At 71.8% G+C, this 45,545-nt stretch carries 34 protein-coding genes and 1 pseudogene (1 of these 35 running past the window's edge); 19 read left to right on the top strand and 16 right to left on the bottom strand.

Annotated features, from left to right (window positions below):
- Positions 1–418 precede the first annotated feature (418 nt).
- Both AB0E78_RS39970 and ptsP read left to right on the top strand, forming a co-directional pair.
- Entirely contained in the window at positions 419–868 is a 450-nt protein-coding gene (locus tag AB0E78_RS39970) for a PTS glucose transporter subunit IIA (RefSeq protein ID WP_361844039.1), read from the top strand.
- A 77-nt stretch (positions 869–945) separates the two neighbouring features.
- Positions 946–2,616, top strand: coding sequence for a phosphoenolpyruvate--protein phosphotransferase (ptsP, locus tag AB0E78_RS39965; RefSeq protein WP_361844036.1), 1,671 nt, complete (start codon positions 946–948; stop codon positions 2,614–2,616).
- 59 nt (positions 2,617–2,675) lie between these two features.
- Here the strand turns inward: ptsP and AB0E78_RS39960 are convergent, their stop codons facing one another.
- Positions 2,676–3,569, bottom strand: a complete 894-nt coding sequence (locus AB0E78_RS39960) for a hypothetical protein (protein WP_361844034.1) — start codon at positions 3,567–3,569, stop codon at positions 2,676–2,678.
- Between the two features lie 76 nt (positions 3,570–3,645).
- A complete protein-coding gene (locus AB0E78_RS39955) occupies positions 3,646–5,628 on the bottom strand; it encodes an acetoacetate--CoA ligase (RefSeq protein WP_361844032.1) in 1,983 nt (660 codons plus the stop codon).
- Between the two features lie 214 nt (positions 5,629–5,842).
- Between AB0E78_RS39955 and AB0E78_RS39950 the strand changes: the two genes are divergently transcribed.
- On the top strand, positions 5,843–8,212 hold the full coding sequence (locus AB0E78_RS39950) for a TIM-barrel domain-containing protein (RefSeq protein WP_361844030.1): 2,370 nt from the start codon (positions 5,843–5,845) through the stop codon (positions 8,210–8,212).
- Here AB0E78_RS39950 and AB0E78_RS39945 read toward each other — a convergent pair.
- Complete coding sequence (locus tag AB0E78_RS39945; protein ID WP_361844027.1) at positions 8,203–8,736, bottom strand: NUDIX domain-containing protein; 534 nt, start codon at positions 8,734–8,736, stop codon at positions 8,203–8,205. The two genes, AB0E78_RS39950 and AB0E78_RS39945, sit on opposite strands and share 10 nt — an antisense overlap.
- Positions 8,737–8,809: 73 nt before the next feature.
- Here AB0E78_RS39945 and AB0E78_RS39940 point away from each other — a divergent pair, with 73 nt between their 5' ends.
- The 5 genes from AB0E78_RS39940 to glpK all read left to right on the top strand — a co-directional run bounded on the left by AB0E78_RS39940 (position 8,810) and on the right by glpK (position 14,032).
- Positions 8,810–9,616: a M15 family metallopeptidase gene (locus AB0E78_RS39940; protein ID WP_361844024.1), complete on the top strand. Its 807-nt coding sequence runs from the start codon at positions 8,810–8,812 to the stop codon at positions 9,614–9,616.
- 102 nt (positions 9,617–9,718) lie between these two features.
- Positions 9,719–10,162, top strand: coding sequence for a zinc ribbon domain-containing protein (locus AB0E78_RS39935; RefSeq protein WP_361844052.1), 444 nt, complete (start codon positions 9,719–9,721; stop codon positions 10,160–10,162).
- Entirely contained in the window at positions 10,159–11,349 is a 1,191-nt protein-coding gene (locus AB0E78_RS39930; RefSeq protein ID WP_361844022.1) for a lipid-transfer protein, read from the top strand. The genes AB0E78_RS39935 and AB0E78_RS39930 overlap by 4 nt, the downstream gene beginning before the upstream one ends.
- Before the next feature lie 392 nt (positions 11,350–11,741).
- Positions 11,742–12,497, top strand: a complete 756-nt coding sequence (locus tag AB0E78_RS39925) for an MIP/aquaporin family protein (protein WP_361844019.1) — start codon at positions 11,742–11,744, stop codon at positions 12,495–12,497.
- A gap of 14 nt (positions 12,498–12,511) precedes the next feature.
- Positions 12,512–14,032: a glycerol kinase GlpK gene (glpK, locus tag AB0E78_RS39920; RefSeq protein ID WP_361844016.1), complete on the top strand. Its 1,521-nt coding sequence runs from the start codon at positions 12,512–12,514 to the stop codon at positions 14,030–14,032.
- A 71-nt stretch (positions 14,033–14,103) separates the two neighbouring features.
- Here the strand turns inward: glpK and AB0E78_RS39915 are convergent, their stop codons facing one another.
- Genes AB0E78_RS39915 through AB0E78_RS39895 form a run of 5 tightly spaced genes read right to left on the bottom strand, consistent with a single transcriptional unit; the run spans position 14,104 to position 22,269 of the window.
- Positions 14,104–14,709, bottom strand: coding sequence for an ATP/GTP-binding protein (locus AB0E78_RS39915; RefSeq protein WP_361844013.1), 606 nt, complete (start codon positions 14,707–14,709; stop codon positions 14,104–14,106).
- Positions 14,690–18,412: a hydantoinase B/oxoprolinase family protein gene (locus tag AB0E78_RS39910; protein WP_361844011.1), complete on the bottom strand. Its 3,723-nt coding sequence runs from the start codon at positions 18,410–18,412 to the stop codon at positions 14,690–14,692. The genes AB0E78_RS39915 and AB0E78_RS39910 overlap by 20 nt, the downstream gene beginning before the upstream one ends.
- A 24-nt stretch (positions 18,413–18,436) precedes the next feature.
- Entirely contained in the window at positions 18,437–18,841 is a 405-nt protein-coding gene (locus AB0E78_RS39905; protein ID WP_361844008.1) for a DUF742 domain-containing protein, read from the bottom strand.
- A gap of 9 nt (positions 18,842–18,850) precedes the next feature.
- Positions 18,851–19,291, bottom strand: coding sequence for a roadblock/LC7 domain-containing protein (locus AB0E78_RS39900; protein WP_361844005.1), 441 nt, complete (start codon positions 19,289–19,291; stop codon positions 18,851–18,853).
- Positions 19,288–22,269 (bottom strand): nitrate- and nitrite sensing domain-containing protein, encoded by a 2,982-nt coding sequence (locus AB0E78_RS39895; RefSeq protein ID WP_361844003.1) that lies wholly within the window; start codon positions 22,267–22,269, stop codon positions 19,288–19,290. Before AB0E78_RS39895 ends, AB0E78_RS39900 begins: the two co-directional genes overlap by 4 nt.
- Before the next feature lie 441 nt (positions 22,270–22,710).
- Here AB0E78_RS39895 and AB0E78_RS39890 point away from each other — a divergent pair, with 441 nt between their 5' ends.
- A complete protein-coding gene (locus AB0E78_RS39890) occupies positions 22,711–23,226 on the top strand; it encodes a hypothetical protein (RefSeq protein WP_361844000.1) in 516 nt (171 codons plus the stop codon).
- 3 nt (positions 23,227–23,229) lie between these two features.
- Here the strand turns inward: AB0E78_RS39890 and AB0E78_RS39885 are convergent, their stop codons facing one another.
- Both AB0E78_RS39885 and AB0E78_RS39880 read right to left on the bottom strand, forming a co-directional pair.
- A complete protein-coding gene (locus AB0E78_RS39885) occupies positions 23,230–24,387 on the bottom strand; it encodes an FAD-dependent oxidoreductase (RefSeq protein ID WP_361843997.1) in 1,158 nt (385 codons plus the stop codon).
- A complete protein-coding gene (locus AB0E78_RS39880; protein ID WP_361843995.1) occupies positions 24,384–24,704 on the bottom strand; it encodes a bifunctional 3-phenylpropionate/cinnamic acid dioxygenase ferredoxin subunit in 321 nt (106 codons plus the stop codon). The genes AB0E78_RS39885 and AB0E78_RS39880 overlap by 4 nt, the downstream gene beginning before the upstream one ends.
- Positions 24,705–24,895: 191 nt before the next feature.
- On the opposite strand from AB0E78_RS39880, the gene AB0E78_RS39875 reads away from it, so the two are divergent.
- The 5 genes from AB0E78_RS39875 (at position 24,896) to AB0E78_RS39855 (ending at position 31,864) form a co-directional block, all read left to right on the top strand.
- Complete coding sequence (locus tag AB0E78_RS39875; protein WP_361843993.1) at positions 24,896–25,747, top strand: IclR family transcriptional regulator; 852 nt, start codon at positions 24,896–24,898, stop codon at positions 25,745–25,747.
- Between the two features lie 261 nt (positions 25,748–26,008).
- Complete coding sequence (locus AB0E78_RS39870) at positions 26,009–27,094, top strand: S-(hydroxymethyl)mycothiol dehydrogenase (RefSeq protein ID WP_361843990.1); 1,086 nt, start codon at positions 26,009–26,011, stop codon at positions 27,092–27,094.
- Positions 27,091–29,532 (top strand): FAD-dependent oxidoreductase, encoded by a 2,442-nt coding sequence (locus AB0E78_RS39865; RefSeq protein WP_361843988.1) that lies wholly within the window; start codon positions 27,091–27,093, stop codon positions 29,530–29,532. The genes AB0E78_RS39870 and AB0E78_RS39865 overlap by 4 nt, the downstream gene beginning before the upstream one ends.
- A 36-nt stretch (positions 29,533–29,568) precedes the next feature.
- The gene (solA, locus tag AB0E78_RS39860) at positions 29,569–30,723 is read left to right on the top strand and encodes an N-methyl-L-tryptophan oxidase (protein ID WP_361843985.1); all 1,155 of its coding nucleotides are present in this window, start codon (positions 29,569–29,571) and stop codon (positions 30,721–30,723) included.
- 13 nt (positions 30,724–30,736) lie between these two features.
- On the top strand, positions 30,737–31,864 hold the full coding sequence (locus AB0E78_RS39855) for an aromatic ring-hydroxylating dioxygenase subunit alpha (RefSeq protein ID WP_361843982.1): 1,128 nt from the start codon (positions 30,737–30,739) through the stop codon (positions 31,862–31,864).
- A gap of 9 nt (positions 31,865–31,873) precedes the next feature.
- Here AB0E78_RS39855 and AB0E78_RS39850 read toward each other — a convergent pair whose 3' ends face one another.
- The 4 genes from AB0E78_RS39850 to AB0E78_RS39835 form a co-directional block, all read right to left on the bottom strand.
- On the bottom strand, positions 31,874–36,589 hold the full coding sequence (locus tag AB0E78_RS39850; protein WP_361843980.1) for a hypothetical protein: 4,716 nt from the start codon (positions 36,587–36,589) through the stop codon (positions 31,874–31,876).
- A gap of 62 nt (positions 36,590–36,651) precedes the next feature.
- Positions 36,652–37,545 carry a hypothetical protein gene (locus AB0E78_RS39845; protein ID WP_361843978.1) on the bottom strand — a complete coding sequence of 298 codons (894 nt, stop codon included), beginning with the start codon at positions 37,543–37,545 and terminating at the stop codon, positions 36,652–36,654.
- A gap of 76 nt (positions 37,546–37,621) precedes the next feature.
- Positions 37,622–39,148, bottom strand: a complete 1,527-nt coding sequence (locus AB0E78_RS39840; protein ID WP_361843976.1) for a hypothetical protein — start codon at positions 39,146–39,148, stop codon at positions 37,622–37,624.
- 80 nt (positions 39,149–39,228) lie between these two features.
- Positions 39,229–39,945 carry a GntR family transcriptional regulator gene (locus AB0E78_RS39835; protein WP_361843973.1) on the bottom strand — a complete coding sequence of 239 codons (717 nt, stop codon included), beginning with the start codon at positions 39,943–39,945 and terminating at the stop codon, positions 39,229–39,231.
- Between the two features lie 162 nt (positions 39,946–40,107).
- Here AB0E78_RS39835 and AB0E78_RS39830 point away from each other — a divergent pair, with 162 nt between their 5' ends.
- From AB0E78_RS39830 to AB0E78_RS39810, 5 genes are read left to right on the top strand one after another with little or no spacing between them, the layout of a single operon-like run.
- Positions 40,108–41,409 (top strand): MFS transporter, encoded by a 1,302-nt coding sequence (locus AB0E78_RS39830; RefSeq protein ID WP_361843971.1) that lies wholly within the window; start codon positions 40,108–40,110, stop codon positions 41,407–41,409.
- Positions 41,406–42,197 (top strand): putative hydro-lyase, encoded by a 792-nt coding sequence (locus AB0E78_RS39825; protein ID WP_361843969.1) that lies wholly within the window; start codon positions 41,406–41,408, stop codon positions 42,195–42,197. The genes AB0E78_RS39830 and AB0E78_RS39825 overlap by 4 nt, the downstream gene beginning before the upstream one ends.
- 35 nt (positions 42,198–42,232) lie before the next feature.
- Positions 42,233–43,009 carry a 5-oxoprolinase subunit PxpA gene (locus AB0E78_RS39820; RefSeq protein ID WP_361843967.1) on the top strand — a complete coding sequence of 259 codons (777 nt, stop codon included), beginning with the start codon at positions 42,233–42,235 and terminating at the stop codon, positions 43,007–43,009.
- Entirely contained in the window at positions 43,006–43,671 is a 666-nt protein-coding gene (locus AB0E78_RS39815; RefSeq protein WP_361843964.1) for an allophanate hydrolase subunit 1, read from the top strand. Before AB0E78_RS39820 ends, AB0E78_RS39815 begins: the two co-directional genes overlap by 4 nt.
- The gene (locus tag AB0E78_RS39810; protein WP_361843962.1) at positions 43,668–44,537 is read left to right on the top strand and encodes a biotin-dependent carboxyltransferase family protein; all 870 of its coding nucleotides are present in this window, start codon (positions 43,668–43,670) and stop codon (positions 44,535–44,537) included. The genes AB0E78_RS39815 and AB0E78_RS39810 overlap by 4 nt, the downstream gene beginning before the upstream one ends.
- A 54-nt stretch (positions 44,538–44,591) precedes the next feature.
- On the opposite strand, the gene AB0E78_RS39805 is transcribed toward AB0E78_RS39810, so the two are convergent.
- On the bottom strand, positions 44,592–45,461 hold the full coding sequence (locus AB0E78_RS39805) for an SGNH/GDSL hydrolase family protein (RefSeq protein ID WP_361843959.1): 870 nt from the start codon (positions 45,459–45,461) through the stop codon (positions 44,592–44,594).
- Positions 45,458–45,545 (bottom strand): annotated as a pseudogene (locus AB0E78_RS39800) (glycosyltransferase) (it continues 1,169 nt past the right edge of the window). Before AB0E78_RS39800 ends, AB0E78_RS39805 begins: the two are co-directional and overlap by 4 nt.

Here is a 45,545-nt window from a genome sequence, read left to right as displayed (position 1 = left end):
CTGGCGTTGACTTTTGGCACACTGTTGAGTTCTCAAGGAACGGACGCTTCCTTTGTACTCACCCTCTCGGGCTTTCCTCCGGGCGCTTCCCTTCGTTGTGTTCCAAACTCTATCAGGTCTTTTTCGACTCCCTGACCACTCATCTGCGAGCACGCAGAATCCGACCCAGGGATTAGGATCTGACTTGATAGATGCCGCCGAGTCCGGACGCTTGAACGCGTCGCTTGCCTCAGGCAGGAGTCCGACTGTACATCGGGCGTTGGGGTGGGCGCAAATCGTTTGTGCAGTGCTCCTACTCAGTCATCCGGGACCTCTCGCGCGGAACCGGGACTTTTTATGACTTACCCTTCTGAACAGTGCGTCGTCCAGGACAGGTAGTGACGGCGGCTACGTATCTCCACCTCCTGGGAGGCTTGCCATGACCAGCGTTTCGTCCCCGCTTGCCGGACGCGCCATTGGGCTCTCCGCTGTACCGGACCCCGTGTTCTCCGGCGCGATGGTCGGGCCAGGCACCGCCATCGACCCCGTGCGCGAGCCCTCCGTGGCTGTCGCCCCCGTCGACGGCATCGTCGTCTCGCTCCACCCCCATGCCTTTGTCGTCGTGGACGACCAGGGGCACGGCGTGCTGACGCACCTGGGCATCGACACCGTCCAGCTCAACGGCGAGGGCTTCGAGCTGCTCGTGAACAAGGGTGACACTGTGACGCGCGGTCAGTCCATCGTGCGCTGGGACCCCGCGAGCGTCGAGGCGGCCGGCAAGTCTCCGGTCTGCCCGATCGTGGCACTGGAGGCCACTGCCGAGTCCCTCTCCGACCTCGTGGAGGATGGCGACGTAAAGGCTGGGGACGCTCTCTTCAGCTGGAAGTGACGTCATCGCCGTCCCTGACGGCAGGTAGGACATCCACCGCGGCGGCTGGGCCCGTCGCTCTATTGGAGACGGGTTACATGGAGACAACGCTGCGAGGCGTCGGCGTGAGCCACGGTGTGGCGATCGGCGAGGTTCGGCACATGGGGACAGCGGTGCTGGAGCCGCCTGCCAAGCAGATTCCCGCGGAGGAAGCCGAGCGCGAACAGGGGCGTGCTCGCCAGGCGGTGGAAGCTGTGGCGGCCGATCTCAATGCGCGTGGCAATCTCGCCGGTGGCGAGGCGCAGCACGTGCTCGAGGCGCAGGCCATGATCGCCCAGGACCCCGAGCTGATGGCCGACGTCGACCGGCGGGTGACCGTCGGGAGCTCGGCGGAGCGCGCCATCTACGACGCGTTCTCGCACTACCGCGAGCTGCTCGCGGGTGCCGGTGAGTACATGGCCGGTCGGGTCGCCGACCTCGACGACGTGCGGAATCGTATCGTCGCCCGTCTGCTGGGCGTTCCGATGCCCGGTGTTCCGGACAGCGACGAGCCCTACGTCCTGATCGCGCGTGACCTCGCGCCGGCGGACACGGCGCTGCTCGACCCCGCGCTGGTGCTCGGCTTCGTCACCGAGGAGGGCGGGCCGACCAGTCACAGCGCGATTCTCGCGCGGGCGCTGGGTGTGCCCGCGATCGTCGCTCTGCCGGGTGCGGGTGAGCTGGCCGAGGGCACCGTTGTCGCCGTGGACGGCAGCACCGGTGAGATCTTCGTCGAGCCGAGTGCGGAGAAGCGGAGTCAGCTGGAGGCCTCGGCCGCCGCGCGCAAGGCGGCGCTCGCCGCGTCGACGGGTCCCGGTGCGACGTCCGACGGGCACAAGGTGCCGTTGCTCGCCAACGTGGGCGGTCCCGCGGACGTGCCGGCGGCGGTGGAGGCCGGTGCCGAGGGTGTCGGTCTCTTCCGGACCGAGTTCCTCTTCCTCGACGACAGCACCAAGGCGCCGTCGGAGGAGAAGCAGGTCGAGGCGTACCGCGCGGTGCTCGAGGCGTTCCCCGAGGGCCGTGTCGTCGTGCGTGTGCTCGACGCGGGTGCCGACAAGCCGCTCGACTTCCTGACGCCCGGCGATGAGCCGAACCCGGCGCTCGGCGTGCGCGGGCTGCGGTCGCTGCTCGAGCACCCCGAGGTGCTGCGTACGCAGCTGACGGCGCTGGCCAAGGCCGTGGAGGGACTGCCGGTCTACCTCGAGGTCATGGCGCCGATGGTCGCCGACCGTATCGACGCCAAGGCGTTCGCCGACGCGTGCCGCGAGGCGGGGCTTCAGGCCAAGTTCGGTGCCATGGTGGAGATTCCGTCGGCCGCTCTGCGGGCGCGCTCGATTCTCCAGGAGGTCGAGTTCCTGTCGCTCGGCACCAATGACCTCGCGCAGTACGCGTTCGCGGCCGACCGTCAGGTGGGCGCCGTGTCCCGGCTGCAGGACCCGTGGCAGCCCGCGCTGCTCGACCTGGTCGCGCTGTCCGCCGAGGCGGCGAGGGCCGAGGGCAAGAGCTGTGGCGTGTGTGGCGAGGCGGCCTCCGACCCGCTGCTCGCGTGCGTGCTGACCGGTCTCGGTGTCACCTCCCTTTCCATGGGTGCGGCGTCCATTCCTTATGTGCGGGCGACGCTGGGCAAGTACACGCTGGCTCAGTGCGAGCGTGCGGCTGCCGCCGCGCGTGCCGCGGACAGTGCCGAGGAAGCACGCAAGGCCGTGCAGGCGGTGCTGTCCGGCGAGTAGCCGGAAACCAGGTGTGTGAGGGGCGCTCCATCCGGTATGGGTGGGGCGCCCCTCGGCGTTCAGTGCCGGTGTCCCCCTTCGGGTCGCGCGTCCCCGATGATCGGTGCGGCGCAGTAGTCGACGCCGGACTCGGGGGCGACGAGGTCTCCTGACACCGCGTCGGTGCAGTAGGCGTCGAAGACCTCGGCCGCGGTGAGGGGCATCAGTCGCTCGCCGTGCAGGCGCCAGCCTTGGACGCGGTCGCGTTTGCCGTCCGCGAGGCTGCGCATCACGACGCCCGCTGCGCTGTGGGTGGCGATGCCGACCGCGAGGAGCGTGGTGAACTGCAGGGCTTCGGTTTCGTCGAGCTCCGTATGGCCGTCGTCGTCCTGGGCCGTGTGCAGTGCGGCGAGGAGTGTCTCCGGGGTGGTCGGCACGCTGCAGACGAGGTGCCGGGTATCGGTCTCGGAGCTGTCGAGCAGGTGGACGAGCAGGTCCGATGCCCGGTTGAAGGCGGCGCGGCCGATGTCCTCGCCGCAGACGGCGCAGGAGCCCAGGCGGGCCAGCAGCAGTGTCGCGTACTCCCAGGTGGCGCGGCGGACCGCCTCGTCGATGAGGTCGGGCAGGAGATCGGCGAGGGGCTGTCCGTCGTACGGAACGGTGGGCCCGGTGGCGGCCAGCTCCGCGGTGAAGCGGGTGCGGCTGGCCGGGGCGTCCGGGTCCAGGCCGGTTTCGGCGCAGTACTCGGCGTACTCCTCGGGGTCGAAGAGCGCGATGGTGGTGTGCCCGCCGTCGGACGCGAGTGACCTGAGGAGGCCTTCGGCCTGCTGGAGGTAGGCCGTGTGGTCGTCGAAGGTGAAGGTGCGGTAGCGGCGCATCGCCGCGAAGTCGTCCTCGTCGGCCAACAGGCCGATGGTGCCGGCGACTTCGCGGCGTAGTGCGCGCCGCATGGTGGTGTGTTGCGTGCGAGCCATGATTCCCCCTGCGGTACGTCGATCAATGCTCACTCAGAGTAATCGGGAGCACTGACAACGGCGGCTGGGCGGGGGGTCAGGAGCGCTTGCGGGCCAGGTCCTCGTAGAAGCGGAGCAGGTCGAGGTTGTCCACCGAGCCGGGGTTGACCGCCTTGTCCAGTGCGGTGCCCTGGAGCAGTCGCTTGACCGGGACCTCGATGCGCTTGCCGGTGAGGGTGTGCGGGATGCCGGGGACCTCGATGACCTCGTCGGGGACGTGGCGCGGGGAGAGCTGCGCGCGGATCGTCTGCTTGATGCGGTCGCGGAGGCCGTCGTCGAGGGTGGCGCCGGGGGCGAGGTGGATGAAGAGGGGCATCCAGTAGCCGCCGTCGGGCTGTTCGACGCCGATGACGAGGGATTCGCGGATCTCCGGGAGGCGTTCCACGGCTTCGTAGATGTCGGCCGAACCCATGCGTACGCCTTGGCGGTTGAGCGTGGAGTCGGAGCGGCCATGGATGACCACCGAGCCGTGCGAGGTGACGGTGATCCAGTCGCCGTGGCGCCAGACGCCGGGATAGGTGTCGAAGTAGCTGTCGTGGTAGCGGGTGCCGTCCGGGTCGTTCCAGAAGTGGATCGGCATGGAGGGCATCGGGTTGGTGACCACGAGTTCGCCGACCTCGTCGATGAGGGGCTTGCCCTGGGGGTCCCAGGCCTGCAGGTCCGTGCCGAGGCCGGGGGCCTGGAGTTCGCCGATGTGGACGGGCAGGGTCGGTACGGCTCCGGCGAAGCAGGAGCAGACGTCCGTGCCGCCGCTGACGGAGGCCATCCAAAGGCCGCCGGGGGTGTTCTCGAATTCGTCGTGCAGCCAGCGGAATCCGTCGGGCGGGAGCGGGGATCCGGTGGTGGCGACGCACTGGACGGTGGAGAGGTCGAAGTCGCGGGCCGGGTGTACGCCGGCCTTGCGGCAGGCCATGACGTACGCGGCCGATGTGCCGAAGAGCGTGGCCTTCGTGCGTTCGGCGATGCGCCACTGGGCGCCGGTGTCGGGGTAGCCGGGGCTGCCGTCGTAGAGGACGATCGTGGTGCCGGTGAGGAGACCGGAGACGAGGAAGTTCCACATCATCCAGCCGGTGGACGTGTACCAGAAGAAGCGGTCCTCGGGGCCCAGGTCGCAGTGCAGGCCGAGCTGCTTGAGGTGTTCGACGAGGATGCCGCCCTGGGACTGGACGATGGCCTTGGGCAGGCCCGTCGTGCCGGAGGAGTAGAGCACCCACAAGGGGTGGTCGAACGGGACCGGTTCGAAGACCGGGGCCGTGTCCGAGGCGGTGAGGGCTTCCCATTCCAGGGCGCCGTCGGGGGCCTCGGTGCCGAGCAGCGGGATGTGGACGACGGCGCGCAGGGTGGGCAGTTCGCGGCGCAGCTCGGCGACGGCGTCGCGGCGGTCGTGCTCCTTGCCGCCGTAGCGGTAGCCGTCGACGGTGAACAGGACGACGGGTTCGACCTGCTGGAAGCGGTCGAGGACGCTGCGTGCGCCGAAGTCCGGGGCGCAGGAGGTCCAGACGGCGCCGACGGCCGCGGTGGCCAGGAGGGCGACGACGGCCTGCGGGATGTTGGGGACGTATCCGCTGACGCGGTCTCCGGGGCGCACGCCCAGTGTGCGCAGCTCGGCCGCCAGGGAGCCGACCTGGCGGCGCAGCTCGCCCCAGGTGACGGTGGCCGGCTCGTGGGTCTCGTCGACGTGGAGGAGAGCCGGGTCGCCCGCGCGCGCGGGGTCCTCGGCGGCGCGCAGGGCATGTTCGGCGTAGTTGAGCGTAGCTCCGGGGAACCATTGGGCGCCCGGCATCGAGCGGTCGCCGAGTACGCGCGCGTAGGGCGTCGAGAACCGCACGTCGAACCAGTCGGTGACCGACTTCCAGAACGTGTCGAGTTCGTCCACGGACCAGCGGTGCAGTGCCGCGTAGCCACCGTCGGCGGGTGCTCCGTGGCGCTCGGCCGCCCAGGCCTGGAACCGCGTGATCTGCGCGGCGGCGATCCGGTCCTGGTCGGGCTGCCAGAGCGGTGAGGGGTTCGCTGAGGACATGGGTCGGCTCCCGGGCTCTACGCGTCGTATGCGTGTGTGGTGCGCGCGTGCTGGTTGTGCGCGCGACACGGCTGACAGGGACGATGCCACGTGATCGATTTCGACACCAGGGGGTGCCTCACACAGTCAGCGAGGCGCCTATGTGGCGTCACCCCAGGTGAACGGCAGCTGAACGATCCACACAGGCGGCTTCTTCGGTGACAGGGTGAGCAGCATGAACGGTCGTGACCTGGTGCGTTCGATGAAGGCGGTCAGCTTGATCGGTACGGGGCAGGGGTTGCGTGCGGTGCGGTCCTCCTGGAGCAGGCGGCGGGTCGACGCGGCCGGGCTCGCCCAGCGGGGTGTCGAACGCGCGCGGGTGCCCGGTCCGGTGACGGGGGTGGAGCCGGGGCCCGGCGGCGGGGTGCTGCGGTTCGCCCGTTCCGAGCTGCGGGTGCGGGTCACGACGGGCGGTGCGATCTTCTGGGGCTGGGACGGTGCGGAGCCCGATCCCTCGTACGCGCTCGTCAGCGGGAGCCCTGACGCGGACCCGCGGGCCGTCCTCGAACCCGACAAGGAGGGTGGCTGGCGGGTGGTGTCGGAGCGGGCGACGGTGGTCGTCTCGCGGCTCGGCGCCGTGGAGCTGCGGACGCCCGGCGGTCTGATGCTGCGCCGTGATCTGCCGCCTCGCTGGTGGGAGTCGGCCGGCGGAGGTCCGGGGCACTGGCTGCAGCGCTCCCAGGTCGCGGCGGACGCGCGGTTCTTCGGGCTCGGGGGACGTGCGCGGGGCCCTCGGCTGCGGAACGGGACGTACCGGCTGTGGAACACCGATCCTGGGGGTTCGTTCGGGCCTGGCGACGGCCCTTTGTACATCACCATGCCGGTGCAGCTCGTGGTGGCCGATGTGGGCTGTCATCTGGTGTTCCACGACAACACGTGGGACGGCACCGTGGCGGTGCGTGAGGGCGAGGAGGGTGCGGGGTCGGGGCATGACAGGGCGGGTTCGTGCGAGGTGCGCATGGACGGCGGGCCGCTGAGGTGCTGGGTCATCGTGGGGACCCCCGCGCGCGTGCTGCACACGTGGGCCTCGCTCACCGGGCCGCCCGCGCTGCCTCCCGCGTGGGCGCTCGGGCACCATCACGCGCGGTGGGGCTTCGGCAGTGAGCGCGAGGTGCGGCGGATCGTCGACGGCTACCGGGAGCGGGGGCTGCCGTTGGACGCCGTCCATCTGGACATCGACCACTACGAAGCGCATCAGGTGTTCACCGTCGACAAGGAGACCTTTCCTCACTTGCCGCAGTTGGCGGACGACTTGGCCAGGGACGGCGTGCGTCTGGTGTCGATCGTGGACCCGGCGGTGAAGGCCGAGCCCGGCAATGAGGTCTACGACAGCGGCCGGGCGACGGACGCCTTTGTGCGCGATGCCGCGGGGCGGACGGTGCACGGGGTCGTCTGGCCGGGCCGGGCGGTGTATCCGGACTTCACGGACGCGCGGGTGCGGGCGTGGTGGGGCGGGCTCTACAAGGAGCGGCTCGCCCAGGGGTTCGCGGGTTTCTGGCACGACATGAACGAGCCGGTGTCCTTCGCCGCCTTCGGGGAGCCGACGCTGCCGCGCTCGGCCCGGCACTCCCTGGAGGGCCGCGGCGGCGACCACCGCGAGGCGCACAACGTGTACGGCCTCGGCATGGCGCGTGCCGGGTACGAGGGGCTGCGCGAACTGCACCCCGAGGAGCGGCCGTTCCTGTTCTCGCGCTCCGGGTGGGCGGGAATGCAGCGCTACGGAGGGACGTGGTCCGGGGATGTGGCCACGGGGTGGCCGGGTCTGCGGGCGTCCCTTTCGCTGGTCCTCGGTCTGGGGCTGTGCGGTGTGCCGTATTCGGGTCCTGATGTGGGCGGGTTCGACGGCAGTCCGTCACCCGAGTTGTATCTGCGGTGGTTTCAGCTCGGCTCGTATCTGCCGCTGTTCCGTACGCATGCGGCTCTGCGGGCCGGGCGCAGGGAGCCCTGGGAGTTCGGTCCCGATGTCCTGGAGCACGCGCGCGTGGCGCTCGTCGAACGCCGGCGGCTGCTGCCGTACTTCGTGACGCTGGCGCATCTGGCGCGGCGCACGGGAACGCCGTATGTGCGGCCCTTGTGGTGGGGCAGTGCGGAGGACCGGGCTCTGCGTGACTGCGGGGACGCGTTTCTGCTCGGGGACTGTCTGCTGGTGGCGCCCGTGTTCGAGGAGGGGGCCGTCCGCCGTACGGTCCGCCTGCCGGCGGGCCGCTGGTACGACACGGCGACCGGCAGGGCGTACGAGGGGCCTGCGCGTGTGCTCCTGGAGGCTCCGCTGTCCCGGATCCCGGTGCTCGCGCGGGCCGGTGCGGTGCTGCCGGTGCGGGGCGCCGCCGGGGGGATCGAGCTGGAGGTGTGGGCGCCGGCGCCGGGACGTACGGGAGGTGGCCTGGTGGTCACGGACGCGGGTGACGGGTGGGAGCAGCCGGAGATCGAGCGGTTCACCGCGCGGTGGGCCGGACAGCAGGTGGTGGTCGAGCGGGACGGCGAGGAAGGGGGTGACGTCGGGCTGCCGGTAACGGTGCGGGGAGGCGCGCGACCTCAGACGTAGCGCCCTTCGAACCAGGAACGCACCGCCAAGGTGTGCAGGGGGAAGGCGAGTTCGGCCGGGTGACGCAGCAGGTGCCAGCCTTCGGTCTCGGCCGTGGGGGCGGATTCCGGCAGTTCGGCCGCCGGGCGCTCGGGCAGCAGGCCGAAGATCAGGAGGTGGCCGTCGGGTGCGCTGAGCGCCCCCGCGAGGCGGACGTCACGGCTGGCCGCGCCGATGCCGGTCTCCTCCTTGAGCTCGCGGACGACGGCGTCCCGCCAGTCCTCCCGGTCGTCGATGAACCCGCCGGGCAGCGCCACTCCCCCGCGCGCGGGGGCGATGGTCCGGGTCACGACGACGAGGGCGGTTCCCTTGGGGTCGTACACGGGCTGGAGTGCCACCGCCACGGGCAGCGGATTGCGGTAGGCCACCGTGCCGCAGGCGGGACAGGTGCAGGGCCAGGCGGAGAGCTGTTCCCCGTAGGGCGCCCCGCAGCTCGAACAGTGGGAGCCGGGGACGGGTTCGGCGTGGTGCTGGGATGCTGACACGCGGCGGACTGTATCCGATCACTCCGGTGACGGTCTTTCCCCGCGGGACCGGATCCTGATAGATGCAGGGTTCATGACAGGACTTGCCCCCGCACTGCGGAATCTCGCCGTCACCGCCACCGCTCTCGCCGCCGTGGCCGCCGCCCCCGTGCCCGCCCACGCCAAGCCCGAACCCAAGGCTCCCGATGAGTTCGTGGCATTGCGGGACGTGGACCCGACGATCATCCAGGAGATGCGCTACTTCACGCCGCACAACTTCGTGGGGAAGCCCATCGACGGCTACAAGAGGCCGATGTGCATCCTCACGGAGCCCGTGGCGAAGGCGCTGCACAAGGCCCAGCGCACGCTGCTGCGCAAGGGCTACTCCCTGAAGGTGTACGACTGTTACCGGCCGCAGCGGGCTGTCGACCAGTTCGTGCGCTGGGCCGAGGATCTCGGCGACGTACGCATGAAGGCGGAGTTCTATCCCCATGTCGACAAGTCGCGGTTGTTCGAGGACGGTTACATCGCGGCGAAGTCCGGCCACAGCCGTGGCTCGACGCTCGATCTGACGGTCGTGAAGCTGCCTGCCCTTCCGACGCGTCGGTACGTTCCCGGGGAGCCCCTCACGCCCTGCTTCGGGCCCAAGGGCGAGCGCTTTCCCGACAACTCCGTGGACATGGGGACGGGGTTCGACTGCTTCGACACTCTCTCCCACACGGACGACCCCCGGATCACCGGCAAGCAGCGCACCAACCGTGATCTGCTGCGGGGCGCGCTGACGAAGGTCGGTTTCGTCAACCTTCCCGAGGAGTGGTGGCACTTCACCCACAAGCCCGAGCTCTTCCCCGACACCTATTTCGACTTCCCCGTGGCGCGGCGCTCGCTGAACGGGAAGTAGCGGGTGCCGGGCTACTGACGGGATCCGGTTGCCCGTGGCACACTTCTGACGTTCCGTCAGATCCAGTGTCGTGGAGGAACCTTGCCCCGTACGCGTACTCCCGTGGTGGCCGGCTGGTTCGCCGGGGAGGGAGACAACTTCCGCCTTCTGGGCACGCGCTGCTCGGCCTGCGCCAGTGTCTTCTTCCCCCGCGAGGACGGCTTCTGCCGCAATCCCGGCTGCTCGGGCGGTGACCTCGACGAGGTCCCGCTCTCCCGGCGCGGACGCGTCTGGTCGTACACGGACAGCCGCTACCGCCCGCCCGCACCCTATGTGTCGGATCAGGAACTTCCCTGGCAGCCCTACGCGTTGATCGCTGTGGAGCTGGCGGCGGAGCGGATGGTGGTGCTCGGCCAGTCGGTTCCGGGGGTGACCGTCGCCGATCTGGAGATCGGCATGGAGGTGGAGGTCGTCCCCGGCGTGCTCGACGAGGGGGCCGGGGCCGACGAGGACTCGGGGACGACCTGGACGACGTGGCACTGGCGGCCGGTGGGGGTGGACGCATGACCAGCGAGGTGGCGGTGCTGGGCGCGGGCATGCACCCCTGGGGCAAGTGGGGCCGGAGCTTCATCGAGTACGGCACGGCGGCGGCCCGCGCGGCACTCACCGACGCCGGGGTGGACTGGCGCGACGTGGGGTCGATCGTCGGTGCGGACACGGTCCGTGGCGGCTATCCCGGGTACGTGGCCGGGGCGACGTTCGCGAAGGCGCTCGGCTGGCAGGGCGCGCGGGTCGCGAGCGTGTACGCGGCGTGCGCGTCCGGCGCACAGGCGATCAACACCGCGCGTACGCAGATCCTCGCGGGCCTCGCCGATGTCGTCCTCGTGGTCGGGGCGGATGCCGCGCCCAAGGGGTTCTTCCGGCCCACCGGAGGAGACCGGCAGGACGACCCGGACTGGCTGCGCTTCCGGGTCCTCGGCGCCACCAACCCCACGTACTTCGGCCTGTACGCACGCCGCAGGATGGCGGTGCACGGCGACACCCTGGAGGACTTCGCCCAGGTCAAGGTGAAGAACGCGGCGGCGGGGGCACTCAATCCGAACGCGCGGTACCGCAAGACCGTCACCGCGGAGGAAGTGGCCGCGTCGGCGGTCGTCGCCGACCCGCTGCGGCTGCTCGACATCTGCGCGACCTCCGACGGCGCGGCGGCGCTCGTGCTCTCCAGCATGGAGTTCGCGCGGCGGCACGGCGCGTCCGACCCGGTGCGCATCCGGGCGGTGTCCACGGTGACGCCGACGTATCCGACCACCGTCCTCGATCTGCCGGACATCGCGACCGACTCCGCGGCCACCGTGACACCGGCCGACGGGACCTTCCGCGCCTCCATCGCGCACGCCGCGTACGAAGAAGCGGGCATCGGACCCGACGAGCTCTCCTTCGCTGAGGTCTACGACCTCTCCACCGCACTCGAACTGCAGTGGTACGAGGACCTGGGGCTCTGCGGCGAAGGAGAGGGCGCCAAGCTGCTGCGGGAGGGGGCGACCGCCCCGGGCGGGCGCATACCGGTCAACCCCAGTGGCGGACTCGCCTCCTTCGGAGAGGCCGTTCCGGCGCAGGCCATCGCCCAAGTGTGCGAGCTGACTTGGCAGTTGAGGGGGGCGGCGGGGGCGCGGCAGATCTCGGGGGCACGGGCGGGGATCACCGCGAACCAAGGACTCTTCGGGCACGGCTCCTCGGTCGTCGCGGTGCGCTGAGCACCGTCACCGGCCCCGCGCGGCCCGTCACGGGAGTGGACCACGGGCGCCTCGCGGGGGAAGGGATCGCGCCGGTTAACCGTTGCCGTCCGCGACCTTGACGCTCCATCACCACCGGTGAACACTTCCGGTGTCAGTCGGCATCGCCGCACTTCGGCTCCGTGCCACTCAGGGCCCCTGGACGCGCGAAGGTCTGCACGAAAGGCCTGTTCAGCGGGTCATCCCCCGCTGGGCGATTCGACTGCGACGGCACGCTCGCCATGGAAGCCGGGCGGGGCGCGGGAACCCCTGCCTCCGGCTGAAGTCATGGGGCGCGGCCAGGCAGTTGTCGTGGAACGCACCCAGCACGGAGTACCGGGGCCACGGCCCCGGGCGAGGCCCTAGGAGCCGCCATGTACTCGAATGGGGACATCTTCGTCGGTGAGATCATCGGCACCGCGATCCTGATTCTCTTCGGCGCCGGTGTATGCGCCGCCGTCACCTTGAACCATTCGAAGGCGAAGGCCTCCGGATGGGTCGTCATCGCCTTCGGATGGGGCTTCGGCGTGCTCGCGGGCGCGTACACCGCGGGACCCCTCTCCGGCGGTCATCTCAACCCCGCGGTCACGCTCGGCATCGCGATCGACACCGGGGAGTGGGGCAAGGTCTGGATCTATCTGCTCGGGCAGATGGTCGGCGCGATGCTCGGCGCCGTCCTCGCGTATCTCGTGTACTACGCGCAGTTCAGCGCCAACGTCTCCGGGAACGTCAAGGACAAGGTGACGAGCGCCCATCAGCCGACCCCGACGCTCGGCATCTTCTCGACCATCCCGGAGATCCGTAACCCGGTCGCCAACGTCGTCACGGAGGTCATCGCGACGATCGCCCTGGTGCTGCCCATCCTCGCCTTCGGGCTCACCAAGGGGCTCGGCGAGTCCGGCACGCAGACGCTGATCGTGGCGTTCCTGGTCGTCGGCATCGGCCTCTCGCTGGGCGGGCCCACCGGATACGCCATCAACCCGGCCCGCGACCTGGGCCCGCGCATCGTGCACACGTTCCTGCCGATCCCCAACAAGGGTACGTCCGACTGGAGTTACGCCTGGATCCCCGTGGCCGGGCCGCTGGTCGGCGGAGCGCTCGCAGGTCTCATCTACAACGTAGCCTTCTGACGCTAGGGGTAGCCATGCCGGACAACTCCGAGAAGTTCGTCGCCGCCATCGACCAGGGCACCACCTCCAGCCGCTGCATCATCTTCAATCACTCGGGCGAGATCGTCGCCGTCGACCAGCGCGAACACCGCCAGATCTTTCCCAAGCCGGGGTGGGTCGAGCACGACGCCACCGAGATCTGGTCCAAGGTCCAGGCCGTGGTCGCGGGAGCGATCGCCAAGGCCGGGCTCCGCGCCGACCAGCTCAGCGCGCTCGGCATCACCAACCAGCGCGAGACGACGGTCCTGTGGGACCGCGCCACGGGCAAGCCCGTGCACAACGCGATCGTCTGGCAGGACACCCGGACGTCGGCCCTCTGCAACGAGCTGGGCGGCGCGGACGGCCAGGACAGGTTCCGGGAGCAGACCGGGCTGCCGCTCGCGAGTTACTTCTCCGGGCCCAAGGCCGCCTGGCTGCTCGACAACGTGCCCGGACTGCGGGCCCGCGCCGAGCGCGGCGAGATAGCGTTCGGCACCATCGATTCCTGGCTGATCTGGAACCTCACCGGCGGCACGGACGGCGGCGTGCACGTCACGGACGTCACCAACGCCGGGCGCACCATGCTGATGAACCTGGCCACCCTCCAGTGGGACCAGTCGATCCTGGCCGCGATGAACGTCCCCGAGGTGATCCTCCCGGAGATCAGGTCGTCGGCCGAGGTCTACGGCACGGCGGTCGGGCAGCTCGCCGGTGTGCCGGTCGCCTCCGCCCTGGGCGACCAGCAGGCGGCCATCTTCGGGCAGGCCTGCTACGACACGGGGACGGCCAAGAACACGTACGGAACCGGCAGTTTCCTGTTGCTCAACACCGGTAACCGGCCCGTCCCCTCGAAGAACGGGCTGCTCACCACGATGGGCTACAAGATCGGCTCCGAGGCGCCCGTCTACTGCCTCGAAGGGGCGATCGCGATCACCGGCGCGCTGGTCCAGTGGTTCCGCGACCAGCTCGGCATCATCCGCAGCGCCGACGAGATCGAGCCGCTGGCCGCGAGCGTGGAGGACAACGGCGGCGCGTACATCGTGCCCGCGTTCTCCGGCCTCTTCGCGCCCTACTGGCGCTCCGACGCGCGCGGCGTCGTCACCGGGCTCACCCGCTACGTGACCAAGGCGCACCTGGCACGCGCCGTCCTGGAGGCGACGAGCTGGCAGACCCGTGAGGTCGTCGACGCGATGTACCAGGACTCCGGGGTGCAGCTGCGGACCCTGAAGGTCGACGGCGGCATGACGAAGAACAATCTGCTGATGCAGCACCAGGCGGACGTTCTCGGGGTGCCGGTGATCCGGCCGAAGGTCTCCGAGACGACATGTCTGGGCGCCGCGTACGCCGCGGGGCTCGCGACCGGGGTGTGGAACGACCTCGACGAGCTGAAGGCGCACTGGCAGCGGGACGTCGAGTGGACTCCGGCGATGGACGCGGAGGCCCGCGAGCGCGAGTACCACAACTGGCACAAGGCGGTGGAACGAAGCTTCGGCTGGCACGAGGACGGCGCGAGCTGAGCCGAGGATGACCGCGGCCCCTGCCTCCGCCGAAGGGGGTACGGGCCGCGGCTGTTCGCGGGCTCACGCGCTCACGTGGTCGCGGGCTCCCTGGCCGCGGCGGCGGTCGTCATCGCGTGCTGGACCACGCCGATGAGCACTTCCTTGACCGACTGCCGCTCGCGCGCGTCACACATCACCACGGGAACGCCCTCATCGAGGTCGAGCGCCTGGCGCACGGCATCGGCGGGGTAACGCGATGCGCCCTCGAAGCAGTTGACGCCGACGACGAAGGGTATGGAGCGGCGTTCGAAGTAGTCGACGGCCGCGAAGCAGTCCTCCAGGCGGCGGGTGTCGGCGAGGACCACGGCGCCCAGCGCCCCGGTGGCCAGCTCGTCCCAGAGGAACCAGAAGCGGTCCTGGCCCGGGGTGCCGAAGACGTACAGGACCAGGTCCTCGCGGAGCGTGATGCGCCCGAAGTCCATGGCGACGGTGGTGGTGTGCTTGCCCGAGACGCCGCTGGTGTCGTCGACGGGGCGGCCCGCCTCGCTGAGCAGCTCCTCGGTGCGCAGCGGTTTGATCTCGCTGACGGCGCCGACGAGGGTCGTCTTGCCCACGCCGAAGCCGCCCGCCACCAGGATCTTCAGCGTCACCGGCTCGACGGGGGCCTTGCCGCGCTCAGAACGCTTGAAGATCATCGCTCGCTTCTCCTGGATCAGTTGCTTCGGGGGGTGCGGTTGTTTCGCTGCTGTGGTGCGGGGGCGGGCCGTATCCGCCGCCGCCCGGGGTTTCGATCACGAGTACGTCGCCGGGGGCCGCGTCCGCGAAGTCGCTGCCCTCCAGCACCTGGACACTGCCGTCGGCGCGCTCCACACGGCCCGTGCCGAGCGCTCCGGGGCTGCCGCCCGCCATGCCGTACGGCGCCACCTTGCGGTGCTGCGAGAGCGTGGAGACCGTCATCGGTTCGCGGAAGCGGATGCGGCGCACCGCCCCGTCCCCGCCGCGCCACCTGCCGGTGCCGCCGCTCCCGCGCCGCACCGCGAACTCCTCCAGGAGCACCGGCAGGCGCCACTCGAGGACTTCGGGGTCGGTGAGCCGGGAGTTGGTCATGTGGGTCTGGACGACGGATGCCCCGTCGAAGCCGTCGCCCGCCCCGGATCCCGAGGCCACCGTCTCGTAGTACTGGTGGCGGTCGTTCCCGAAGGTGACGTTGTTCATCGTCCCGGAGCCCTCGGCCTGGACGCCCAGGGCTCCGTAGAGGGCGCCGGTGATCGCCTGTGAGGTCTCGACGTTCCCGGCGACGACGGCCGCGGGCGGCTCGGGGGCGAGCAGGGAGCCCGGCGGCACGATGATGCGCAGCGGGCGCAGACAGCCGTCGTTGAGCGGGATGTCCTCGGCCACCAGCGTGCGGAAGACGTACAGGACAGCGGCGTTGACCACCGCGAAGGGCGCGTTGAAGTTCGTGGCGAGCTGGGGGGACGTACCGGTGAAGTCGACGGTCGCCGAGCGGGCCGCGCGGTCGACCGAGACACGGACCCGGATGACGGCCCCCGAGTCCGTCGGATAGGCGAACTCGCCCTCTTCCAGTACGTCGATGACGCGGCGTACCGCTTCTTCGGCGTTGTCCTGTACGTGGCTCATGTAGGCCTGGACGACATCGAGCCCGAAGTTCGCGATCATGCGGGCGACTTCGTCGACGCCCTTCTGGTTGGCGGCGATCTGGGCGCGCAGGTCGGCGAGGTTGGTGGCCGGGTTGCGGGAGGGGTAGGGGGCGTCGGTGAGCAGGCTCAGGGTCTCGGCCTCGCGGAACCGGCCGCCCTCCACGAGGAGCCAGTTGTCGAAGAGGACGCCCTCCTCCTCGATGGTGCGGCTGTTCGCCGGCATCGAGCCGGGGGCGATGCCGCCGATCTCCGCGTGGTGCCCTCGCGACGCCACGTAGAAGAGGATCCGTTCCCCCTGGGTGCCCCGCTCCGAGGTGTCCCGCTCTTCCGACGTGTCGAAGACCGGCGTGATGACGGTGACGTCCGGGAGGTGGGTTCCGCCGTGGTAGGGGTCGTTGACCGCGTAGGTGTCTCCGGGGCGCATGCTGTCGCCGCGGCGCTGGATCACCTCTTTCACGCTGGTGCCCATCGAGCCCAGGTGCACCGGGATGTGCGGGGCGTTGGCGACGAGGTTGCCGTCCGGGTCGAAGAGCGCGCAGGAGAAGTCGAGCCGCTCCTTGATGTTCACGGACTGGGCGGTGGACTCCAGGCGGGCGCCCATCTGTTCGGCGATCGACATGAAGAGGTTGTTGAAGACTTCGAGGAGGACGGGGTCGGCCGCGGTGCTCGCGGCGGAACCCTCGGGCACCGCCACACGTTCCATGACCAGGTGTCCCTCGCGTGACATGGCCGCCTGCCAGCCGTCGTCCACGACCGTCGTGGCGCTGGCCTCGGTGATGATCGCGGGCCCGTCGACGCTCTCGCCGGGCGGCAGCTCCTCGCGGCGGTGCAGGGGCACGTCGCGCCAGGTGCCGCCCGTGTGCAGGCTGACGGTCCCCGGAGCGCCTCGGCGCGTGTCACCGGCGAGCACGGAGAGATCGGGCTGCTCGGTCTGGCCGGTGGCCTCCACGGAGAGCGCCTCGACGACGACGGGGCGGTCCAGGGTGAAGGAGTAGGTGGTGCGGTGGCGTTCCTCGAAGAGGCGGATCATGCTGTCCGGCTCCGTGAGTTCCACGGTGAGCGTGGTGTCGGTGCCGTCGTACCGCAGCTGGGCGCGGCGTGTGACGCGGATGCGGTCCTCGGGCACGTCCTCGGCGAGCAGTTCGGCGCGGGCCGCTTCCTCCAGGTCGTCGGCGGTCTTCAAAACGCGGGGCATCGCGGAGGGTTCGAGCCGGGCCTCCACGGACTGCTCGCGCATCGCGGTGGTGTCGGCGAGGCCGATGCCGAGCGCGGAGAGCACTCCGGCCATGGGGGGTACGAGGACGGTGCGGATGCCGAGCGAGTCGGCGACCATGCAGGCGTGCTGGCCGCCCGCGCCGCCGAACGTGGTGAGGGCGTAGCGGGTGACGTCGTGGCCCTTCTGGACCGAGATGCGCTTGACGGCGGCGGCGATGTTGGCGACCGCGATCTGCAGATAGCCCTCGGCGACCTGCTCCGGAGTGCGGTCGTCGCCGGTGCTCTCCCGGATGTCGCGGGCCAGCGCGGTGAAGCGGTCGCGCACGAGGGCCTCGTCGAGCGGCTGGTCGCCGTCCGGCCCGAACACCCGGGGGAAGTGGGTGGGTTGGATGCGCCCGAGGGCGACGTTGGCATCGGTGACCGTGAGCGGTCCGCCGCCCCGGTAGCTCGCCGGGCCCGGAGCGGCGCCCGCCGAGTCGGGGCCCACGCGGTAGCGGCTGCCGTCGAAGTGCAGGACGGAGCCGCCGCCCGCGGCGACGGTGTGGATGTCCAGCATCGGCGCGCGCAGCCGGACGCCCGCGATCTGCGTGGTGAAGACCCGTTCGTACTCGCCCGCGTAGTGCGACACGTCCGTGGACGTGCCGCCCATGTCGAAGCCGATGACGCGGTCGAAGCCCGCGCGCTGCGACATGCGGGCCATGCCGACGATGCCGCCGGCGGGCCCGGACAGGATCGCGTCCTTGCCGCGGAACTGGCCCGCTTCGGTGAGGCCGCCGTTCGACTGCATGAACATCAGCCGTACGCCGCTGAGTTCATCGGCGACGTGCTGGACGTAGCGGTCGAGGACGGGCGACAGATAGGCGTCGACGACCGCCGTGTCGCCGCGCGGGACCAGCTTCATCAGCGGGCTGACCTCGCTGGAGAGCGAGACCTGCGGAAAGCCCGTGCGGACGGCCAGTTCGGCGATCGCCCGCTCGTGGGCGGGATACAGATGGCTGTGCACGCACACCACGGCGACGGCCCGGATGCCGTCCTCATACGCCTGGCGCAGCGGCCCGGCGAGCTGCTCCAGGTCCGGTGCCCGCAGGACCTCGCCCTCGGCGGTGACCCGCTCGTCGACCTCGATGACCCGGTCGTAGGGCAGCTCCGGCAGGACGATCTCGCGGGCGAAGATGTGGGGGCGGTTCTGGTAGCCGATGCGCAGGGCGTCGCCGAAGCCCCGCGTGATCACCAGGGCGGTGGGCTCGCCCTTGCGTTCCAGGAGGGCGTTGGTGGCGACGGTGGTGCCCATGCGGACGGCGTCGACGGTCACGTCCGCCGTGTCGTCGTGGGCGTCAGGAGCCTCAGCCTCCGGCGTGACAGGGGCGGCGCGCAGTAACTCACGGATGCCCGCGACGGCCGCGTCGGCATAGCGGGCCGGGTTGTCCGACAGGAGTTTGTGCGTGAGCAGCCGTCCGTCGGGACGGCGCGCGACGATGTCCGTGAAGGTGCCGCCCCTGTCGACCCAGAACTGCCAGCCAGTCACGTCCCACTCCCGCTTCCGCGCTGTTCAGAGCGCCCGGAGGCCGTTGATCACGTCGCGCAGAATACTCTCGTCCGGCAGTTCCGCAGGGGGTACGGGACGTGTCACGTGCACCAGTTCGTCGTCGACGAGATCGCCGATGAGGACGCGGATCACGCCGATGGGAAGGTCCAGTTCGGCCGCCAGTTCGGCGACCGACTGGGGGCTGTCACGGCAGAGCCCGACGATGTCCACATGTTCCGGGGACAGCGTCCTGTCCGCCTCCGGGTCCCCGGCGCGGGCCTCCGCGATGACGACCGCGATCAGATCGAGGCGGTGCTGGGCCGGACTGGTGGTCCGGCCGCGCGTCATGGCGTACGGCCGCACCACGGGCCCGGCGTCGTCGTCGAACCAGCGATGGGTCCCCTGTGTCCCTGTGCCGTCTTCGCTCATACCCTCCCGCTACCCTCCCGTGGGCAGGTCGGTGCGCGGCGCCGTACCCAGATGCACACCCACCCTCTTGACCAGCAGCGTCATTTCGTAGGCCACCAGGCCCACGTCGGAGTCGGCGTCCGCGAGGACGGCGAGGCAGCTGCCGTCACCCGCGGCCGTGACGAAGAGGAACGCGTCGTCGAGCTCGACCACGGTCTGGCGGACCCTGCCCGCCTCGAAGTGGCGCCCGACGCCCTTGGCGAGGCTGTGGAAACCGGAGGCGACAGCCGCGAGGTGCTCGCTGTCCTCCCTGGTCAGATCCGCCGATACGCCGGTGGGCAGGCCGTCGCCGGAGAGCACGAGCGCCTTGCGGATGCTGGCGACCCGCTGCACCAGGTCGTCGAGGAGCCAGTTCAGCTCCCTCGCTGCCCCGGGTGTGGCGGTACGTGCGTCGGCCTTCGGTGCGGTCATCGACCGTCCCCCTCAGATGTCGTTCCTGGTGCTGTGCCGTCCAAGGCGTCTTCGCCCGCGGCGTTCTCTTCACGGCCACGCTGCCAGCCACGCTGGAGCGAAGCCATCCGGCTGCGTACCTCGTCGGCGTCGCGCTCTTCCGGCCTGGTCGTGGCCGGGGCCGAGTCGCGTTCCGTGCGCTGGTCCGGTCCGTCCTTCAACTGTGGGGCGAGATTGGCCTGGCGGACGCGCCGGGGCAGTCCGCCGGGTGCGGTGGTGGGCGCCGGCGCCGGGCCCACGCGGGACTCGGTCTCCGTGCGCGAGGGCTCCACGCGCGGGGAATCCGTACGCGAGGGCTCCGTGTGCGAGGGCTCCGTACGGCGGCTGCGCCGCGGGAGGTCCGGCGGGGCGTCGGCCGCGGTCACGTCGCTGTGCGGCGGCGAGAGGTCGGGCCAGGCGGACTGCGGCTCCGGGCGGCGCGGCAGGTCGATGGGCTCGGCGACGGGACGGCTGCCCCGGTCGCGGTCCACGGCGCCGCCCTGGGGGCGTCCCACGGGCGTCTGGGGGCGCTCGGGGCGCTCCAGTGCCGTGCCGTTGTCCTCCGCCGCGCCCCGGGGCCTGTTGTGCGTCACGGGGCGGCCGTGCGAGGAGACCAGCTTCGGGGTCCTGCGGCGGGGCAGCTGTACCGGGTCTCCGGGGGGCTCGTCGCCGCCGGGGGCGCCGAAGGGGCCGGTGCTTCCGTTGCCGCGCGTGGGCAGGGCGTCGGGGCGGGTGGGCTCGCGCTCGCCCGTCTCCCGCTCGTCGCGGGCCTGCTGATGCTGCTCGTCACCCTGGACCCCGGCCATGCGGCGGCGCGGGCGGAAGAGTCCGCCGCGCTCGCTGTCGGCGTCGTCGAGGTCGCCGAGCGCGCCGGGGAAGGGGTCGAGGCCCGCCATGCCGACCGGCGCCTCCAGCTCGACGGGACCGTCGAGGAGGGACGCGGGCAGCCCCGGGAGCTGTACGGGCACCTGGCCGAGCGCGGCCTGCTTGTCACCCGTGGCGTCGCGGCCCACGGCCTCCTTGGGCTGTGGCCTGTCGAGACGGAATCCGACGCCGTTCGTGTCCGGGACGTCGTCCGTGAGCAGCGTCTCCGGGATGAACACGACGGCGGTGGTCCCGCCGTACGGAGAGGGCTGCAAGGAGACGCGTACGCGCTGGCGCTGGGCGAGGCGGCTGACCACGAAGAGGCCGAGGCGGTCGGTGTCGGAGAGCTCGAACTCCGGGGTCTCCGCGAGGCGGAGGTTGGCGTCCAGGAGCGCGTCGGCGGCCATGCCGAGGCCCCGGTCGTGGATCTCCAGGGTGAAGCCGTTGGCGACGTGCTCCCCGAGGACCTGCACCGCGGTGTGCGGCGGCGAGAACACCGTGGCGTTCTCCAGGAGTTCGGCCATCAGGTGGGTGAGGTCGGCGACGGCGGGCCCGGTGACGGCGATGCGCGGCAGGCGGCGCACCTCGATGCGTTCGTAGTCCTCGACCTCGGCGACGGCCGCGCGGACGACGTCCATGAGCTGGACGGGCTTGCGCCACTGCCGGGACGGGGCGGCGCCGGAGAGGATCACGAGGCCCTCGGCGTGCCGCCGCATGCGGGTGGTGAGGTGGTCGAGGCGGAAGAGGTCGGCGAGTTCGTCGGTGTCCTCGGTCCTGCGCTCCATCGTGTCGAGCAGGGTGAGCTGCTTGTGCAGGAGCACCTGGCTGCGACGGGCGAGGTTGACGAAGACCTCGGAGACGCCGCGGCGCAGGTCGGCCTGTTTGACGGTGGCCTCGACCGCGGCGCGCTGCAGGGTGTTGAGGGCCTGGCCGACCTGGCCGACCTCGTCCTTCTCGTACGTCAGGCGTGGTGCCTCGGTCTCCACGTCGACCTGTTCGCCCGCCGCCAGGCGGCGCAGCACGCCGGGCAGCCGGACGCCGGAGGCCTCGTGGGCCTCCAGGCGCAGCCGGCGCAGGTCGCGGATGAGGCTGCTGCCGATGCGCACGGACATGAAGACCGAGAACAGGAGCGCGAGCAGGCCGAACACGCCCGCCACGACGACGCGCACGATGACGCCGACCGCCACCGGTTCGACACGGTCCTGGAAGCGGTCGCCCGCCGCCTTGTCGCGCTCGGCGAGGTCCTTGAGCGCCTTGCCCGCAGCGGCGTCCCAGCGTGCCGCCGTGACGGCGCGCGGGGTGCCGGGCGAGGACTCGACGACGGCCTTCTCGGCGGACCTCAGCTCCGTGGTCTCCGCGCCGTTCCAGTAGCGCTCGTACCCGGCGCGCTCCTCCTCGGGCAGCTGGGCGAGGTTGACCTCGTACAGCAGCGTGCGCTGGGCCCTGAGGTCGGAGATCTGCCGGATCTCGGCCTTGGTGAGTCGGCGTGCGACGAGAGCGGAACCGAGCAGCGCGTCCTCGCGGGAGAGCAGTTCACGTGCGCGGGTCACGCCGACGAGGGCACGGCCCTGCTGGTCCATCTTCACGTCGTCGAGACCGTGCAGGGTCATCAGGAAGCCGTAGCAGGGGTCGATCAGCTTCGTGTACATCTTCAGCGCGCCGGCCCGGGTGATCGTGCCTTCCTCGACCGTGCGGCGCAGCGAATCGATGCCCTCGAAGGAGTCGAGGAGCGACGCGAGGCGGTCCGCCGACTGTCCGGTGACCTCGTCCCGCACGTCCTCGTGCCCGGCGTTCTCCACGACCTTGGCGACCATCTCGTCGGTCGCCGTCCGGCTGCGGCGCAGCGCGGCGAGCGCGTCGGAGGCGCGGGGGTCGGCGAGATAGACGAGGGTCTGGCGACGTTCCTGCTGGACGACCCGGGCCGTGTCCTCGATCGGGTAGCCGATCTTGTCGACGACTTTGGAGACGTCGATGAGGTCCTTGGCCGACTGGCCGGTCAGGTAAGTGGCAAAACCCCACATCGCGGTCAGGGAAATGAGCGGCACCAGCAGCAATGCCACGATCTTCCGGCGGATGGACTTCCCGCGAAAGCGCATGGCCTCCCCCAGATCGGCCCCCTGTGGCCGCGCTATGGCCAGGGGCACACATGTGCGTCAACAAACGGCGTGAGCCTACTACTGACACAGGAGCAACTCGAAGGCACGTCCGGACGGATTTCAGCCGTGACGCAAAAGGGCCGTCCCCAGTTGTCCCTCCAATTCGGGAGATTGCATCCCGCGTGTGGCACATGCCACTCGGCACAGTCCGCCTTGCCCCGGGCCCCAGTTGGCCGGAACTCTTCGCTTTTCCGAACCGTGCGGGAATCATCCCGGTCCCTCATTCGTCTTTCGGTAAGGGAGTTGGGGACAGCGGGCACCAGAGACCGCATGCCGTCATCAGGTGGCGTAAAGCTGCGTATACCGGGCAGCCACTGGAAGGTCGGATCCGCCGGCATCTCATCGAACGGCCCGTGGGGGCATCGGGGGAGTGACGAGTTGATGGGCACGGCAGAACGCCAGAGGACGACCGCGGATGAGCACGGGGCATCCAGGCGTCAGTACGGCGAGCACCACAGGGAGATCGAGAACCGCGGGGAGTCCGAGGACCGCGGGGAGCCCGAGAGCCGCAGGGAGTTGTGGGTCGAGGAGCCGGCGCGCAGACGCCGCCTGCCGGATCCGGTGCGCACGGCCGCGGTGCGAGCCGTGATCATCGTGGCGCTGACCCTGATACAGGCGATGACGGCGTTCCTGTGCGCGCTGGCCGGATCATGGCTGTCCTTCCCGATGGTGCTCAGCAGCGTGGCCAGCACCGTCGTCGCCACCTGGGGTGTTCTGGACGTGTGGGTCACCCGCCAGGTGTGGAACCAGCGGAACGGCGTGGTGTCGGTGCCGAGCAGCACGGCACGTCAGTTGCGGCGCGAGCGCCGCCAGGCCCGTCGACAGGCACGCACGACGGCGCGGAACGAGGAACGCATACGCAGGCGTGGCGGGGCAGGGCAGTTGTCGCACCCGTAGGGGTCAGGCCGCGACCGGCACCTCGGCCAGCAGGCCGCGCCGCATCCGCATGAACGGGCGCGGGCGGTCCACGCCAAGGACCGCGGTGGTGCGTCCCTCCCGCTCGTACGCGGCGAGGAAGCTGCCCTCCTCCGGTGAGCCTTCGAGGAGGCGCACGGTGTCGTCGGGGCGCCGCCGCCCCGCGAACTGGATGCGGGAGCCGTACTGATCGGACCAGAAGTACGGCAGCGGGCGCACGGTCTCGGCGGTGTGCCCGGCCAGCAGGTTGCGTACGGCGACGCGGGGTTGCTCCGTGGCGCTCGTCCAGTGCTCGGCCCGCGCGCCGCCCACGCGGGCGACGTCGCCCACCGCGACGACATGCGGCAGCCCGGTGACACAGCCGTCGTCGCAGAGCACTCCGTCGCCCACGGCGACGGTCGAGCCCGCGAGCCAGCCGGTGTTGGGGACGGCCCCGATGCCGACGACGACCACATCGGCGGGGAGGAGCCGGCCGTCGGCCAGCTCCACCGCGCGTACGGCCGTCTCGCCGTGCAGCGCGGCGACACCGGTGCCCGTCACGAGCTCCGCTCCCCCGCGCGCGTGCAGTCCGGCACAGAAGGAGGCCATGGCATCGCCCAGTTGCGGGAGGAGCGGCAGCGGTGCGGCCTCGACGACCGTCACCTCGTGCCCGAGCGCCACACACGAGGACGCGGTCTCGGCGCCGATGAATCCACCGCCGATCACGACGACCCGCCGCGGCCCCGCGGTCAGCTCCGTGCGCAGGGCGCGGGCGTCGTCCAGGGTGCGCAGGGTGTGCACCCCCGTCAGGGAGGGCCCGGGCAGTCGGCGTGCGGACGCGCCGGTCGCGATGACCACCCCGTCGCTCGCGACGGTCCGGCCGTCCTCCAGGAGCACGGTGCGGCCACGCGGGTCCAGGCCACGGGCACGGACCCCGAGCAGCCACTCGGCGGCGAGTTCGCCGCTCTCCTCGTCGTCCGACAGGGCGAGTTGGGCCTCTTCGGCCTTTCCGACGAGGAAGTCCTTGGAGAGCGGCGGCCTGTCGTACGGTTGATGCGGCTCGTCGCCGATGATCACGAGCCGTCCGTCGTATCCCTGGGCGCGCAGCTCGCGCGCCGCATAGAGCCCGGCGAGCGAGGCGCCCACCACGGTGATGGTCCTCATGCGGCGGAACCCTCCTCGGCCACGAGGTGGACGTGGATCGTGCCGTCGTCGACGCTCACCCGGTGGGTGCGCACGGCGCGGCGGGCGGGCAGGCAGGTCGGCATCCCGGTGCGGAGATCGAATGAGGCGGCATGGAGCGGACATTCGACCAGGCATCCTTCGAGCCAGCCCTCGGAGAGGGAGGCGTCCTGGTGACTGCAGGTGTCGTCGATGGCGTAGATCTCGCCCTCGGCGTTGAACACCGCGATGGGTGGCGTGGTGTCGACACGGACGGACTCGCCCGCGGGGAGGTCTTCAAGGCGGCAGACGGGAATCATTGGGCCCCCCTCTTGATCTCTCTCGGCCCGGTCCTGACACCTTCTCGGCACAGGACCCTTCGGTAACATGATGTTTCGCATGGCGCACGAGGGAGCGCTATGCGCAACAGAATCCGGTCGGGACGCCCACCGCGTCAAGGGCTTCCCGAAGATGCGGCTTCAACAGGCCGCGAGGTGGTGAGAGTTGAGATATGACCGGCACCCGGAAACAGCCTGATCAGAACGAGGAGCCGCGCGGGAACCGCCCCGAAAACCGACCCGAGTCCCGTGAGAAGCAGGCGAAATCGGCACCGGGGTCCGTCCAGTCCGTGGACCGCGCGGTCAGCGTCCTGGAGATACTCGCCCGGCTCGGCGAGGCCGGGGTCACCGAGATCGCCGACGAGCTGGGGGTGCACAAGTCGACGGCCTTCCGGCTGCTCGGCGTGCTGGAGAACCGGGGCCTCGTGGGCCAGGCCAAGGACCGCGGGAAGTACTTCCTGGGGGCCGGCGTACTCCGCCTCGCGGGGGCGGCGGCAGTGCGTCTGGACATCTCCCAGGAGGGCGGCCCGGTCTGCCGCGACCTCGCCGACGAGCTGGGCGAGACGGTCAACATCGCGATCCTGGACGACGATGCCGCGGTCAACATCATGCAGGCCCGCGGCCCCGCGTCCGTGACCGCGCAGAACTGGCTGGGCAGACGCACCCCGCTGCACGCCACCTCCAGCGGCAAGATCCTCCTCGCCCATCTGCCGACGACGCTGCGCGAGGGCCTGATCGCGCGGACGCTGCCGCGCCTGACCGAGCACACGGTGACCGGCACGGTGGCGCTGCGCGGCGAGCTGGAGGCCGTCGTCGACCAAGGGTTCGCCATCGCCGTGGAGGAGCTCGAGGTGGGCCTGGCCGCCGTCGCCGCGCCGGTGCGGGCGCACGACGGCAAGGTGATCGGGGCGCTCAGCGCGTCGGGGCCCGTGTACCGCCTGACCGAGGACCGCCTGACCGAGCTCGCCAAGCGCACGGTCGCCGCGGCCCTGGAGCTGTCGCGGCGGATGGGCTACGGCTTCTGACCGACGATCAGTAGACGCCGCCAGTAGACGCCGCGGGCGAGGGCGGAGCCGGGAGTCACCGGTTCCGCCCTCGCCTTTTCTCTGGCCCCGCACCGCGCCCGCGCCCCACCCGCGCCGGTCGTGTGCCGATCGCGTTTCGCCGTGCCCAGCGGATTTGCCAAGGGTTAACTCCCACCCCTTGACGGCCTCTTGATGGCGTTCCCACTATGTCTCTCATAGCGCAACCCGTCGTGCAGTGCGCAACAGCAGAGGAGTCTGGCCGTGCCACACGAGGTCCGTGCCGTCGTCGCCATGAAAAAGGGCGCACCCGTCGAGGTGCAGACGATCGTCGTGCCAGATCCCGGACCGGGAGAGGTACTTGTCTCCGTGCAGGCCTGCGGGGTCTGCCACACGGATCTGCACTACCGGGAAGGCGCGATCAACGACGACTTCCCGTTCCTGCTCGGCCATGAGGCCGCCGGCACCATCGAGGCGGTCGGCACCGATGTCACCGATCTCGCCCCCGGCGACTATGTGGTGCTCGCCTGGCGCGCCCCCTGCGGAAGCTGCCGCTCCTGCCTGCGCGGCCGCCCCTGGTACTGCTTCGACTCACGCAACGCCGCCCAGCCCATGACCCTGCTGGACGGCACTCCCCTGAGCCCCGCCCTCGGCATCGGCGCCTTCGCCGAGAAGACCCTGGTCGCCGCCGGGCAAGCGGTGAAGGTCGACCCCGCGGCCCGCCCCGAGGCCGCCGGACTCATCGGCTGCGGAGTGATGGCCGGCTACGGGGCGGCCGTGAACACCGGCGGGGTGGGCCGCGGCGACACCGTGGCCGTCATCGGCTGCGGCGGCGTCGGCAATGCCGCCATCGCCGGTGCCTCGCTGGCGGGCGCGCGCCGTGTCATCGCCGTCGACATCGACGAGGGCAAGCTCGACGGCGCGACCAGGTTCGGCGCCACGCACACCGTCAACTCCCGCGGCACGGACCCGGTCGACGCGGTCCGCGAGCTCACCGGCGGCTACGGGGTCGACGTCGCGATCGACGCGGTCGGCACCCCGTCGACGTACAAGCAGGCCTTCTACATGCGGGATCACGCGGGTGTGCTGGTGCAGGTCGGTGTGCCCGACCCGGAGATGCGGATCGATCTGCCGCTGATCGACCTGTTCTCGCGGGGCGGCGCCCTCAAGTCGTCCTGGTACGGGGACTGTCTGCCGACCCGGGACTTCCCGATCCTCGTCGACCAGTACCTGAGCCGGCGGCTCGACCTCGGCGGCTTCGTCTCGGAGACCATCACGCTCGACCAGGTCGAGGAGGCGTTCGGCAGGATGCACCGCGGTGAGGTCCTGCGATCGGTGGTGGTCCTGTGAGCGGCCGTTCCGCGACGCCGCGCGTCGTCGTCATCGGCGCCGGCATCGTCGGCTGCTCGCTCGCCGACGAGCTGACCGCCCGCGGCTGGACCGACGTCACGGTCCTCGAACAGGGTCCGCTGCCCGCCCCCGGCGGTTCCACCTCGCACGCCCCCGGCCTCGTCTTCCAGACAGGACCGTCCAAGACCATGACCGCCTTCGCGACGTACACGGTGGAGAAGTTCGGGTCCCTGAAAGTGGACGGCCTTTCCTGCTTCAACCCGGTCGGCGGCCTCGAACTCGCCACCACGCCCGAGCGCTGGGCCGACCTGCACCGCAAGGCCGGGTACGCCGCGTCCTGGGGCATCCGCGCGGACCTCGTCGGTCCGGCCCGGTGCAAGGAGATGTGGCCGCTCATCGACGAGAGCAAGGTCCTGGGCGGCCTGCACACCCCCGACGACGGGCTCGCCCGCGCCGTGCTCGCCTGCCGCGCGCAGATCGAGCGGGCACGCGCGCGTGGCGCGCGTTTCCTCGACCGGCACACCGTGACGGGCGTGGAGCAGGAGGAAGGACGCGTCACCGCCGTCGTCACCGACCGCGGCACCTTCTCCGCCGACCACGTCGTGTCGGCGGCCGGCTTCTGGGGGCCGGTGGTCGGGCGCATGGCCGGCGTCGACATACCCCTCCTGCCGCTCGCCCATCAGTACGCGAAGACGGGGCCGCTGCCCGAGCTCGCGGGCGTCAACGACCCGCGCACGGAGGCCTCGAAGCCGATCCTCCGCTTCCAGGACCGTGATCTGTACTTCCGTGAGCACACCGACCGCATCGGCATCGGCTCCTACGCCCATCGGCCCCTGCCCGTGGACGCCTTCACGGTCCCGGCGTACGACGACGCGGCGGAGATGCCGTCCTCGTACCCCTTCACCGAGGAGGATTTCGCGCCGAGTTGGGAGGACTGCGGCTGGCTGCTGCCGTCACTCCGCGACACGGACGTCGCGGAGGGCTTCAACGGTGTCTTCTCCTTCACCCCGGACGGGATGCCGGTCCTTGGCGAGTCCCGTGCGCTGCGCGGCTTCTGGCTGGCCGAGGCGGTGTGGGTGACGCACTCCGCGGGCGTGGCCAGGGCGGTCGCCGAGTGGATGGTCGACGGGCGGCCCTCCATCGACGTCCACGACTGCGACCTGACCCGCTTCGAGGACGCCCAGCGCTCCCCCGCGTACATCGCCGACCGCGGCGCCCAGCAGTTCGTCGAGGTCTACGACGTCCTCCACCCCCTGCAGCCCATGGACCGGCCCAGGCCACTGCGCGTCAGCCCCTTCTACGCCCGGCAGCAGGAGCTCGGCGCGGTCTTCCTGGAGGGCGGCGGCTGGGAGCGCCCGCACTGGTACGAGGCCAACGCCCCGCTTCTCGCGGGCGTCCAGGTCCCCGAACGCGACGCCTGGTCGGCCCGCCACTGGTCGCCGATCGCGGCCGCCGAGGCGAGGGCGACCCGCGAGAAGGTCGCCCTCTACGACATGACGCCCCTGCGCCGCCTGGAGGTGTCGGGACCCGGCGCGCTCGCCTTCCTGCAGCGCATGACCTCCAACAACCTGGCCAAGAAGCCCGGCGCGGTGACGTACACCCTCCTCCTGGACGAGTCGGGGGGCATCCGCTCCGACCTCACGGTGGCCCGGCTCGCCCTGGACCGCTTCCAGGTCGGCGCCAACAGCCCGGCCGATCTCGACTGGCTGCTGCGCCACGCCCCAGGCGACGTGCACCTGCGGGACATCACCTCCGGCACCTGCTGCATCGGTGTCTGGGGCCCGCTCGCCCGCGACCTCGTGCAGCCGCTCAGCCGCGACGACTTCTCACACGAGGGGTTCGGCTACTTCCGCGCCAAGGAGACGTACATAGGGCATGTCCCGGTCACGGCGATGCGGCTGTCGTACGTCGGTGAGCTGGGCTGGGAGCTCTACACGGACGCCGACACCGGGCTCCGGCTCTGGGACACCCTCTGGGAGGCGGGGCAGGAGCACGGCGTGATCGCGGCCGGGCGGTCGGCGTTCAACAGTCTGCGCCTGGAGAAGGGCTACCGCGCCTGGGGCCATGACATGACCACCGAGCACAATCCGTACGAGGCGGGGGTCGGCTTCGCCGTCCGCATGGACCGCGGTGACTTCGTGGGCCGGGCCGCGCTCGAACGCCTCGGCTCCCCGGGGCGCAGGCTCACCGCTCTCCTGCTCGACGATCCGGCCGCCGTGGTCCTCGGCAAGGAGCCCGTCTTCGTCGACGGGGTGCCGGCCGGGTATGTCACCAGCGCCTCGTACGGCTACACGCTGGGCCGTTGCGTCGCCTACGCGTGGCTTCCGCCGCTGGAGACGGGCACGAGCGTGCACGTCGAGTACTTCGGCGAGAAGGTCCCCGCGACGGTCGCCGAAGAGCCGCTGTTCGACCCGAAGATGACCCGCATCCGCCGCTAGAGGCCCCCAAGGTCCGGCAGTTCTGGAGGAAGCTCCGTGTCCCCCACCTATGACGTGATCGTGATCGGCCTCGGCGGCATGGGCAGCGCCGCCGCCCACCACCTGTCCGCGCGCGGCGCCCGTGTCCTCGGCCTGGAGAAGTTCGGGCCCGTCCACCACCGCGGCTCCAGCCACGGCGGTTCGCGCATCACCCGGCAGTCCTACTTCGAGGACCCCGCGTACGTCCCGCTGCTCCTGCGCTCGTACGAGCTGTACGCACGCCTGGAGCGCGACACCGGCCGCGAGATCGCCACCCTGTGCGGCGGTGTGATGGTCGGCCGCCCCGAGTCCCGCACCGTCTCCGGTTCGCTGCTCTCCGCTCGGCAGTGGGACCTCCCCCACGAGATGCTCGACGCCCCCGAGATACGCCGCCGCTTCCCAACGCTCAGCCCGCGCGACGACGAGGTCGCGCTGTACGAGTCGCGAGCAGGGCTCGTGCGCCCCGAGAACACCGTCGCCGCGCATCTCCAGCTCGCCACGCGGCAGGGCGCCGACCTGCACTTCGAGGAGCCGATGACGCGCTGGGAGCCGTACCGGGACGGCGTGCGCGTGCACACCGCCGAAGACACGTACACGGCCGGGCAGTTGGTCATCTGCCCGGGTGCCTGGGCACCGCGGCTCCTGACCGACATCGGGGTGCCGTTCACCATCGAGCGGCAGGTCATGTACTGGTTCCAGCCGACCGGCGGAGTGCGGCCCTTCCTGCCGCAGCACCACCCGATCTACATCTGGGAGGACGCGGACGAGGTCCAGGTCTACGGCTTCCCCGCCATCGACGGCCCCGATCTCGGCGCCAAGGTCGCCTTCTTCCGCAAGGGCACGCCCTGCACGCCCGAGACCATCGACCGCACGGTCCACGAACACGAGGTCGCCGCCATGGCGGAGCACATGTCCGGCCATATCCCCTCCCTGCCGGGGCAGTTCCTCAAGGCCGCGACCTGCATGTACTCCAACTCGCCCGACGAGCACTTCGTCATCGCCCGCCACCCGGCCCACCCGGACTCGGTCACCGTGGCGGCCGGGTTCTCCGGGCACGGCTTCAAGTTCGTGCCGGTCGTCGGCGAGATCGTCGCCGATCTGGCGCTGCGGGGCGCCACCGAGCACCCCATCGAGCTCTTCGACCCCAGCCGCCTGGCCGCCGCGCCCGCTTGAGGAGTACGCCACCGTGACGACGACCCCCGAGGCCCCGTCCGCCGCCAGCCTGATGACCACGCTGCCGGGCCACTTCTACACCGATCCCGACATCTTCCGGCAGGAACAGGAACGCGTCTTCGAGTCCCTCTGGTTCTGCGCGGTACGCGCCGCCGACCTCGACAAGCCCGGCGCCTTCCGCACCGTGCAGATCGGCCGCGAGAGCGTCCTGATCACGCGCTCCCGTTCCGGGGAGCTGCGCGCCTTCCTCAACATCTGCCGGCACCGCGGCGCCCGGCTGTGCACACAGGAGTCCGGCGAGGTGCGCCGCGCGCTCCAATGCCCGTACCACGCATGGACGTACGACCTCGACGGCAAACTGATCGCCGCGCCGAACCTGGTGAAGATGCCGGACGTCGACCGCGCCGCGTACGGCCTGGTCAAGGTCGCGCTGCGGGAGTGGCTCGGCTACGCCTGGGTGTGTCTGGCGGACGAACCGCCGTCCTTCGAGGAGACCGTCATCGGTGCGGCCGTGGAGCGTCTGGGCGACGCGGCGTCCATCGAGCGCTACCGGACCGAGGGGCTCGCCCTCGGCAAGCGCGTCACGTACGACGTGCGCGCCAACTGGAAGCTGGTCGTCGAGAACTTCATGGAGTGCTATCACTGCGCGACCATCCACCCCGAACTGACCGACGTTCTGCCGGAGTTCGCGGACGGGTTCGCCGCCCAGTACTACGTCGGGCACGGCGCCTCGTTCGGTGCGGAGGTCAGCGGATTCACCGTCGACGGCAGCGCGGGCTTCGGCCGCCTCCCCGAGGTCGCCGATGACCAGGACCGGCGCTACTACGCGATCACGATCAAGCCGACCGTCTTCATCAATCTCGTGCCCGACCATGTGATCCTGCACCGGATGTTCCCGCTGGCCGAGGACCGCACGGTCGTCGAGTGCGACTGGCTGTACGCACCCGAGGTCGTCGCGTCCGGTGTCGACCTGACCAAGTCCGTAGAGCTCTTCCACCGGGTCAACGAACAGGACTTCGAGGCCTGCGAGCGCACCCAGCCCGCGATGGCCTCACGTGCCTATCGCGGGGGCGGGGTGCTCGTGCCGACCGAGCATCACATCGGTCTTTTCCATGAGTGGCTGACCCAGCGGCTGGGCTAGGACCTCTGCTCAGGAGGTGGGTGCCGGGCGCTTGTACATGCGCGTCGCCGTGATCTCCCCGTGCACCGTCTCCTCGGCCGGGTCCTGTTGCGGCAGGCCCGGCCGCAGGTGCTCCTCGACGCTGATGTACTTCAGCCCCGCACGCAGGTCCGCGTCGTTCCGCAAGCGGATGACCAGCGGGAACTCCGCGAGCGCGGTCGTGTCGAACAGGCCGGTGGTGTAGAGCAGCTGCACGCCGAGCGCGTCCGACACGGCCCGCTGGAGCTCCAGGAGGTACGTGGCGTTGGCGCGGCCGATGGGGTTGTCGAGGAAGAGCGTGCCGGCGTGCCGGTGCTTGTCGCGGCCCCGGTCGTTGCTGCGCAGGGCGGCCATCGTGCAGTACAGGGCGATGGCGGCGGTGAGGAGCTGGCCGCCGGAGAAGACGTCGCCCATCTGGCCGACCGGCACCCGCTCGGCACGCAGCACCGCGTCCGGCTTGAGGATCTCCACGGCGATGCCGCGCGGCTCAAGGGCGGCCTGGACTCCGCGCAGCAGCAGGGACATTCCGTCGCGCCGCATGTCGGAGTTCTTCTTGACCGCGGCCCGGGTGGCCTCGTCGATGACCTCGCCGAGGCGCTCGGTCAGCGTCGCCTGGTCGGGCTCCTCGAAGCGGACGCGCAGGAACTCCTGGCCCGACCACTCCCCCAGCCCTTCGGGCAGCTGCGAGAGGCGCTGGGCGGAGCGCAGCGTGGCGAGCGAGGACTCCACGAGCCCGCGCAGGCGGTCCACGATGCTGTCGCGGTTGCGCTCGAGCTGCTCCAGCTCGTCGGTGAGCACGCGCAGGCGGGGCGCGAAGGCGTCGGCCCACTTCTTGGCGTGCTCGGGCAGCGCGGACGCGGGCAGTTCGCGGATCTGCTGGCGGGCGGGGGTGCGCACCTGCTCGTAGCGGGTGGAGTTCGCGTGCCGTACGAGGATGTCGCTGGCCTCGCGGACGGCGGCCTCGGCGGTGGAGAGGTCGGCGGCACAGCCGCGCAGGGAGCGCCGGGCCTCGGACGCGGACTGGCGGGCCTCTTCGAGGGTGCCGGGGTAGGGCTCGGTCTCCTCGGCGGCTGCGGCGCCCTCGGCGTCCTGGTGCTGCTCGCGCAGCAAATCGCGCAGGAGGGCCGACGTCTCGTCGAAGCCGCCCGCCGCGTCCTCGGTGGCGCGGTGGGCGTGCAGGAGGGTGGCGTGCGCGTCCTTTGCCTGGCTCAACGCCTCGGTGTGGGCGGCCAGTTCGCCGGTGGCGGTGCGCAGTAGGGCCTGCGCCTGCTCGGCGTCGGCGGGGACGAGCTCTTCGGGGAGCTCGGTGTGCGCGTCGGCGTCGTCCTGCGGGGCGAGCCGTTCGGCCTCGCCGCGGAGCCTGCCGAGCTGCTCGCTGGCGGCGGAGGCGCGGGTCTCGAGGAGCTGGACCTGAGCCTCCGCTCGAGCGGAGGCGGCCTGGCGGGACGGGCCGTCCGAGCCATCGGTGCCCTCCAGGAGCGTGGCGGCGCGGGTGCGGACCTTGTTGCTGAGCCGGTCGAGCTCGGCCAGGGCGCCGCTCTCGTCGCTCTCGGCGCGGGCCTGTTCGGCGCGCAGGTCGGCGCCGACGCCGACCTTCTCGTAGAGCTGGGACGCGGCGCGGTAGGCCTCGCGGAGGGCGGGCAGCGACGTCTTGGGGGCGCTGGTGTCCTCCGGGATGTCCTCGGGGGCGCCCGCGATCTCGGCGCGCTCGGCGCGCAGGGCGCGAGCGGTGCGGCGGGCGTCGTCGGCGGCGCGCTGGGCCGAGCGCCGGTCCTCGTCGGCGGCGCGGGCACGGTCCAGGCAGGCCTGGGCGCGGGACTCCGACTCGACGGCGTCATCGGCGAGTTCGCGCAGCTTGGCCTGCCAGCCCGCGCGCTCGCGCAGACGGAACGCGAGCCCCGCGAGGGCGTCGGCGGCGCGCCGCGCGCGCTGCGCGGCCTCCTGCCGCTCGTCACGCGCGCGTGCCGCTTCGGCCGCCGCCTCGTCGGCCTCGGCGCGGACCGTGCGCGCCTCGGTGAGCTCGGCCTCCGCCTCTTCGGCGAAGGCACGGGCGCTGCGTGCGTCGGCGGCGAGCTCCTCGATGCGTCCGGCCGGGCAGCCGCCCCGCCAGGAGGCGAGCCGCGCGGCGAGCTCGCGGTCCTTGGCGAGGCGCACGGCGAGCGCTCGGATCTCCTCGTCGCGCTGTGCCGCCCGCGCGCGGAGCGTCTGGCGCTCCTCGTCGGCGGCGTGTTCGTCGTGCATGGCGGGGTTCGGCGGGACGAGGAAGACGCTGCCGTCGGTGCCGCCGCCCGCGTCCTCGCCCGGTGTGGGGGCGAGGAGAGCGGCGGCGGTGCCGACGGCGACGGCGGAGCGGGGCAGCAGGGCGGCGCCCGCGAGCGCTTCGCGGGCCCGTGCGTGGGTGGCGGGGTCGGTGATGACGACGCCGTCGACCAGCTCGGGCCGGGCGGCGAGCACGCGCGCGTGGTCGGCGGGGTCGACGGCCTGTGCGAGGTAGCGCCAGCCGGGGAGAGCGGGGATGCCGTGCTCGCCGAGGAACTCGACGGTGGCCAGGACGTCGGGTCCCGGCGGCAGGAGTCCGCCGTCGCCGAGGGCGCCCAGGATCCGGGAGTCGTCGGCGGCGGCGGTCCGCAGTTCGAAGAGCTGCCGCTCGGCGGAGGCGACCCCGTCCTCCAGGAGGGTGCGGAGGTCGTCGGCGCTGCGGTCGAGCTCCGTGAGGGAGAGGGGGCCTTCGGTCTGGAGGCGGGTGGCGGTGGCCGTGCGGGCGGATCCGGCCGTGGCGGTGGCCGGCTCCGCCTTGTCGCTGCCGTCGCCCGCTTCTCCGGCTCCCTGGCGAGGCTGTGGCACGCCGCCCGGAGAGCTCGCCCCGGGAAGTCCGAGCAGTTCGGCGAGGCGCTCGTCCTCGGCGATCGACTCGGCGGCACGGCGCTCCGCGTCGTACGCGTGCTCGGCCGCGTCGGCGGCGTCCGAGGCGCGGGCCGCGGTGAGTTCGGCGCGGGCCTCGGCCGCGGCTGCCTCCTTGGCGTGCTCGGTGGCGCGCACGGAGGCCTCGCGGGCGGCGTCCCAGGCGGTCACCGTGGTCTTCTCGGCGTCGCTCGCGGCCAGCGCGGCGCGCGCCGGGTCGGCGTCCGGTGCGGTGTCGTCCAGCCAGCCCGCGCGGACCGCCTCCGCGGTCTCCTGTTCGACCTCGGTGAGGCGCTGGCGCAGGTGTCCGGCCTCGCTGCGGGCGCGCTGTGCCTCGGTCGCGGCGACGGTGGCGTCGCGGTGGGCGGCCTCGCCGGTCTGCTGGAGCGCGGCCGAGCGCTCCTCCTCCTCGTTCGCGAGGGACTCGGCGCCCTCGGCCGCGGTGTGCAGGACGCGGACGAGATCGGCAGCCGCTTTGGAGCGGGCGGCCAGCGCGGGCGCCGCGTCCCGTTCGGCCTCCAGGATCGCGGAGGCCACGCGCGCGGAGCGGTCGGCGGCGGCGCGGTGGCGCAGGACGGCTTCGGCCGCCTGCCAGGCGGCGTGCAGCTGGCGTGCGTCGGCGAGCTCACGGCGCTGGGCGGCGGCGGCCTTCTCGGCGACGGTGAGCGCCAAGGAGGCGTGCCGGAAGGCGAGTTCGGCGGAGATCAGGGCGGACCTGCCGCGTGCTTCCTCCGCCGTGGTGACGGTCTGCGCGGCGGCGGTGACCCGCTCGGCGAGATCCCCCGCGCGGCTCCGCTCGGCGACGGCGCGCGCCGAGAGGCGGCGGGCGAGCGCGCGGGTGCGCCGCTCGGCTCCCGCGTGCACGTCACGCGCGCGTGAGCGTGCGTCGGCGGCGTCGACGATCCGGCCGAGCAGGTCGACGGAGCCCGCGGTGAAGTCCCGTTCGGCGATGAGTTCGGAGCGGCGGCCCAGCTTGTTGCCGAAGCCGTGGACGAGGTCGGCGAGGCCGTCCGTGTCGCGCGTGTCCGTGACGGCGCGCAGCAGCAGGTCGGTGAAGTCGGAGTCCTTCTTGACCGCGAAGAGGCCTGCGGCCTCGCCCTCGTCGGCGTTCATCTCGCGCTGGTAGCGGAAGAGTTCGGGGTCGAGGCCCAGGTCGCCGAGGTGCTCGATCCAGCGGTCGTGGATCTCCTCCCAGTGCACTTCGAGGTGGGGGTACGCCTTGCCCGCGTCGGTCAGCGCGTCACGGAAGCCCTTCATGGTACGCCGCCGCCCCTGGGCGCCCGACGCGCCTTCCACGGAGGGCCGTACGGCGGTGGACTCGGCGACCGGCAGCGAGTCCAGGCTCATGCCGGGCCCGGGACGGAAGGAGTACCACGCCTCGGCGAACTTCCGCGGGTCGTTGGAGACCTGGCGCCCACGCCATTCGCTGACCTTGCCGACGACGACGCACTCGCCGGTCAGCGTGTGCTGCCACTCCAGGGCGACGTGCCCGCAGTCGTCGGCGAGCAGGAACTTGCGCAGCACTCCGGAGCTCGCGCCGCCCAGCGTGTTCCGGTGCCCCGGCAGCATCACCGAGAAGATCAGCTTGAGCAGGACGGACTTGCCGCCGCCGTTCTCCAGGAAGAGCACGCCCGCGGGCGCCGGGCGGCGGGGAGGGCCGACCGGCTCGTCCTCGAAGAACTCCGCCTGGGCGGGCGCGGGGTCGGGCACCTCCGCGCCGACGCCGCGCAGGTCAAGCACGGTGTCGGCGTAGCGCGCACCGGCGGGGCCGATGGAGTAGAGGCGGACCCGGGACAGCTCGTACATGGCGGCGGACTCTCGTCGTAAGTCGTGGGGAACAGCAGGAAGGTGGGGGTGGGGCGAGAGGCTCAGGAGTGGAAGGGCAGCCCCGCGTCGGCGGCCAGCTCCAGATCGTCGGTCTCGTCGGGGGGCAACAGGGTCGCGGACCCGTCCGTGACGGGCACGATGCCGAGCTCCAGGAGCTCGGCCATGGCGGCGCCGCCCGCCATGTCGCGCACCTGGAGCTGATAGCGGGCGGTGGTGCGGTACGTGCCCCCGGAGTCGTCGCCCGTGCGCTGGAGGAACCCGGAGTCGGTGAGGAACGCGACGGCCTTGCCGATGATCCCGGTGGTCGATCCGGCGAGGCGGCGAGCGTCCTTGGTGGCGCCCGTCGAGCTGCGCCGTGCCCAGATCCGCCAGGCGGCCTCCAGGCCGGGGGCGTCGGTCTGCGGATCCGAGTTCTCGCCCTGCTCCTCGGCGCGCTCCTCCAGGCGGTGGCAGGCCTGCCGTACGAAGGCGTCGACGCCGTTGACCGTGACCCGTCCGATGTATCCGTCGTCGGCGAGGTCCTCGGGGCGCGGGAACGCCAGGGCGGCGACGGCGAGATGGGCGAGACCGTGCAGGAAGCGGTCGGTGGAGTCGGCGGCCGTACGGCGGGCGTAGTCGCCCATGCGGACGGCGAACACGGAGTCCTCGGCGGCCGTCACGGCCATCCCCGCGCGCGGGGACACCTCCAGGACGACGAGCCCGAGCCCGGCGGCGACGGCGTCGGCGAGCCGCGCGAACGGCGGGTCCTCGCGGTACCGGCGCAGCAGTTCGGCGTACTCCTGGTCGCGAGCGGGCTGGAGCTTGGGCTGGAGCCCGAAGGCGACGAGGCGCGCGGCGTCGGCGGCGTCGGCCGGGGTGATGGGGGCGGTCGCCGCGGGCGCCGCCGCCGGGTCCGGCTCGCCCCACGCGGCGTGCTCTGCGGGGTGCTCGGTCACGGCTTGTGCTCCTTGCGGCGGTCGTACGGGAGAGTCGGGGGATGGAGGTGGGGATGGGGACGGAGGCCGGGAGTGTTCACGCGCCCTCCGTCCGGCCGGCCGCCATGCCGGCGGCGTCGAGCAGTGCGGTGCCCACGATGAGATCGGCGCCGCCGAACTCCTGGTCGTTGAGTTCGGTGCCGTCGTCCACGGCGAACAGGAGCTTCTCCTCGCCCTGGCGGTAGGCGGTGCCGACCGGGGGGCTGGCCGCGTGCACCGCGAGGAGAGCTACCAGGTACGGCAGTTCGGTGTCGCGGAGCCGGGCGTCGGCGAGCAGGCCGGAGAGGCGCCGGGGCGCGTCCGCCGGCAGGTCGAGCAGCTCCATGGCGCTGGCGAGCTGCTCCTCGCTGAAGCGGCTGTCGTCGGGGGTGGCGATGAGGTCGGGCTCGGGCATCTCCATGCCCAGGTGCTCCCGCTCCTGCGGCGGCGTGAGCAGTATGTCGACGAGGTCTCCGACACGGACCGAAACCGGCGTGCGCAGGCCTGTCCCGCGCGCGAAGAACGCGCCCGTCACGCGGCTCGCCTGCTCGACCGGGAGCGGCAGGAGCGGGGCGACGAGCTGGCCGTACAGATCGAGCCCGCTGCGTGCGGTGGGGGTCGCGAAGGCCTGCCGGTCCTGCTCGGCCCGGAACAGCGGGCCCGCGTCGAGGAGCCGGGACTGCAGCTGCGTGTGACGGCGGATGCAGTCCTTGACGATGTCGACGAGCTCGGCGGCGCGGCGCTTCTGCTCGGGGTCCTCGGACTCGTCGCGTGCCTTGCGGATGTTCGTCAGGATCGCGTTCTCGTGGCGATAGCGGTCGGCGACGTGCTCAAGGGCCTCCGCGATCATGTCGGGGACGGCCTGGAGCCAGTCGACCGCGCGGACGTTGCGGCGGGTGGCGTCCAGGGCCCTGCGGAGCGTCTCCGAATACTGCACCGTCCGATACCGCGCCTGCTCGGCGGCGAGCTGGGCGTCGGCGAGGCGGCCGCGGCTGATGAGCACCTCGAGCTTCACCTCGGCGGCGATCTGGGCGCTGGTGACGTCGGTGTCGAGGGCGCCCACGAGGACGTTGACCGCTTCGTCCGTCGTGCGGAGATAGACACTCCCCCCGTACCCGGGCACCTCTTCGATCAGCTTGAAGTCGTAGTCCCTGCGCACATAGGTGCCGTCGGGCGCGAAGGTGCCGTACACGGCGCGGAAGCCGCGGTCGACGCTGCCGACGTTGATCAGGTTCTCCAGGACCCAGCGGGCCACGCGCTCGTGCTCGGCCACGGGGCGCCGGGGGGCCTGGGCCCCGACGCGCGGGAGCAGCCTGGTCACTATCTGCTCGTGGTCGGCGCCGGTGTCGAAGTCCATGTTCAGTGTGACGAGGTCGATGGCGGAGAGGGCCACTTCCGCCATCGCGTACACCGAATACTCGCCCGCGAGATTGGCCTTGCGCACGTCCAGGTCGTGCAGCGGGGCCGTGCAGGCGAGCGCGCGGAGCCGCCGCGCCAGGCCCTCGTCGGCGGCCGGGCCCTGAGCGGGCCTCGGCCCCGCGCTGAGCTGGGGCGGAACGGTGTCCGTAACGGCAGGCGAAGTCACGGTGCACAGACTAGATCCTCGGTCTGACAACGGTCGAAACGGCGCAGATCTGACAGCGTCCTTCCGAGGTCCGTCCGGGCTCAGGAGCCCGGACGCTCGCCTTCCGCCACGCGTCTGCCGTAGACCTCGACGAGGCCGCTGCGCGAGTCGTCCAGGTAGACCGCGAGCAGCCGCTCGGCCTCCGCGGCGTCCCCCTCCTGGAGGGTGTGCAGTATCTGCCGGTTGCGTACGAGGTACGGCTCGTGCAGCCCACGCGGATCGTCCACCACGTGGAAGGCCAGGCGCAGTTCGGCGAAGACGCTGCGCATCACCTCGTCGGTGCGGGCACTGCCGGCGAGCGCGACCAGCTCCCGGTGGAAGTGGATGTTCGCCGTGGAGACGCCCTTCCACTTGCGCTCGCGGGCCGCCTTCGTGCCGTCCGCGACGGCGCTCGCGAGTCCGTCGAGCGCGAAGGGCGGATCGCCGAGGCCGCGGACGACCGCGCACTCCACGAGGCGCCGGGTGAGATAAATGTCCTCGACGTCCTCAACCGTGAGAACTCGGACAAATACTCCGCGGTTGAGCTGGTGGACCAGCAGCCGTTCGTGCGTGAGGAGACGGAATGCCTCGCGCAGCGTGTTGCGCGAGACGCCGAGCGCGCCGCCGATGCTGTCCTCCGACAGGCGTGCCCCCGGCGGGAAGTAGCCCTCGGCGATGCGGCTCCGGAGGATGTCGGAGACCCGCTCCGCGGTGCTGGTGCGCCCCAGGAGCGCACGGTCGTCGGCCAGCCCGCTCGCGTCAGCCATTCCCTCAGCCATGCCCGGATTCAATCGCAGATACAAGAACGAGACAACGTGGGTATTGAGGGATCGTTCAACGATCCTCTACCTTGTCGGCACGGCACAGTCCCCGCCCGTGCCCCGGCCGCTCACCATCCCTGCCCGCTCCGCACCCTCCGTCCCCCCTCCTGCGAGGTGCCCATGAGCACACCCCCACCGCCCCAGACCGTGTCGGCCGAAAGCCGCCCCGTGGACGGCGAACCCGCCGACGACAACGGCGCGTTCGGCTGGCTGCGCGCGCTTGGCCCGCGAGGCCGCCGCGCCTTCGGGGGCGCCTTCGGCGGCTACGCCCTCGACTCCTACGACTACTTCACGCTGCCGCTGAGCATGGTCGCGATCGCCGCGTACTTCGGCCTGGACAGCGGCCAGACCGGTCTGCTCACGACCGTCACGCTGGTCGTCTCCGCGATAGGCGGCGCGATCGCCGGGGTGGTCGCGGACCGGATCGGCCGCGTCAAGGCACTGATGATCACGGTCATCACGTACGCCGTCTTCACCGTGGCCTGCGGCTTCGCGCCCAACTACGAGACGCTGCTGGTCTTCCGCGCCCTGCAGGGCCTCGGTTTCGGCGGCGAGTGGGCGGTCGGTGCGATCCTGGTCGCCGAGTACGCCACCGCCAAGAACCGCGGCCGTACGCTCGGCGCGATCCAGAGCGCCTGGGCGATCGGCTGGGCGCTCGCGGTGATCGTCTACACCGTGGTGTTCCAGTTCCTTGACGCGGACACCGCCTGGCGCGTGATGTTCTGGACCGGCGCGCTGCCCGCCCTCCTCGTCGTCTACGTACGGCGCAATGTGCACGACGCCCCGGAGGCGGCCGAACAGCGCGAGAAGAGCGCGGACAAGGGCTCGTTCACCGCGATCTTCAAGCCCGGCCTCCTGCGCATCACGCTCTTCGCGGTCCTGCTGTCCACCGGCGTCCAGGGCGGCTACTACACGCTCGCCACCTGGGTGCCCACATACCTGAAGACCGAGCGCGGACTCACGGTGGTCGGCACGGGCGGGTATCTCGCGTTCCTGATCTCCGGTGCCTTCATCGGCTATCTGGCGGGCGGCTATCTCACCGATGTGCTCGGCCGTAAACGCAACATCACGCTTTTCGCGTTCCTCTCCGCGGCCAGCATCCTCGCCTACACGAACATCCCGGACGGGGCCAACGGCCTTCTCCTTGTGCTCGGTTTCCCGCTCGGCTTCTGTATGTCGGCCATTTTCAGCGGCTTCGGTTCGTTCCTCAGCGAGCTCTATCCGGCCGCCGTGCGCGGCACCGGGCAGGGCTTCACGTACAACACCGGTCGCGCCGTGGGCGCCGTGTTCCCCACCATGGTCGGCTTCCTCGCCGACAGCTGGGGCGTGGGCGGTGCGCTGGTCTTCGGCGCGCTGGGCTACGCCATCGCCGTGCTCGCGCTGTTCGGGCTGCCCGAGACGCGCGGCAAGGAGCTGGTGTGAGCCCCGCGGCCACGGCGTCGCGGAGCCCCGCGGAGGCCCGGGCGCTCTTCCGGTCGGGCACCAGCGGGCCGACCGCGGGCTGGGCGGCCGGTCACACGCAGGCCAATCTGATCTCCGTGCCCGCCGACTGGGCGTACGACATGCTCCTGTTCTGCCAGCGCAACCCGAAGCCCTGCCCGGTGCTCGACGTCACTGACGCGGGCTCCTGGACCACCCCTCTGGCACCCGGCGCCGATCTGCGCACGGACCTGCCGCGCTACCGGGTGTGGGTGGACGGCGAGTTGACCGACGAGCCCACGGACGTGGCCGACCGGTGGCGGGACGATCTGGTGTCGTTCCTGATCGGCTGCAGCTTCACCTTCGAGTGGGCGCTGACGGAGTCAGGCGTTCCGATGCGCCATGTCGAGCAGGGCCGCAACGTCTCCATGTATGTGACCGCGCGCCCCTGCCGTCCGGCGGGCCGACTGCACGGCCCGATGGTGGTGTCGATGCGCCATGTGCCGCCGCGGCACCTCTCGGCGGCGATCAGGGAGACCTCGCTGCTGCCCGCGGTGCACGGCAGTCCGGTGCACTGCGGGGACCCGGCGGGGCTCGGCATCGACGACCTCGACCGGCCCGACTTCGGTGATGCGGTGGCCGCGGAGCCCGGTGACATCCCGGTGTTCTGGGCGTGCGGGGTGACGCCGCAGGCCGCGGTGATGGCCTCGCGGCCGCCGTTCGCGATCACGCACGCGCCGGGCCAGATGTTCATCACCGACGCCCGTGACGAGCAGTACCGGGTGGCCTGACCAGGCCGCACGGTGGAAACAGGAGATCTACGCAGATGACGCAAGCCCCGGCCGACGCCGTGATCGATCTCAACGCCGACCTCGGTGAGGGCTTCGGCCGCTGGCGCCTGACCGACGACGAGGAGCTGCTCTCCGTCGTCACGAGCGCCAACGTGGCCTGCGGCTTCCACGCCGGGGACGCGGCCACCATGCGGCGCGTGTGCGCACAGGCCGCGGCACGCGGGGTACGGATCGGCGCCCAGGTCTCCTACCGCGACCTGGCGGGGTTCGGGCGCCGCTCCATGGACGTGCCCGCCGACGAGCTCGCGGCCGAAGTGGCGTACCAGATCGGCGCCCTGGAGGTCTTCGCGCGGGCGGCAGGCACGCGCGTGTCGTACGTGAAGCCGCACGGAGCGCTCTACAACCGCGTCGTCCATGACGAGGAACAGGCGCGCGCCGTCGTCGACGGTGTCCTGCTCGCGGATGACGCGCTGCCGGTCCTCGGGCTGCCCGGATCGCGCTTCCTGGAGGTGGCGGGCAGGGCCGGGCTGCCCGTCGTCACCGAGGCGTTCGCGGACCGTGCGTACACCCCGGAGGGGACGCTCGTGCCGCGCGGCAACGATGGCGCCGTCATCACGGAGGCGGACGCCGTCGTCGAACGCTCCGTGGGCATGGCCCGGTTCGGCTCCGTCACCGCTCAGGACGGCCGGCGCATCGACGTCCGCGCGCGCTCGCTGTGCCTGCACGGCGACACCCCGGGGGCGGTGGCGCTCGCCCGGCAGGTCCGGGCACGCCTCGAAGCGGCGGGCGTCCGGGTGGAGGCCTTCGCGTGAGGGTGCTTCCGGTCGGCGACCTGGCGCTGCTCGTCGAACTCGCCGACGGTGACGAGGCGCAGGCGCTCCACGCCGAGCTGCTGCGTCGCAGGGCAGCGGGCCTGATCCGCGTACGGGAGATCGTCCCCGCGGCCCGCACGGTGCTCCTGGACGGCCTCGACGACCCTGTCCGCGTCGGCGCGGAGCTCGCCGCCCTGGAAATCCCGCCGCTCCCAGCTCGCGCGGAGGACGTCCGGGAGATCCCGGTCCGCTACGACGGGCCCGATCTGGCGGACGTGGCGGCGCACTGGGGGGTCCCCGTGGCGGAGGTGGCGCGGATCCACGCGGCGGCCGAATTCCGGGTCGCCTTCTGCGGGTTCGCTCCCGGCTTCGGCTATCTCACCGGGCTGCCGGAGCGCTACGACGTGCCTCGCCGGGCCACACCGCGCACGAGCGTTCCGGCCGGCAGCGTCGCCCTTGCGGGGCCGTACACGGGGATGTATCCGCGCTCATCGCCCGGCGGCTGGCAGCTCATCGGCACGACCGACGCCGTGCTGTGGGACCACGCGCGCGTGCCTGCCGCACTGCTCACCCCCGGGGTGCGGGTGCGCTTCGTGCCCTCCCCGGCGGTGCCCAGCCCGGCGGCGCCCAGCTCGGTCGCTCCCAGCTTGGGGGCGCGATGACGGACCGTGCTTTCGCCGTCGTACGGGCCGGGGCGCTGACCACGGTGCAGGATCAGGGCCGTCCCGGGCACGCCCACCTCGGAGTGCCGCGCTCCGGGGCCCTCGACCCGGCCGCGACGCGCCTCGCCAACCGGCTCGTCGGCAACCCGCCCGATGCGGCCGTCCTGGAGACCACGCTCAACGGCTGCTCCGTGCGACCCCGTTGCACGGTGACGGTGGCCGTCGTGGGAGCGCCCTGCCCGGTGACGGTCGACGGCCGCCCGGTGGCGTGGGGTGCCCCCGTGCGGGTACCGGCCGGGGCGCTGCTCGACGTGGGAACGGCCGTCTCCGGAGTACGTTGCTATGTCGCGTTCGGCGGCGGGGTGGCCGTCGAGCCGGTCCTCGCCAGCCGCTCCACGGATCTGCTCTCCGGGCTCGGCCCGCCGCCGCTCACGGACGGAACCGTCATCCCTCTGGGGAGCGCTGCCGCCCCCCACGCGCGCGTGGACACCGTCCCGCACCCCGCGCCACCCCGCGAACTGATCCTGAGGGTGACGCCAGGACCGCGCGCCGACTGGTTCACCCCCTCGGCCCGGCACACGCTGACCACGCGCGCGTACCGGGTGGCCTCGGCGAGCAACCGCATCGGTCTACGCACCGAAGGGCCTGCCCTGGAGCGGGCGTTCACCGATGAACTCCCCAGCGAGGGCATGGTCCTGGGCGCCGTCCAGGTGCCGCCGGACGGCCGGCCCGTGGTGTTCCTCGCCGACCACCCGACAACCGGGGGCTACCCGGTGATCGCGGTGGTCAGGGAGGCCGATCTGGCCGGTGCGGCGCAGGCGGTGCCGGGAACCCCGGTCCGTTTCGTCCCGGCGGCACGGCGCTGAGGCCGCGCCCTCCTGAGGGTGCCCGTCCCAAGGCCCCTGAGGCTCCCCTCCTGCCTACGCCGCGTCCGGCTGCTCGGCCACGGTGAGCGCCGCGAGCGCCGCCGTCACCGCGTGGGTGGCGCTCAGGTCGAGCCGAGCGCTGCTGCCCCGTACCTGATGGCGTACCTCGTCGGCCGCGAGGGTGAGCAGCTGGGGCAGCAGATCGGTGCACCGGCGCGCCACCCAGCCGGTACCTTCGGTGGCCAGCCACAGCAGGCTCGCCGAGCGGGTGGGCGAGGGCAGTTGGGGCTCGCACGAGGGCGGGCTGCCCGCCGCGAGGCCCCGAGCCGCGAGCAGCGCGTGGAAGCGGGCGGCGACAAGACGGTGGCCCCGCTCCCCGGGGTGCAGCCGGTCCGCGCTCCACAGGGCGCGGTCGGCGACCCACTCGTCGTCCGCGAGGTGCAGGTGGACGGCGGCGTAGCGCTCGGACAGCGCGTGGACGGCGGCGTTGACCGCGCGCTGCCGCCGGGCCAGCGGGCGGGCCAGGGCGCCCGGGAGGCCGAGCATGGCCCCCGGGTCGGGGAGGCAGGCGGTGAGCAGCTGGGCGCCGTGCCGCGCGGCGGCGGCGTAGACCTCGTCGAGGCGTGCCGCGACGGCCCGGATGTCGAACGTGCAGCGCAGGGTGTCGTTGACGCCGACGACTACGGAGACCAGGTCGGGCCGCAGCTCCAGGGCCACGGGCAGTTGCCGGTCCAGCACGTCCCCGGTCTGGGAGCCGCTGACGGCGAGGTTGTGGAACCGCACCGCCCCCTCATGCGCCGCCCCCTCACGCGCTCCCAGCCCCTCGGCCAGCAGCGCCGCCCATCCGCGCCAGCCCTCGTCCACGGGATCTCCGATGCCTTCGGTGAGGGAGTCGCCCAGAGCCACGAAACACAACGGCTTCATGACGCACGCCCCTCGCCGGGCGCCTCGTCGGCCGCCGCCCCGAACTCCCCCGCGCTTCCCGCCCCGAGCCGCGCCTCATGCGCC

This window comes from Streptomyces sp. NPDC032198 (genome assembly GCF_040636975.1).
In the GTDB taxonomy this organism is placed as follows: Bacteria; Actinomycetota; Actinomycetes; order Streptomycetales; family Streptomycetaceae; genus Streptomyces.
The sequence above is the reverse complement of the archived record's forward strand: the minus strand, read 5'-3'. Positions and strand labels throughout refer to the sequence as shown.

What these genes read in the sequence shown, in the direction of transcription:
- AB0E78_RS39925 (WP_361844019.1), top strand. Translation starts at nt 11,742, where the DNA reads ATGTACTCGAATGGGGACATCTTCGTCGGTGAGATCATCGGCACCGCG.
- glpK (WP_361844016.1), top strand. Translation starts at nt 12,512, where the DNA reads ATGCCGGACAACTCCGAGAAGTTCGTCGCCGCCATCGACCAGGGCACC.
- AB0E78_RS39970 (WP_361844039.1), top strand. Translation starts at nt 419, where the DNA reads ATGACCAGCGTTTCGTCCCCGCTTGCCGGACGCGCCATTGGGCTCTCC.
- AB0E78_RS39890 (WP_361844000.1), top strand. Translation starts at nt 22,711, where the DNA reads ATGGGCACGGCAGAACGCCAGAGGACGACCGCGGATGAGCACGGGGCA.
- AB0E78_RS39805 (WP_361843959.1), bottom strand. Translation starts at nt 45,461, where the DNA reads ATGAAGCCGTTGTGTTTCGTGGCTCTGGGCGACTCCCTCACCGAAGGC.
- AB0E78_RS39900 (WP_361844005.1), bottom strand. Translation starts at nt 19,291, where the DNA reads ATGACCGCACCGAAGGCCGACGCACGTACCGCCACACCCGGGGCAGCG.
- AB0E78_RS39820 (WP_361843967.1), top strand. Translation starts at nt 42,233, where the DNA reads ATGACGCAAGCCCCGGCCGACGCCGTGATCGATCTCAACGCCGACCTC.
- AB0E78_RS39930 (WP_361844022.1), top strand. Translation starts at nt 10,159, where the DNA reads ATGACCAGCGAGGTGGCGGTGCTGGGCGCGGGCATGCACCCCTGGGGC.
- AB0E78_RS39960 (WP_361844034.1), bottom strand. Translation starts at nt 3,569, where the DNA reads ATGGCTCGCACGCAACACACCACCATGCGGCGCGCACTACGCCGCGAA.
- AB0E78_RS39875 (WP_361843993.1), top strand. Translation starts at nt 24,896, where the DNA reads ATGACCGGCACCCGGAAACAGCCTGATCAGAACGAGGAGCCGCGCGGG.
- AB0E78_RS39955 (WP_361844032.1), bottom strand. Translation starts at nt 5,628, where the DNA reads ATGTCCTCAGCGAACCCCTCACCGCTCTGGCAGCCCGACCAGGACCGG.
- AB0E78_RS39830 (WP_361843971.1), top strand. Translation starts at nt 40,108, where the DNA reads ATGAGCACACCCCCACCGCCCCAGACCGTGTCGGCCGAAAGCCGCCCC.
- AB0E78_RS39835 (WP_361843973.1), bottom strand. Translation starts at nt 39,945, where the DNA reads ATGGCTGAGGGAATGGCTGACGCGAGCGGGCTGGCCGACGACCGTGCG.
- AB0E78_RS39880 (WP_361843995.1), bottom strand. Translation starts at nt 24,704, where the DNA reads ATGATTCCCGTCTGCCGCCTTGAAGACCTCCCCGCGGGCGAGTCCGTC.
- AB0E78_RS39850 (WP_361843980.1), bottom strand. Translation starts at nt 36,589, where the DNA reads ATGTACGAGCTGTCCCGGGTCCGCCTCTACTCCATCGGCCCCGCCGGT.
- AB0E78_RS39915 (WP_361844013.1), bottom strand. Translation starts at nt 14,709, where the DNA reads ATGATCTTCAAGCGTTCTGAGCGCGGCAAGGCCCCCGTCGAGCCGGTG.
- AB0E78_RS39810 (WP_361843962.1), top strand. Translation starts at nt 43,668, where the DNA reads ATGACGGACCGTGCTTTCGCCGTCGTACGGGCCGGGGCGCTGACCACG.
- AB0E78_RS39905 (WP_361844008.1), bottom strand. Translation starts at nt 18,841, where the DNA reads ATGAGCGAAGACGGCACAGGGACACAGGGGACCCATCGCTGGTTCGAC.
- AB0E78_RS39895 (WP_361844003.1), bottom strand. Translation starts at nt 22,269, where the DNA reads ATGCGCTTTCGCGGGAAGTCCATCCGCCGGAAGATCGTGGCATTGCTG.
- AB0E78_RS39885 (WP_361843997.1), bottom strand. Translation starts at nt 24,387, where the DNA reads ATGAGGACCATCACCGTGGTGGGCGCCTCGCTCGCCGGGCTCTATGCG.
- ptsP (WP_361844036.1), top strand. Translation starts at nt 946, where the DNA reads ATGGAGACAACGCTGCGAGGCGTCGGCGTGAGCCACGGTGTGGCGATC.
- AB0E78_RS39950 (WP_361844030.1), top strand. Translation starts at nt 5,843, where the DNA reads ATGAACGGTCGTGACCTGGTGCGTTCGATGAAGGCGGTCAGCTTGATC.
- AB0E78_RS39940 (WP_361844024.1), top strand. Translation starts at nt 8,810, where the DNA reads ATGACAGGACTTGCCCCCGCACTGCGGAATCTCGCCGTCACCGCCACC.